The organism is Enterococcus cecorum (assembly GCF_052119425.1).
Lineage (GTDB): Bacteria > Bacillota > Bacilli > Lactobacillales > Enterococcaceae > Enterococcus_E > Enterococcus_E cecorum_C.
In genome coordinates this window covers 1-57671 of the sequence record NZ_JBQKFH010000006.1, presented here as the reverse complement: position 1 = coordinate 57671, position 57671 = coordinate 1, and the positions used below count along the sequence as shown (strand labels likewise).

52 protein-coding genes and 1 pseudogene (1 of these 53 running past the window's edge) are annotated in these 57671 nt (G+C 35.6%); 42 read left to right on the top strand and 11 right to left on the bottom strand.

Annotated features, from left to right (window positions below; translation table 11 throughout):
• The 3 genes in view from ACTQZM_RS02470 to ACTQZM_RS02460 are tightly spaced (at most 13 nt apart) and all read right to left on the bottom strand, a layout consistent with a single transcriptional unit that may run on beyond the window.
• On the bottom strand, positions 1 to 370 hold the 5' portion of the coding sequence (locus tag ACTQZM_RS02470) for an undecaprenyl-diphosphate phosphatase (protein WP_113784087.1). Its footprint begins 458 nt before the window's first position; only the first 370 of its 828 coding nucleotides appear in the window; it begins with the start codon at positions 368 to 370; its stop codon lies beyond the left edge, outside the window.
• A 13-nt stretch (positions 371 to 383) separates the two neighbouring features.
• The gene (locus ACTQZM_RS02465; protein ID WP_441652796.1) at positions 384 to 1088 is read right to left on the bottom strand and encodes a histidine phosphatase family protein; all 705 of its coding nucleotides are present in this window, start codon (positions 1086 to 1088) and stop codon (positions 384 to 386) included.
• A gap of 12 nt (positions 1089 to 1100) precedes the next feature.
• Positions 1101 to 1727: an MBL fold metallo-hydrolase gene (locus ACTQZM_RS02460; RefSeq protein ID WP_171379386.1), complete on the bottom strand. Its 627-nt coding sequence runs from the start codon at positions 1725 to 1727 to the stop codon at positions 1101 to 1103.
• Between the two features lie 199 nt (positions 1728 to 1926).
• Here ACTQZM_RS02460 and ACTQZM_RS02455 point away from each other — a divergent pair, with 199 nt between their 5' ends.
• Both ACTQZM_RS02455 and ACTQZM_RS02450 read left to right on the top strand, forming a co-directional pair.
• Positions 1927 to 2436, top strand: a complete 510-nt coding sequence (locus tag ACTQZM_RS02455; protein WP_441652795.1) for a hypothetical protein — start codon at positions 1927 to 1929, stop codon at positions 2434 to 2436.
• Positions 2437 to 2500: 64 nt separating this feature from the next.
• On the top strand, positions 2501 to 4831 hold the full coding sequence (locus ACTQZM_RS02450; RefSeq protein WP_441652794.1) for an ATP-dependent DNA helicase: 2331 nt from the start codon (positions 2501 to 2503) through the stop codon (positions 4829 to 4831).
• Positions 4832 to 4877: 46 nt separating this feature from the next.
• Here ACTQZM_RS02450 and ACTQZM_RS02445 read toward each other — a convergent pair whose 3' ends face one another.
• The gene (locus tag ACTQZM_RS02445) at positions 4878 to 5483 is read right to left on the bottom strand and encodes a TetR/AcrR family transcriptional regulator (protein WP_113784091.1); all 606 of its coding nucleotides are present in this window, start codon (positions 5481 to 5483) and stop codon (positions 4878 to 4880) included.
• 209 nt (positions 5484 to 5692) lie between these two features.
• Between ACTQZM_RS02445 and ACTQZM_RS02440 the strand changes: the two genes are divergently transcribed.
• The 4 genes from ACTQZM_RS02440 to ACTQZM_RS02425 all read left to right on the top strand — a co-directional run bounded on the left by ACTQZM_RS02440 (position 5693) and on the right by ACTQZM_RS02425 (position 13099).
• Positions 5693 to 9916 carry an acyl-CoA dehydratase activase-related protein gene (locus ACTQZM_RS02440; RefSeq protein ID WP_441652793.1) on the top strand — a complete coding sequence of 1408 codons (4224 nt, stop codon included), beginning with the start codon at positions 5693 to 5695 and terminating at the stop codon, positions 9914 to 9916.
• Between the two features lie 135 nt (positions 9917 to 10051).
• The gene (gene lepA, locus ACTQZM_RS02435) at positions 10052 to 11890 is read left to right on the top strand and encodes a translation elongation factor 4 (protein WP_441652792.1); all 1839 of its coding nucleotides are present in this window, start codon (positions 10052 to 10054) and stop codon (positions 11888 to 11890) included.
• Between the two features lie 70 nt (positions 11891 to 11960).
• Entirely contained in the window at positions 11961 to 12581 is a 621-nt protein-coding gene (locus ACTQZM_RS02430) for an NUDIX hydrolase N-terminal domain-containing protein (RefSeq protein ID WP_441652791.1), read from the top strand.
• Entirely contained in the window at positions 12581 to 13099 is a 519-nt protein-coding gene (locus tag ACTQZM_RS02425) for a GNAT family N-acetyltransferase (protein WP_441652790.1), read from the top strand. The genes ACTQZM_RS02430 and ACTQZM_RS02425 overlap by 1 nt, the downstream gene beginning before the upstream one ends.
• A gap of 41 nt (positions 13100 to 13140) precedes the next feature.
• Here the strand turns inward: ACTQZM_RS02425 and ACTQZM_RS02420 are convergent, their stop codons facing one another.
• Positions 13141 to 13905 (bottom strand): putative ABC transporter permease, encoded by a 765-nt coding sequence (locus ACTQZM_RS02420; protein WP_441652789.1) that lies wholly within the window; start codon positions 13903 to 13905, stop codon positions 13141 to 13143.
• Between the two features lie 210 nt (positions 13906 to 14115).
• Here ACTQZM_RS02420 and ACTQZM_RS02415 point away from each other — a divergent pair, with 210 nt between their 5' ends.
• Positions 14116 to 14400 carry a hypothetical protein gene (locus ACTQZM_RS02415; RefSeq protein ID WP_441652788.1) on the top strand — a complete coding sequence of 95 codons (285 nt, stop codon included), beginning with the start codon at positions 14116 to 14118 and terminating at the stop codon, positions 14398 to 14400.
• Positions 14401 to 14453: 53 nt separating this feature from the next.
• Here the strand turns inward: ACTQZM_RS02415 and ACTQZM_RS02410 are convergent, their stop codons facing one another.
• Positions 14454 to 15170, bottom strand: coding sequence for a DUF4811 domain-containing protein (locus ACTQZM_RS02410; protein ID WP_441652787.1), 717 nt, complete (start codon positions 15168 to 15170; stop codon positions 14454 to 14456).
• Positions 15170 to 16636: an MDR family MFS transporter gene (locus ACTQZM_RS02405; protein WP_441652786.1), complete on the bottom strand. Its 1467-nt coding sequence runs from the start codon at positions 16634 to 16636 to the stop codon at positions 15170 to 15172. Before ACTQZM_RS02405 ends, ACTQZM_RS02410 begins: the two co-directional genes overlap by 1 nt.
• 206 nt (positions 16637 to 16842) lie before the next feature.
• On the opposite strand from ACTQZM_RS02405, the gene ACTQZM_RS02400 reads away from it, so the two are divergent.
• The 5 genes from ACTQZM_RS02400 (at position 16843) to cls (ending at position 22203) form a co-directional block, all read left to right on the top strand.
• Complete coding sequence (locus tag ACTQZM_RS02400) at positions 16843 to 17316, top strand: MerR family transcriptional regulator (protein ID WP_113784098.1); 474 nt, start codon at positions 16843 to 16845, stop codon at positions 17314 to 17316.
• A 262-nt stretch (positions 17317 to 17578) separates the two neighbouring features.
• Positions 17579 to 18304 (top strand): GntR family transcriptional regulator, encoded by a 726-nt coding sequence (locus ACTQZM_RS02395; RefSeq protein ID WP_441652785.1) that lies wholly within the window; start codon positions 17579 to 17581, stop codon positions 18302 to 18304.
• Between the two features lie 113 nt (positions 18305 to 18417).
• Positions 18418 to 19590, top strand: coding sequence for an MFS transporter (locus ACTQZM_RS02390; protein WP_441652784.1), 1173 nt, complete (start codon positions 18418 to 18420; stop codon positions 19588 to 19590).
• Between the two features lie 4 nt (positions 19591 to 19594).
• Positions 19595 to 20728 carry a cation diffusion facilitator family transporter gene (locus ACTQZM_RS02385; RefSeq protein WP_441652783.1) on the top strand — a complete coding sequence of 378 codons (1134 nt, stop codon included), beginning with the start codon at positions 19595 to 19597 and terminating at the stop codon, positions 20726 to 20728.
• Positions 20729 to 20739: 11 nt separating this feature from the next.
• On the top strand, positions 20740 to 22203 hold the full coding sequence (gene cls / locus ACTQZM_RS02380) for a cardiolipin synthase (RefSeq protein WP_441652782.1): 1464 nt from the start codon (positions 20740 to 20742) through the stop codon (positions 22201 to 22203).
• Here cls and ACTQZM_RS02375 read toward each other — a convergent pair.
• Entirely contained in the window at positions 22183 to 22596 is a 414-nt protein-coding gene (locus ACTQZM_RS02375) for a ribonuclease HI family protein (RefSeq protein WP_441652781.1), read from the bottom strand. The two genes, cls and ACTQZM_RS02375, sit on opposite strands and share 21 nt — an antisense overlap.
• A gap of 66 nt (positions 22597 to 22662) precedes the next feature.
• On the opposite strand from ACTQZM_RS02375, the gene ACTQZM_RS02370 reads away from it, so the two are divergent.
• The 15 genes from ACTQZM_RS02370 to ACTQZM_RS02300 all read left to right on the top strand — a co-directional run bounded on the left by ACTQZM_RS02370 (position 22663) and on the right by ACTQZM_RS02300 (position 38365).
• On the top strand, positions 22663 to 23061 hold the full coding sequence (locus ACTQZM_RS02370) for an EbsA family protein (protein WP_441652780.1): 399 nt from the start codon (positions 22663 to 22665) through the stop codon (positions 23059 to 23061).
• 136 nt (positions 23062 to 23197) lie between these two features.
• On the top strand, positions 23198 to 24868 hold the full coding sequence (locus tag ACTQZM_RS02365; protein ID WP_441652779.1) for a formate--tetrahydrofolate ligase: 1671 nt from the start codon (positions 23198 to 23200) through the stop codon (positions 24866 to 24868).
• A gap of 103 nt (positions 24869 to 24971) precedes the next feature.
• On the top strand, positions 24972 to 25676 hold the full coding sequence (locus ACTQZM_RS02360; RefSeq protein ID WP_052844892.1) for a CBS domain-containing protein: 705 nt from the start codon (positions 24972 to 24974) through the stop codon (positions 25674 to 25676).
• Positions 25676 to 26134 (top strand): signal peptidase II, encoded by a 459-nt coding sequence (lspA, locus tag ACTQZM_RS02355; RefSeq protein ID WP_047241861.1) that lies wholly within the window; start codon positions 25676 to 25678, stop codon positions 26132 to 26134. The genes ACTQZM_RS02360 and lspA overlap by 1 nt, the downstream gene beginning before the upstream one ends.
• Positions 26131 to 27048 (top strand): RluA family pseudouridine synthase, encoded by a 918-nt coding sequence (locus ACTQZM_RS02350; RefSeq protein ID WP_441652778.1) that lies wholly within the window; start codon positions 26131 to 26133, stop codon positions 27046 to 27048. The genes lspA and ACTQZM_RS02350 overlap by 4 nt, the downstream gene beginning before the upstream one ends.
• A gap of 361 nt (positions 27049 to 27409) precedes the next feature.
• The gene (gene pyrR, locus ACTQZM_RS02345; protein ID WP_016252244.1) at positions 27410 to 27934 is read left to right on the top strand and encodes a bifunctional pyr operon transcriptional regulator/uracil phosphoribosyltransferase PyrR; all 525 of its coding nucleotides are present in this window, start codon (positions 27410 to 27412) and stop codon (positions 27932 to 27934) included.
• A 19-nt stretch (positions 27935 to 27953) separates the two neighbouring features.
• The gene (locus ACTQZM_RS02340) at positions 27954 to 28880 is read left to right on the top strand and encodes an aspartate carbamoyltransferase catalytic subunit (protein WP_171301127.1); all 927 of its coding nucleotides are present in this window, start codon (positions 27954 to 27956) and stop codon (positions 28878 to 28880) included.
• Positions 28881 to 28891: 11 nt separating this feature from the next.
• Complete coding sequence (locus ACTQZM_RS02335) at positions 28892 to 30178, top strand: dihydroorotase (RefSeq protein ID WP_441652777.1); 1287 nt, start codon at positions 28892 to 28894, stop codon at positions 30176 to 30178.
• Positions 30178 to 31266: a carbamoyl phosphate synthase small subunit gene (locus tag ACTQZM_RS02330; RefSeq protein WP_208945334.1), complete on the top strand. Its 1089-nt coding sequence runs from the start codon at positions 30178 to 30180 to the stop codon at positions 31264 to 31266. The genes ACTQZM_RS02335 and ACTQZM_RS02330 overlap by 1 nt, the downstream gene beginning before the upstream one ends.
• Positions 31259 to 34441 (top strand): carbamoyl-phosphate synthase large subunit, encoded by a 3183-nt coding sequence (gene carB / locus ACTQZM_RS02325; protein WP_441652776.1) that lies wholly within the window; start codon positions 31259 to 31261, stop codon positions 34439 to 34441. The genes ACTQZM_RS02330 and carB overlap by 8 nt, the downstream gene beginning before the upstream one ends.
• A gap of 68 nt (positions 34442 to 34509) precedes the next feature.
• Positions 34510 to 35301, top strand: a complete 792-nt coding sequence (locus ACTQZM_RS02320) for a dihydroorotate dehydrogenase electron transfer subunit (protein WP_441652775.1) — start codon at positions 34510 to 34512, stop codon at positions 35299 to 35301.
• On the top strand, positions 35301 to 36239 hold the full coding sequence (locus tag ACTQZM_RS02315) for a dihydroorotate dehydrogenase (protein WP_168930063.1): 939 nt from the start codon (positions 35301 to 35303) through the stop codon (positions 36237 to 36239). Before ACTQZM_RS02320 ends, ACTQZM_RS02315 begins: the two co-directional genes overlap by 1 nt.
• Entirely contained in the window at positions 36226 to 36939 is a 714-nt protein-coding gene (gene pyrF, locus ACTQZM_RS02310; protein WP_441652774.1) for an orotidine-5'-phosphate decarboxylase, read from the top strand. Before ACTQZM_RS02315 ends, pyrF begins: the two co-directional genes overlap by 14 nt.
• On the top strand, positions 36936 to 37571 hold the full coding sequence (gene pyrE / locus ACTQZM_RS02305) for an orotate phosphoribosyltransferase (RefSeq protein WP_113842581.1): 636 nt from the start codon (positions 36936 to 36938) through the stop codon (positions 37569 to 37571). Before pyrF ends, pyrE begins: the two co-directional genes overlap by 4 nt.
• Positions 37572 to 37666: 95 nt before the next feature.
• Entirely contained in the window at positions 37667 to 38365 is a 699-nt protein-coding gene (locus tag ACTQZM_RS02300) for a carbonic anhydrase family protein (RefSeq protein WP_441652773.1), read from the top strand.
• 44 nt (positions 38366 to 38409) lie between these two features.
• On the opposite strand, the gene efbA is transcribed toward ACTQZM_RS02300, so the two are convergent.
• The gene (gene efbA / locus ACTQZM_RS02295; protein WP_441652772.1) at positions 38410 to 40113 is read right to left on the bottom strand and encodes a fibronectin-binding protein EfbA; all 1704 of its coding nucleotides are present in this window, start codon (positions 40111 to 40113) and stop codon (positions 38410 to 38412) included.
• A 447-nt stretch (positions 40114 to 40560) separates the two neighbouring features.
• Between efbA and trpX the strand changes: the two genes are divergently transcribed.
• From trpX to ACTQZM_RS02225, 14 genes and pseudogenes are all read left to right on the top strand, one after another.
• Positions 40561 to 41571 (top strand): tryptophan ABC transporter substrate-binding protein, encoded by a 1011-nt coding sequence (gene trpX / locus ACTQZM_RS02290; RefSeq protein WP_441652771.1) that lies wholly within the window; start codon positions 40561 to 40563, stop codon positions 41569 to 41571.
• 84 nt (positions 41572 to 41655) lie between these two features.
• A complete protein-coding gene (locus ACTQZM_RS02285) occupies positions 41656 to 42540 on the top strand; it encodes an ABC transporter permease (protein WP_047241869.1) in 885 nt (294 codons plus the stop codon).
• 2 nt (positions 42541 to 42542) lie between these two features.
• Entirely contained in the window at positions 42543 to 43304 is a 762-nt protein-coding gene (locus ACTQZM_RS02280) for an ABC transporter ATP-binding protein (RefSeq protein ID WP_441652814.1), read from the top strand.
• 362 nt (positions 43305 to 43666) lie between these two features.
• A complete protein-coding gene (gene aroE, locus ACTQZM_RS02275; protein ID WP_441652770.1) occupies positions 43667 to 44533 on the top strand; it encodes a shikimate dehydrogenase in 867 nt (288 codons plus the stop codon).
• A gap of 29 nt (positions 44534 to 44562) precedes the next feature.
• A complete protein-coding gene (gene aroF, locus ACTQZM_RS02270) occupies positions 44563 to 45588 on the top strand; it encodes a 3-deoxy-7-phosphoheptulonate synthase (protein WP_016252229.1) in 1026 nt (341 codons plus the stop codon).
• An 11-nt stretch (positions 45589 to 45599) separates the two neighbouring features.
• Entirely contained in the window at positions 45600 to 46667 is a 1068-nt protein-coding gene (gene aroB, locus ACTQZM_RS02265; RefSeq protein ID WP_441652769.1) for a 3-dehydroquinate synthase, read from the top strand.
• 3 nt (positions 46668 to 46670) lie between these two features.
• Positions 46671 to 47837: a chorismate synthase gene (gene aroC / locus ACTQZM_RS02260; protein ID WP_441652768.1), complete on the top strand. Its 1167-nt coding sequence runs from the start codon at positions 46671 to 46673 to the stop codon at positions 47835 to 47837.
• The gene (locus tag ACTQZM_RS02255; protein ID WP_441652767.1) at positions 47815 to 48921 is read left to right on the top strand and encodes a prephenate dehydrogenase; all 1107 of its coding nucleotides are present in this window, start codon (positions 47815 to 47817) and stop codon (positions 48919 to 48921) included. The genes aroC and ACTQZM_RS02255 overlap by 23 nt, the downstream gene beginning before the upstream one ends.
• Positions 48922 to 48940: 19 nt before the next feature.
• On the top strand, positions 48941 to 50212 hold the full coding sequence (gene aroA, locus ACTQZM_RS02250; protein ID WP_441652766.1) for a 3-phosphoshikimate 1-carboxyvinyltransferase: 1272 nt from the start codon (positions 48941 to 48943) through the stop codon (positions 50210 to 50212).
• A 13-nt stretch (positions 50213 to 50225) separates the two neighbouring features.
• A pseudogene (locus ACTQZM_RS02245) lies at positions 50226 to 50708 on the top strand (shikimate kinase); the annotation flags it as partial.
• A 21-nt stretch (positions 50709 to 50729) separates the two neighbouring features.
• Complete coding sequence (gene pheA / locus ACTQZM_RS02240; RefSeq protein ID WP_441652813.1) at positions 50730 to 51554, top strand: prephenate dehydratase; 825 nt, start codon at positions 50730 to 50732, stop codon at positions 51552 to 51554.
• A 104-nt stretch (positions 51555 to 51658) separates the two neighbouring features.
• On the top strand, positions 51659 to 52795 hold the full coding sequence (locus ACTQZM_RS02235) for an LCP family protein (RefSeq protein ID WP_441652765.1): 1137 nt from the start codon (positions 51659 to 51661) through the stop codon (positions 52793 to 52795).
• Positions 52796 to 52878: 83 nt separating this feature from the next.
• Complete coding sequence (locus tag ACTQZM_RS02230; protein ID WP_287851895.1) at positions 52879 to 53727, top strand: DegV family protein; 849 nt, start codon at positions 52879 to 52881, stop codon at positions 53725 to 53727.
• Between the two features lie 150 nt (positions 53728 to 53877).
• On the top strand, positions 53878 to 54909 hold the full coding sequence (locus ACTQZM_RS02225; protein WP_441652812.1) for a S66 family peptidase: 1032 nt from the start codon (positions 53878 to 53880) through the stop codon (positions 54907 to 54909).
• 124 nt (positions 54910 to 55033) lie between these two features.
• On the opposite strand, the gene ACTQZM_RS02220 is transcribed toward ACTQZM_RS02225, so the two are convergent.
• Together ACTQZM_RS02220 and ACTQZM_RS02215 are read right to left on the bottom strand one after the other, a co-directional pair.
• Positions 55034 to 55357, bottom strand: coding sequence for a nitrous oxide-stimulated promoter family protein (locus ACTQZM_RS02220; RefSeq protein ID WP_441652764.1), 324 nt, complete (start codon positions 55355 to 55357; stop codon positions 55034 to 55036).
• Between the two features lie 13 nt (positions 55358 to 55370).
• Positions 55371 to 56309, bottom strand: a complete 939-nt coding sequence (locus ACTQZM_RS02215) for a DMT family transporter (protein WP_441652763.1) — start codon at positions 56307 to 56309, stop codon at positions 55371 to 55373.
• Between the two features lie 150 nt (positions 56310 to 56459).
• On the opposite strand from ACTQZM_RS02215, the gene ACTQZM_RS02210 reads away from it, so the two are divergent.
• The gene (locus tag ACTQZM_RS02210; protein ID WP_441652762.1) at positions 56460 to 57485 is read left to right on the top strand and encodes a threonine aldolase family protein; all 1026 of its coding nucleotides are present in this window, start codon (positions 56460 to 56462) and stop codon (positions 57483 to 57485) included.
• The last annotated feature ends 186 nt before the right edge of the window (positions 57486 to 57671 follow it).

The following is a 57671-nucleotide window of genomic DNA, read 5'->3' as shown; positions in this document are numbered from 1 at the left end:
TAAGCATTAGCGCTACGGGAAATGGTTTATAGAGATGAGCATCTAACCAATCATCAAATAATAGCCCGATAATTGCTGAAGGAAAACAAGCGACAACTACTTTTAGCCATAAATCCCAGGTTTGTTTTTGTTCTAGTTTACTTTTTTGTTGATCAAAAGGGTTTAGTTTATTAAAGTATAAATATACAACTGCCATAATCGCCCCTAATTGAATGACTACATTAAACATCGAAGTAAATTCTTTACTGATTTGCATTTTTAAAATATTATCAACAAGAATTAAGTGTCCGGTACTACTAATAGGAAGCCATTCTGTGATTCCTTCTACGATACCAAGGATGATTGCTTTTATAAAATTTGCAAAGAACATCTAAAAATCCTCTCTATTCCGTTTTTTCGGAAAGTTTAGCTAAACCATTTTCTTTAAAAGATTTATCACCAATTGTTTCGATACTAAACTGTCCATTTTCATAGTTTAAAATAGAAATTGAGCCATTGTCAATATCAATTCTTAAACCATTTGATTCATCGACCAAATGCATTAAAAAGGCAATAGTTAAGCCATGAGAGACGATTAGAGCTTTACCACCGCCTTGTTTTTCAACACGATAAGCGATATCTTCGAAACCTGTTAAGACACGGTTTTTTAGTTCATCATATGTCTCAGCCCAATTTGCTGTATCTGCTTCATAGATAGCTTCACAAATTTCTTTGTAGCTGACTTGATTTGCGATTAATTCATCATAGGTACGATAATTTAAAACACGAGGTAAAACACCCCACATTTCAGCATCATATCCGCCTTCAAGTGAGCCAAAATTCCATTCTCGAATTCTAGGATCTATGTGATAAGGAATGTTTGCACCGTTTTTATGTTTTGAAAGTAAAATGCGCATTGTTTGAATCGCACGTCCACTATCACTTGATACAGCTTCAACAAAATCAATATCTTGAATCCCAATTCCTGTACCTTCTATTCCATGGACACCAACAGCAGTAAGCGGCGTATCACACCAGCCTTGAACGCGTTGTAAAGTGTTGAACATTGTTTTTCCGTGACGTACAATATAAAGTTGTGTTTTAGCCATAAGAATCTCCTCCTATTTGAAACCTCTTAAAAATGGATTGGTTTGCTTTTCGTGAATGATTGTTGTAGGTAATCCATGCCCTGGATATACTGCAAAATCGTCGGGTAAAATTAGTAATTGCGTTTGAATGCTATGAAGTAATTGTTCAAAGTCACCAGTTGGCAAATCAGTACGTCCAATGCTGCCGTTAAACAAAGCATCACCAGATACAACAAAAGTATCGAAAATAAAACTTACAGAACCGTAAGAATGTCCTGGGGTTGGGACGACTTTAAAATGAATACTTCCTAATTGATAGTCGGTCATTTCAAATAAATAATCCGCAGGTCTAGCAGTTATACGACCAAATTCTGGATGATTTCCTGAAAGATTCATTACCGGATCAGATAGCCAAGCGTTTTCTAGTGGATGGACATATACTGGAATCTGATAATAATCACGTAAAGTATCAACTGCACCGATATGATCATAATGAGTATGTGTTAATAAGATTGCTATTGGTTTAATTCGAATTTCTGAAATCAATTGAATAATCTGGGGAGCATCTTCGCCCGGATCAATAATTAAAAGTGTATCATCGTTATATACAAGATAACAATTTTCTTGAATTGGGCCAGTAGCTAGTCCTTTGATATGCATGCAAATTCCTCCTTTGTGACGAATACAAATATAGTATATCTTAAATCGAGATTATAAACAATGAAAGTGAAGGGAATTTAGAATTTTATAATTATCTGAAAACAAAATAATAATTTGTTTATAGTCAGTTAAAAATATTCTATAAAAAAATATTTTATACAATATTTTGCTATAATATTTAGTAAGGTGGGTGGTAGTAATGAAAAGAAATTATTTTTTAATTGTTTTCGTATTTGTATTGCCATTGCTTTTGGGTGGATGTAAAGAAAAAGAACAAAAAATTAGTCCGGTTAAAGCAACTACCAGTCAAATCAACAAGCAAGATAATCTGACAAATGATTTTATGATTATGCAAATTGATAATCAAGGTTTTCCGCAAAGTCAAGGAGTATTTGATTATAAAAAAGGTGTCTTGCATATCGTTAAACAATATATTCCTGAAATTCAAAGTTCAGAAGAAGATACGATGCTACAAGAAAAACGCAACTTTCATCAAAAAATTGATGAGGATTTTCAAAAGACATTTCCTAATCAGAATTTTGATCAAGAACCTTATTCAGTTTATCAGCGTTCCATAAAAAATTGTAAAATCACTGATGACGGGAACCATCTTTATATTCATTCGAGTGATTATAGTATTCGGTTTGATTATGTGACTGAAAATACGTTAATTGATGAGAATTATGTAGAGTATCAAATATATCGATAAATGAGCAGACTGTCTAGCGTGTTTGCTCATTTTTTGCTAGACTGAAGTTGAAAGTAGGGATAGGATGCAAAGTAAAAGAATTTCAGTCAGAGAGTTAGTGGCTTTTGTTCATAATGAAGAAAGTATTGATAATAGAAAACAAAGTAATCATACTGCGCTTGAAGGAAGTAAGATTCATCGTAAACTGCAGCAATCAATGGATGATAATTATCAATCGGAAGTTACCTTGAAAACTGTTTATCAAGGGGAACAATTCGATATTCAGCTAGAAGGTCGCTGTGATGGGATATGGCAAAAGGAAAATCAAATCATTATCGATGAAATAAAGACCGGTGAACTCGCTTTTGAGCAATTAGAAGAAGCGACTCTCCAGTTATTTATGGCACAGGCAAAAATCTATGCCTACATTTATGCCATGCAAGAACAGCTAGAAGAAGTTGTTGTGATGGTACGCTATTTTTGTACACAAGATGAAAAAATCGATGAATATAAAAATACGTGTAGTTTTGATGAATTAAATAGCTACTTTCAAGAGACGATGAAAGAATATGAAAAATGGCTCATATTCTTAGATAAATATCGGCAAAATCGACAAAAAAAGTTACAAGCATTAAAATTTCCCTATGACAATTATCGAAAAGGGCAGCGAGAATTATCTATTGCAGTCTACCGAACATTATCCCAAGAAAAATGTTTGTTTATGGAAGCACCCACGGGGACCGGAAAGACTCTGTCAACTTTATTTCCCGCATTAAAAGCCATGGGTGAATACAATCAAGGACGCATTTTTTATTTAACTGCCAAAACGATTACAAGACAAGTCGCGTTAGATACGATGAAATTATTTGATGACCAACAGAGTGAACTTAAGACCATTGAGATTTCAGCTAAAGAAAAAATTTGCTTCATGAATGAGTGCAAATGTAATCCGGATTATTGTCCCTTTGCAAAAAATTATTACCAAAAACAAAAATTAGCGATTTGGGATTTATTAAATAATGGGTATTTCTATTCCCGTGAACAAATTAGTGAAGTTGCAAAGAAATATGAATGTTGTCCTTTTGAACTTAGTCTTGATTTAAGTCTGTATTCAGATGTCATTGTGTGTGATTATAATTATCTATTTGATCCACAAGTCTATCTGAAACGCTTTTTTGAATTACAAGAAACGGATAGCTATTTTCTTGTTGATGAAGTGCATAATCTTATTTCAAGAGCAAGAGAGATGTATTCTAAAGCATTAAGTTTACAAACAATCAAAGACTTTAAGAAGTTTTTACCGAAGCAAAAGCGCAAACACCATAAAATTCTTCAACAATTTATAGAATATAGCGATGATACAAAAAGACTTTTAAAAAACCAAAACTATATATTTCAAAAAGAACTGCCGGATAAATTAATCGACCTGGGTTATCGATGGAGTGAATATTTTCGTGATTTTTTATTTGAGTTAAAAGAAGATATCCCTACTTGGGTGCAAAATCTTTACTTTGATCTGATGAGTTTTTTAAAAATCTCGGAATATTATGATGACCATTTTACGTTTTTAGTAGAATTGGTTAACCATGAGTTGCAATTTAAAATTTTTTGCTTAGATCCAGCACACTTAATTAAGGAAAAGTTGGATTTTGGCAAGGGTAGTGTATTGTTCTCAGCAACATTATCACCAGTTTCTTACTATCAAAATTTATTAGTAGGACATACAGATGATTTATCGTTTAGACAATCTAGTCCCTTTGATCAGCATCAATTTCAAGTATTGGTTGCTGATTATTTGCCAATGACTTACAAATATCGAAGTCAAGTTTTAGATCCTTTGTGTGAATTGATTCAAAAAGCGACGGAAATCAAAGCGGGTAATTATTTTTGTTTTTTCCCTTCTTTTTCATATATGGAAGAAGTCTATCAGCGCTATATGCAGTTGTATCCTGATGCGGATGTACTTCTACAGGGTCGTGACTTGAAAGATTTGGAAAAAGAAGCATTTTTGGCCAATTTTCAGCCACAAAATGATCATGTCATGCTTGGTTTTTGTGTATTAGGTGGGGTGTTTTCAGAAGGGATAGATTTAAAAAAGAACCGATTAATTGGCTCAATCATTGTTTCTGTTGGCTTGCCACAAATTTCCAAAGAACAAGAAGAATTAAAGAGATATTTTGATGAGAAAAATCAGCAAGGCTTTTATTATATCTATCAACTACCTGGATTTAATAAGATGATGCAGGCGGCAGGCAGGGTGATCCGAACTGAAGAAGACCGAGGGATGATTCTATTAATCGATCAACGCTTTAGTCGTAACGATTATATGCAGCTTTATCCTTCGCATTGGTCAAAAGGTGTAGTTGTGCATGATTTATCTAGTATGTTAAATCAGTTGAAACAATTTTGGTATTAAAAGACGCTCAACAGTATGAATGGTAGACATATTGTTGAGCGTTTCTTTATTCTTTAATTTGAATACCTAACACTTTTAAATGATTGCTACCGACTAGTTTAATAATTAATTGCGCCATTTGTTTAGGAGAAAAACTGATTTCTTGATTAATCCACCAGTGTAAACTTGCCATGAAGGTTGCGCTCATATATTCAATAATAAAATCAATTGGGACGATAAAGTCTTTTTCTCTGATTTCTACTTGGTCAAAAATATTGGCATAAGTGGAGCGAAGGATTTGACTGATTTGTTTGCGTAATTGTTCATTGCCATGCGCATTCAAGACTGTTTTAAAAAAGACGCGATTTGCTTGAATTTTCTCAAAAATATGCGTGATGATTTGTTCAATGGTATGTAATTGTAATTGATTGGTCTTGCCAAGTTGGACAGGAGCTAAAACCATCATAAATTGCTCGACCGCTTCTTTAAAAATATAATCATAGACATCTTGTTTGTCTTTAAAGTGAGCGTAAAAGGTTGCACGATTAATCATCGCTTGGTTGGCAATATCTGAAACTGTAACGTGTTCATAGCCTTTTTCCTCAACAAGATTAATAAAAGCCTCTAAAATCATTTTTCTTGTTCTTTTTGTACGTAAATCTTCTTTTTTCAATTTTTCTCACCAAATTTCAATTTTTTTCAACAAATAATCATCGTCTGTTGCTTATCTCACAAATGCATTTTTATTGTCGATTGCTTTTTTAATCATGAATTTTTAAAATATATAATGTATTATATCAAACACTTTGCTCAATATTCAACAGGTGTTGGAAATCTAATTTATGATTATTGATGATAGTTTGAAAGAAAAAGGGTGGAAACATGAGAATAGGAATTGATGTTGGCTCAACGACAGTCAAAGTGGTCATTTTAAATGAGGATAAGCAACTCATATTTAAAAAATATCAAAGACACTTTGCTGATGTGGCAAATTGTGTATTAGATGTCTTAAAGCAAGCACAAAAGGTATATGATGGTCCGGCACAATTAACAATCACTGGTTCAGCTGGAATGGGATTAGCTGAAATATTGGATTTAGCTTTTGTGCAAGAAGTGATTGTCTGTACGGAAGCGATTGAACAAAAAATTCCTCAAACCGATGTCGCTATTGAATTAGGTGGCGAAGATGCAAAGATTACTTTTTTTGAAGGTAGTTTAGAACAAAGAATGAATGGGAGCTGTGCTGGCGGGACAGGAGCATTTATCGATCAAATGGCTGCACTATTACAAACCGATGCCGTTGGTTTAAATGAGTTAGCAAAAAATTATGAACAAATTTATCCGATTGCTTCTCGCTGTGGGGTATTTGCTAAAACCGATGTACAGCCTTTAATCAATGAAGGTGCTTCTAGAAATGATATTGCGGCCAGTATTTTCCAAGCAGTTGTGAATCAAACAATCGCTGGTTTAGCGAGTGGCCGAAAAATTAAAGGAAATGTTGCTTTTTTAGGCGGTCCATTAACTTTCTTATCTGAGTTACGCCATCGTTTTATCGAGACCTTACAATTGCTGCCTGAACAGGTTATTTTCCCGGATGATTCACAGTATTATGTCGCGATTGGTGCGGCTATTTTAGCAAATAATGGACAAACCAGAACGATTGATTCATTGATTCAACAATTAGAATCACAGAAAAATGCCAGGGTGAGTGTAAGCCAGACGCTGCCCCCTTTGTTTAAAGATCAAGTAGAATTGGCTGAATTTCAAAAAAGGCATCAGGAAAGTACTGTCTCTTACCAATTACTTTCTCAGCAAAAAGGACCGTTGTTTTTAGGGATTGATGCTGGCTCAACCACGAGTAAAGTTATCTTGATTAATGAAGAGTCCCAAATTTGCTATCAATCGTATGGCAATAATAAAGGTAAACCATTGGAAAGTGTCATCGAAGTCATCCAAGACATTTATCAAAAATTACCTGAAGATTGTTATATTGCTAAGTCTTGTGTCACTGGGTATGGCGAACACTTGATTAAACATGCATTGAAACTTGATTTAGGGCAAGTTGAAACCATTGCCCATTATAAAGCAGCGAATCATTTCCAACCGGGCGTGGACTTTATTTTAGATATTGGCGGTCAAGATATGAAGGCGATGACCATAAAAGACGGAGCTTTAAGTGCAATTCAACTCAATGAAGCTTGTTCATCAGGTTGTGGTTCATTTATTGAAACTTTTGCTAAGAGTTTAAATTATAACATTGAAGATTTTGCCAAAATTGCTCTTACTTCTGCTCATCCGGTTGACTTAGGTTCTAGATGTACAGTCTTTATGAATTCAAAAGTAAAACAAGTCCAAAAAGAGGGGGCAAGTGTCGCGGATATTTCAGCTGGACTATCCTATTCAGTCATTAAAAATGCCCTATTTAAAGTGATCAAAGTCAGAAAGCCAGAAGATTTAGGCGAAAAAATCGTTTGTCAAGGCGGTACTTTTTATAATGATGCTGTTTTACGTGCTTTTGAATTATTATCTGGTCGCCAAGTCATCCGTCCGAGTATTGCTGGGTTAATGGGGGCATTCGGTTGTGCGCTGATTGCTTTAGAAAATGCGCAAATTGATGAAAAATCTCAAATGGCTACACAAGAAGAATTAGATCACTTTACTTGTGAAAAAGAATTTACGCATTGTGGTCTATGTGAAAATAATTGTATGCTAACTGTCACACTTTTTAACGATGGCCGTCAATTTATTACTGGTAACCGTTGTGAACGTGGGGCTAAAATCAAAATCCCTAAAGAAAATCGTCGCACCAATTTAGTGGACTATAAGTATCGCCGACTATTTAGATATCGCTCATTAAAAGATAAAGAGGCAGTATATGGTACATTAGGTATTCCTCGGGTGTTAAATATGTATGAAAACTACCCATTATGGCATACAATCTTCACTAAAGTTGGGTTTAAAGTCGTTTTATCGCCGCGTTCGAATAAAGAATTGTTTGAAAAAGGGATTGAAACGATTCCAAGTGATACGGTTTGTTATCCTGCTAAGTTAGTTCATGGACATATTCAAGCGCTTATTGAACAAAACGTCGATCGGATTTTTTATCCAAGTGTTGTATTTGAGCAGAATCAATTTGCCGATGCCCAAAATCATTTTAACTGCCCGATTGTCCAAAGTTATCCAGAAGTTATTGCAAATAATTTTGATGAAATTAGAGCAGGAAAAGTAGATTATCGTCATCCTTATTTCGATTTATCTAAACCTGAAGTGGTTGCCCAAAATCTAGCTGAATGTTTTAATGATTTTCCTATTTCCATAGAAGAATGGCAAACAGCGGTTACTGAAGGATTTGCAGAATTAGCTAAGTGTCGACAAGATATCCAACAAAAAGGAGAAGACTTGCTTGAAAAAATGTTGCTAAAAAATCAACGAGGCATTGTTTTGGCAGGTCGGCCTTACCATTTGGATCCAGAAATTCATCATGGGATTGCAGAAATGATGATTCAAGAAGGTTTTCATGTGTTTACAGAAGATAGTATTGCGCATTTAGGGGATGTTGAAAAATTACGTGTAGTCAATCAATGGATGTATCATTCGCGGTTATATGCTGCGGCTAAGGTAGTAAGCCATACACCGAGTCTCGAACTTGTACAATTGAACTCTTTTGGCTGTGGGATTGATGCGGTAACCTGTGATCAAGTGCAAGAAATTTTAAATCGTCATCATCGACTATATACTGTTTTGAAAATTGATGAAGGAACTAATTTAGGTGCTGTTCGGATTCGCCTACGTTCTTTAAAAGCTGCGATTGATGAAAGAGAACAAAAATCGATGCTTGATTATAGCGAAGTTGTCGTGCCAGATTCGATTGTGTTTACCAAAGAAATGAAGAAAAAACATACCATACTTTTACCGATGCTCAGTCCAATTCACCAAGAAGGTTTACTAGACCAAGCCTTTCAAGCGTGTGGTTATAATGTCGTATCTTTACCGACTGAAAATTCTCAGGCTATTGATGTGGGGTTACGTTTCGTGAATAATGATGCATGCTATCCCGCAATTATTTCCATTGGCCAATTATTAGAAGCACTGCAAAGTGGAGAATATGATTTAAATAATACTTCTGTCATGTTGACGCAAACAGGTGGTGGTTGTCGCGCTACGAATTATATCCCGTTGTTGCGAAAAGCATTAAGTGATGCAGGGTTTGCCCAAATTCCTGTTATCTCACTATCAATGGGAAATAAAGGTGTTGAATCCTCACCAGGCTTTAAATTAACGATTCCGCTCGTCAAACGAATAGCGCTTGCTGCGATGTATGGTGATTTATTCGAACGTGTGGTATATCGCACAAGACCTTATGAAAAAAATCAAGGGGAAGTTAATCGCTGGTATGAACATTACTTAGAAATTGCAAAAGAAGATGTTCGTAAGGGTTCGTTTGCACGTTTTAATCATCATATGAAACAAATTATTCGCACTTTTGATCAAATTGAACTTCTAGATATTGTAAAACCACGTGTCGGTGTCGTGGGAGAAATCTTAGTGAAGTATTCTCCAATCGCGAATAATAATATTGTCGAATTGCTAGAATCAGAAGGAGCTGAAGCAGTTGTTCCTGATTTGATTGGCTTTATGAACTATTCTTTATACAATCAAGTTTGGCGCAGTAAGCATCTTGGTCAAAGTAAACAAGCACAATATTTGTCTAGTTTAGCCCTTAAAATTATTGAAGAATTAGAAAAACCGATGCATAAAGAGTTAGAGAAGTCTCAACGATTTGAAGGTATTGCTTCGATTAAACATCTAGCACAATCGACGCAAGAGTATATCTCGATTGGTAGTCATACAGGAGAAGGTTGGTTCTTAACAGGCGAAATGATTCATCTGTTAGAATCAGGTGTGGATAATATCATTTGTATGCAACCATTTGGCTGTTTACCAAATCATGTCGTAGGTAAGGGGATGCTTAAAACCTTACGTGAGTCTTTCCCAAATGCAAATATTACGGCTATTGATTACGATCCGGGAATATCGATTGTGAATCAGTTAAATCGTATTCGTCTAATGTTATCAACTGCCAATAAAAATTTACAAAAAACATAATAGTTATCATGCAGTCTAGTACGAATCATTAGGCTGCATGATTTCTTTAACGTGCGTGCATTTTTTTACTATTGCCAAACAGCTAGAATCATTGGTATAATAAAAAGACTGAAAAAAGATGTGAGGAAGAAAAACATGCATACGATTGAAGAAATGAAAAAACGCCAAGAGATGATTCGTAATTTTTCAATCATCGCCCATATCGACCATGGGAAATCTACCTTGGCAGACCGTATTTTAGAAAAAACAAATACTGTATCTTCTCGTGAAATGCAAGATCAGTTGCTTGATTCAATGGATCTTGAACGCGAACGAGGCATTACGATTAAGTTAAATGCTGTTGAATTGAATTATACTGCTAAAGATGGCAAAACATATATTTTTCATTTAATTGACACACCGGGGCATGTCGATTTTACCTATGAAGTATCCCGTAGTTTAGCAGCCTGTGAAGGGGCGGTTTTAGTGGTTGATGCAGCACAGGGGATTGAAGCCCAAACGTTAGCAAATGTTTATCTAGCTATTGATAATGATTTAGAAATATTGCCAGTGATTAATAAGATTGATTTGCCAGCTGCTGATCCAGAGCGTGTCCGTGCTGAAATAGAAGATGTGATCGGCATTGATGCATCTGAAGCAGTATTAGCAAGCGCCAAAGCAGGGATTGGTATTGAAGAAATTTTAGAGCAAATTGTGGAATATGTACCTGCGCCAACTGGGGATATCGAAGCACCATTGAAGGCCTTAATTTTTGACTCAGTTTATGATTCTTATCGCGGGGTTGTATTGAATGTGCGAATTATGGATGGCATGGTTAAACCTGGCGATAAAATCCAATTAATGAGTAATGGTAAAACATTTGAAGTGACTGAAGTAGGTGTCTTTTCTCCAAAGGCCATCCAACGTGATTATTTAATGGTGGGCGATGTAGGTTATATTACTGCTTCAATTAAGACCGTTCAAGATACGCGTGTAGGGGATACGATTACCTTAGCCAATAATCCAGCAAGTGAGCCTTTAGAAGGATATCGCCAAATGAATCCAATGGTTTATTGTGGATTATATCCAATTGATACTTCTCGTTATAATGATTTGCGTGAAGCTTTAGAAAAACTCCAACTAAATGATGCGGCCTTACAATTTGAACCAGAAACTTCTCAAGCTTTAGGTTTTGGTTTTCGTTGTGGTTTCTTAGGTTTATTGCATATGGATGTGGTGCAAGAACGTTTAGAACGAGAATTTAACTTAGAATTAATCACCACCGCACCATCAGTTATTTATAATGTTTATTTAACAGATGGTACGATGATTACAGTAGATAACCCAGCAGATTTTCCAGAACAAGTGAAAATTGATCGTGTAGAAGAGCCGTATGTTAAAGCGCAAATTATGGTACCAAACGATTATGTTGGTGCAGTAATGGAGCTTTCTCAACGAAAACGTGGTGATTTTGTGACGATGGATTATTTAGATGATTATCGGGTAAATGTTGTTTATGAAATTCCGTTATCTGAAATTGTTTTTGATTTCTTTGATAAGTTGAAATCAAGTACAAAAGGTTATGCTTCACTTGATTATGAAATGGCTGGTTATCGTGCAAGTCGTTTGGTTAAGATGGATATCTTATTGAATGGTGAAAAAGTGGATGCGCTAAGCTTTATTGTGCATCGTGAATTTACTTATGAACGTGGTAAATTAATTGTTGAAAAATTGAAGAAATTAATTCCTCGTCAACAATTTGAGGTGCCAATTCAAGCTGCGATTGGTCAAAAAATTGTCGCTCGTACAGATATCAAGGCTTTACGTAAGAATGTCTTAGCTAAATGTTATGGTGGGGATGTTTCACGTAAACGTAAACTGCTTGAAAAACAAAAAGAAGGTAAAAAACGTATGAAACAAATCGGTTCTGTGGAAGTACCTCAAGAAGCATTTATGGCAGTTCTTAAAACAGATGATGAAGATAATAAAAAATAGTAAAGAACATAGGCGATTGGTTATTTCGCCTGTGTTTTTTGCTATCATTTGATAAAAAGAGGTGAAAGAAATGAATCAAGAAGAAAAATGGCTGAAATGGGCGATGGAAATTCAAGCAATTGCCCAAAATGGTTTATGGTATGGTAAAGATGAGTTTGATAAAGAGCGCTATACAAGATTAAGAGAAATAGCTGTAGAAATCTTATCTGAGTATACCGAAGTTTCAAAAGAAAAAGTTTATGACTTATTTTGCACAGAGTTTGGCTATCAAACCCCGAAATTAGATACTAGAGCCGCTATCTTTAAAGATGAAAAAATATTATTAGTTCAGGAAAAGGACGGTCGCTGGTCACTTCCGGGTGGTTGGGTGGATTTTGACTTGTCCATTCGCGAAAATACTGTGAAAGAAGTAAAAGAAGAAGCGGGTCTAGATGTCGAATGTCAAAAATTAATCGCACTTCATGACCGTAAAAAGCATAACTTACCAATCTATCCATACAATATCTGTAAAGTGTTCGTATTATGTAAACTAATTGGGGGTCAATTTAAAGGAAATAGTGAAACCATTGGCTCTCAATACTTTGCTTTAGATGAACTTCCCGAATTATCAGGTGCTAAAAATACGGCAGAACAGATTGCTCTTTGTTTTCAAGCTAAAAATGATCCAAATTGGCAAGTTGTGTTTGATTAATGAATAAGCAAATATCCTTGAGACCTTTGCAGCCTAATGATGAAGAGGCATTATATTTGCTTGTGAGAGATAATAAAGCGGAATTCATTCAGTGGTTAGATTGGGCATCAATGATTCAAAACCGAGCCGACTTTACGCAATTTTTTCACTATTATCAATCTCAGATGAAAGAACACTTAATGGAAGTTCAAGTGATTTGCTACCAAAAGCAAGTTATTGGTATTGTTGAGGCGCATGAAATCAATTATTCGTTGCAATCAGCCTATCTAAGTTATTGGCTAGATCGAAATTTTCAACAAAAAGGGATTATGTCTAAGGCTATTAGTGATTTTTTAACTTATTTGTATTCAAGTAGATCCCTGAAACATTTCTTTTTAGTAATTAATTGTCAAAATACGCGTAGCATCCGTTTAGCACAGAAATTAGGTTTCCATTTAGAAGGATATGCGAGTGAGTTTCAATTTGAGGCGCAATTTTTACCAGATTGCTATTTTTTTCATCTGAATTATCAACCCTAAATAAAAGCGGAGGCGCAAATTTGCAGCCCCCGCTTTTTAGCTTATTTGTTAAAATATCGCAAAATGTCTTTAATGTCTTTTGTACTAGATGCATCTTTCAGTTTTTTGAATTTCATATGTGGGAAGGAATGGAATAGACGTTTTTCTTGGAAATTAAGTTTTGGCATTTCACGTTTCGTTTCATCAAATAATAGATGTGATAATTTCTCAGTATCTTGTCTAAATAAGGTGAATTCTTTGCCAAGCTCTTGTTTTTTGTTTTCCATTCTTTCGTTAATCTCTTTGACCGCCTTTGTAAAGCTAGCAAGATTTGCCAGAGTATAACCAAAATCACAGGATGTAATCGCGATTAAGAGAACAGGAAGAAAGATTGAATATTTTTGATAAGCAATCAATGCCTGATCAAGCATCCAAGGTTGGACAATTTTGACAATAAATACACAACAAATCCCCCAAAATATCGAAACAGGAACAGCAACTCTACCATTGATATTTAAGGGAACATCATTGTAATCCCATAATGATAATGAAAATAATTTTTCAAGTAAGAAACTCGTTACATATTCCAATAAACTGACTAAGATTGCTGAAACCAAAAATAAGACGAAAATATTTTTCTGATAAGGATCGACTAAATAAAGGACGCCTAAAATACCGAAACCATAAATAGGTGTAATCGGACCTAATAAAAATCCACGATACACAAAATGGTGGGCATTTAAAGAACAGTAAATTGTTTCCCAAAGCCAGCCGATAAAAGAATAAGCAAAGAATAATAAAACGACAATAGCAAATATTTCAATCATTCACTAGTACCTCCACTCATTTTTATTTATATTTAACTCTATGATAATACAAAAAATATGAGTTGTATAGATAATATACAATATTATAACAAGATATAAAAAATAAAAATAATAAACATAAGCTAATAAGTAAAGGTTCAGGTTTCCATAGTGATTGATTCATTTAACAGATAACAAATTTTGTGGTAAAATAATCTTGAGAGGGCAGAGATGATTAAAAGGAAGGTGATTCATATGCAATATCCAGTTAACCAATTTTTAGAGTATTCGATTACTAGTGTGAATGAACCAGCTTCTCCTGATGCAGTACGATATTATGAATTGAATGATTTTTCGTTCAATAAAGAAAATAAGGCAAGATGGAATAACGTAGAGCTTATTGATTGTTTTGAGTTAGTGAATCAAGTAGATAATCCAGTACAGCAATCTCCAGATAATTATTTTATACAAATCTTACGTGCGTTACAGCAGAAGAATAAACGGAAAAATTTTTAATTGAAAAGAAACCTTCAAGAATGATGTAGGGAATGCATTCTTGGAGGTTTTGTTTATTTTTCATTTTTTACTTTTTTAATGATTTCAGCGATGGCTTTTGATTGATATTCTTTTTGGAATTTTTCACTTAATTGTTTTTGAGCCACTTCATCCATTTGCGGATTAGTTAGGATTGCTTCTTTCATTTTTTTCATGACATATGCCTGGCCTTCTTTAGCCATTTTTGCTTGATTCTTTTTTACTTGTTCTTCTAGTGATTTTGCTTGTTTGACACTTAAAGTAACCCAAGAAGCAGGTAAGTAAAATTCGTTTGTCTGTTTGATGTATTCATGGTTATTATCCGCGATATTAAACAGAAATCGATAAAAGCTATTTTTATAGACCCATTGTTTTTTCTTATTGGTCAGATAGGCTTTAGTGCCGTCTATAGGTTTAACAACATTTTTTACCTTATCAGTATTTGTTGCTTTGGGTTTCTTTTGTTGCTCATCTGTTCGATAGAGATACACTTTTTCAGTTCCATCACCTAAACCTTGATACAACAAGATTGGCATCTGACTTTGTGCCACGGATGATTGTAATTCGACTTTTTTGGTGATTACTTCTCGTTTCATACCAAAGTGATGGGTGACATTAAGTGTTACTAAAGTTAAAGAAGCAATAAAAATAAAACCAAATACAAAGGACAGTCCGATTTGCCATTTATTACTTGCAAAGACATTACTTATTGCGAAAAGCACGACACTTAAGACTAATAAGATAAGTAGCATTATTTTTCTCCTCCTTGTACATAGTTTTCCTTTTTAGCTAATGTAAAAGTAATTAACCAACCGATGAAGCCAAAGATGACCGCTACTAAGAAAGCTGCGTGATATCCCGAGAGTGTAGCGTTGATAGCTTGATCTTTATAAGCTAGAGGTGTTGCTTCTAATATAGATTTTGTTGGTAAATTATTTTTAGTTACATTTGTTAATACACTAATTAAAATGGCTGTACCAATGGAACTAGCGACTTGTCTAAAAGTATTGTTGACAGCTGTACCATGACTAATTAAGTGGGCAGGTAAAGCATTCATTCCAGAGGTTGTTACTGGCATCATTACCATTGAAATACCAAACATTCGAATGGCGTACAAGACAACTATCACTATGACTGAAGTTTTACTTGTTAAAAAGGCAAAAGGTAAGGTTGCACTAGTTAAAATGAACATACCCGTAATCGCTAATTTTCTTGCGCCGCGTTTGTCGAATATTGCCCCAGTTATTGGCATCATTAAACCCATTACTAAGGCTCCAGGTAACAACATTAGCCCAGAATGAAAGGCGCTCTCCCCACGAATATTTTGAATATATAAAGGTAAGACCATCTCAGCACCAATCATCGCCATGTTGGTAACCCCAGCTAAAACAGCAGCAATTGTAAAGATTTTTGATTTAAATACGCGTAATTCTAAAAATGGATGTTCAATTTTTAATTGGCGTTTAGAAAATAAGAAGATAAAGATGATACCAATAATTAAGAACCCTAATACTTCTTTACTTAGCCAACCTTTATCACCTACACTTGAAAAACCATAAAGTAAACTACCAAAGCCAATGGTAGATAAGATAGCAGATATAGAATCGATTTTAGGATGAGTTAGTTCTATCACATTTTTCATAAAGAATAAGGCTAGTACTAAAACTAAAATAACAATTGGAATAACCATGCCAAACAAATCACGCCATGAATAATGATCAATAATCCAACCTGATAATGTTGGGCCCAATGCTGGAGCTAAGCCGATAACGATTCCGGCCATTCCCATTGCTGATCCACGTTTTTCAGGTGGAAAGATAGTTAACATAATATTTTGCAAAAGTGGCATGGATAACCCGACACCCACGGCTTGGATTAATCTACCTGCCAAGAGTACAGGAAAATTTTGGGCGATAAAACAGATAATTGTTCCTATTAAAAAGGTAGTCATCGCACTGATATATAATTTTTTGGAGCTAAAAGAATTGATTAACCATGCGCTGATTGGAATCATAATACCATTGACTAATAAAAATCCCGTGGTTAACCATTGAACGGTGGAAGCGCTAATATCAAATTCTTTCATTAATGTTGGAAAAGCAGTCGCAAGTAAGGTTTGATTTAACACTGTACAAAAAGTACCTATCAGTAATACGGCTACTAATAAACTGCGGTTATATTTTTTGCCATAGATATCAACTGCAGTAAAATCTTTCATGAAATTCACTCACTTTCTTGAAATTTTCAAAATGACAAAAATTAATATATTCTGAATTCGAAAAATTGTCAACTAACTTGACATTTATGTTGCAGTTTCTAAAATATTAGTTGAGAGGAAAAAGATTAAGAAAATATAATGTAAAATCAAATTTATAAATCATTATTTTAAAATAATATATTTTTTGATTATAATTGGAGGAAAAAATGAGTGATTTTCTGAAACAAATTTTTGCGAATGATAATGTACTGGTGGGAATTAGTGAATTAAGTAAAATGTGCGACCTTTCACCAAGACAGTTGCGATATTGGGAACAGAAAGGATATATTCAGAGTGTAGAAGAAAAAGTGGGAAATCCAGTTGCAAGAAAATATCGTTTATTCATGGTAGTTAAAGTTCAACTAATAAAAAATTATATGGATCAAGGGGATTCTTTAAGTAAAGCAGTAGAAAAGGCGGAACAAAAATTTACTTTAGTCCGTTCCTTTCGACAACTATTTAAACAAGGGAACATTCAACTGAAAGTATTAGATGATAATGTTGTTTTTATTATTTTTGGGCCGATGGAAAATGAAGAAAAGTATTTTGTTGTGAAATTTGACCAAAGTAGTAATCAATTAACAACTTTTCTTACTTACGATACATCGGATGAAAGCTTGAAAAAATTTTTGAAATCATAACAAAAAGCTATCTATACAAAACTAACTTCATGTCATATTTATGGAGTGCTGGTTTATTTTTTAGTATTTTTTGCTAGATTTTTATGCTTAATTTAGTATAATGATATCGAAGAGTGAATGTTTTGATGTTCTTTTAATATTGTTTACCTATAAAGTTACATGTTTACCTATAAAGTTACGGATGTTGTTTATTGGACGCTTTGTGCTTTCTTGAAAGACATCATATTTACTACTTGATTTTTGTAAAGGAGGGATCAGTAGGATGTCTAGATCAGGTTACTATCATGAGGTAGCTGAGGATTTAATCAGTCGAATTGAAGATGGTGAGTTCATGCCTGGTGATCCTCTTCCAAAGCAAGTTGAATTAGCCTCTTCTTATCAAACAAGTCGTTTAACGATTCAAAAAGCTATTCAAATATTAATTACGGATGGCTATGTTTATGTAAAAAAAGGGAATGGGACTTTTGTTAAGACTGAAAATAAACAATCTTCCATTATGCAATCTAATATTAATGAATGCATCGGATTAACGGCTAAGTTTAAAGACATTATGGATATTAATAGTAAGGTTATTTCTTTTCATGTCAGGCAAGCCGATGAGGATGAGTGTGAAAAATTAGAATTGCCTGAGGGGAGCCGCGTCTATGACATTATTAGATTAAGATATTTGAATGCACAACCTTTTAGATTAGAATACATTATTATGCCGGTAAATATAGTTAAAAACCTAGATCAATCAGTGGTTGAGCAATCGTTATATGATTATATTTCGAATTCTTTATCACTTAAGATTGGTTCTGCCTTACGTAAAATAAAAGCCGATCGTTCTGACCAATATGATCATGATTTTTTAGATTGTCAAGAGGCTGATCCCGTATTAGAAGTCGAACAGGTCGTAAGTTTAAAAGATGGACGACCTTTTGAATTTTCACAATTAAGATATCGATATGATAAAGGACAATTAATTTCTAATCATGTCATTGAATAATAGCTGTTCACAATGGATTTTCGTGAATCAGCTATTTCTTTTTTTGTTTTTACTGTTCAATATTTCTGTCATTTAGTAATATATAAGAGAATATAGCGTAGGGAGATGATTAGTTGAATAAAAAGAATGTAATGTTGATTATTGCAATTAGTAATTTATTTTTTATTTTTACTGGGGTAGGATTAGTTATTCCAGTGATGCCTTTATTGATGGAGGATATGCATTTTAATGGGGCAATTATGGGCATGATGTTGTCTGTATTTTCAATCACTCAATTGCTTGCATCACCGATTATGGGCTATTTATCTGACAAGCTTGGTCGTAAAAAGATGATTGTACTAGGTATGTTGTTATTTGCCATTTCAGAATTTATTTTTGGATTTGCCAATGATAAATACATTTTTTATCTATCCCGTGGTCTAGGCGGTGTGGCTGCGGCTTTACTAATGCCTGCGGTTACTGCATTTGTTGCTGATATGACAACGATTGAGCAACGACCTAAAGCGATGGGGTATGTTTCTGCGGCAATCAGTGGCGGATTTATTATTGGTCCCGGAATTGGTGGGGTGCTAGCAAGTCTGGGTCATCGTGTGCCATTCTTTGCGGCGGGGATTATTGCAATTATTGGCTGTCTTTTAACACAAAGTATTTTGATTGAACCACAGCATGATATTCAATTCAAAAAGTCTTCTCAAAATACAAATGCTAAAGAAATTGTGCGAGAGTTTCTCACTAAGCCAGGAGTTTTATTTATTTTTATCATTATATTTATTTCCTCCTTTGGCTTACAAGCTTTTGAAAGTATTTATACAATTATGACAACGATTATTTTTGGCTTTAATCCTGCGCAAATTGCTGTTATAATTACAGTAAGTGGCATTCTCGCATTATTTTTCCAATTATTTTTATTTGATCATATTATTCGAAAAATTTCAGAGATTGGTTTAATTCAAATTACCTTTTTTGTAAGTGCAATTTTTATTTTTATCATTGCTTTTACAAAAAACTCAACCATATTTGTTATCGCGACTTTTGTGGTCTTTTTAGCATTTGATTTATTCAGACCTGCAGTGACGACTTATCTATCAAAAATCGCTGGTGAAAATCAAGGAACGATTAATGGCTTAAATTCGACATTTACAAGTTTTGGGAATACTATCGGTCCTGTAGCTTCTGGTGCGTTATTTGATATAAACCAACATTTTCCATATTATATTTCTGCTAGCATATTATTAATTACTGGTATTTTATCTTTATTTATTCGTAAATCACAAAGTAGAGAGTAGGCATATGATGAAACTGTGTGAAAATATTGGACAAAAATACAACCGCAATCAAATTGGAATATTAGCTGGTATTTTAGGTTTAATCAGTAATTTTGTCCTTTTTATCGGAAAGTTTTTGATAGGGGTTTTTGCGCATTCGGTTTCTATTATGGCAGATGCAATTAATAGTTTATCGGATACTATTTCTTCTCTATTAACTTTAGTTGGTTTTAAAATAGCTGGCAAACCGGCAGATAAAGAGCATCCATATGGGCATGAACGTTTTGAATATGTGAGTGGTTTGATTGTTTCGATATTAGTTTTATTTGTAGGCTTTAAGTTTTTGGAAAGTTCAGTCCAAAAAATCATTCATCCGGTCGCTATTAAGCTATCACCGATTGTTTTTTTTGTTTTAGTGCTTTCCATAGTGATTAAAATCCTGCAAGTATTGATGTACCGTTATTTTGGAAAAATGATTAAGTCCAATGCATTAATGGTAACCAGTCAAGATAGTTTAAATGATGTTTATACGACCTTGATAGTGTTAATCTCAGCAGCTGTTCAATGGGTAACTTCTTGGCGGATAGATGGTTATTTTGGTTTTGCTTTAGCCATTTATATTCTTTATTCTGGCTACCAAATGATTACGGAATTTATGGATGTGTTGTTGGGGAGTCGACCAAAACAAGAAGAAATCGAAAAAATGGAGCAGTGTTTGCAATCATGTGAGGATATTGTAGGGTTTCACGATTTACTCGTTCATTCTTACGGGCCTAAAAATCGTTTTGCTTCTGTTCATATAGAGGTAGATGAAAAATTATCTTTGAATCAAGCACATGATATTATTGATGGCATTGAGCGTACATTTAAAGATGAGTTAGATGTGGAACTCGTTTGTCATCTCGATCCAGTGCCAATTGATAATCAAACCCATATTCGTTTACGACAACTGATTAAAAATGAATTAGCTGAGATTGATGGGCAACTGAAAATGCACGACCTACGCTTGGAAAAAGATCGGATTTGTTTTGATTTAGTGATTCCTCTAAATTTTCCTTTTACAGATGAGTTTTTAGCAGCGATACTTACCCAAAAACTAAATCGTGAATTTCCAAATCATCAAGTAGAAATCATTTTTGACCATAATTATTTACTTTAAGGAGGCAGAAAATGTTTGCCAAAGAGTTTGATATTCTTTATCAAGTTTTGGTGTTTTTTATTACGATTAATACAATTGGGGCCTTTATTACCATTTTCAGAAAGCCGCGTTCCATTGCTAGTATCTTTGCTTGGATGATGACTTTAGTATTTATTCCAGGATTTGGATTCTTACTTTATTTGTTTTGCGGCCGGGGAATTGATGGGGAGATTGTTTATAAGTACACGGAAAAATATCAAGGCAGAATTACAGAAATTAATCGTTCCATTCAGGAATATAATTTACAATATCATCAAACGGTTAAAACCCCTGAATCTAATCTTTTAAAAAACTATTTTCGAAATACAGAGGAATCACCACTTTCAAAAGGAAATGATATCGAATTCTATACGGATGGTTCTACTAAGTTTGAATACTTATTTAAAGATATCAGGCAAGCGAAACACCATATTCATATTGAGTATTACGCCATTTTTAAAGATCAGATAGGTACCCAATTAAGAGACTTATTGGTTTCAAAGGCCAAAGAGGGGATTGAGGTACGCTTGATTTTTGATCCTTGGGGTGGCAATGTAAATATGCGTTTTTTCAAGCCATTAATTGATGCAGGTGGCCAAGTGGTTCCATTTATCACTTCGCGCAACTTAATTAAAAAAACGCGTTTAAATTATCACTTACACCGCAAAATTGTGGTTATTGATAGTGTGATTGGCTGGACGGGTGGTTTCAATGTTGGTGATCAATACCTAGGTAAGAGTAAAAAATTTGGACCATGGCGTGATACCCATGGCAGAATTTTCGGCACAGCTGTTTTTACTTTACAAGAAATATTTATTCGAGATTGGAATGCTTCAGCCATTAAAAAGGCCAATAAAATGGATTATGTAGATGAGTATTTCCAGTTGCCGACTTATGATTCAAAACGCAATATCAGTATGCAAATCGTGGCAGATGGTCCAGAAAACTTTGAGGAAATCTTACATGGTGGTTTTATTAAGATGATTTTAGCGGCTGAAAAACGTGTTTGGCTGCAGTCCCCATACTTGATTCCGGACGATACGATGATTAATGCTTTATTGATTGCTGTAAGATCAGGAATTGATGTCCGGATTATGATTCCAAGCATGCCTGATCATCCATTTATTTATCGGGCAACGCAATATTATGCTAATTATCTAACCAAAAGAGGCGTTAAAGTCTATTTATATCAAGAAGGTTTTATTCATGCTAAGACGGTTATTATGGATGATACGATTGCGAGCTTCGGTACAACGAACCAGGATATTCGCTCTTATTCTTTAAATTTTGAAGTCAGTGCTTTTGTTTATAATCGGGAAGTGGTTGACACTTTGGCTGGCCATTTTGAAGATGATATGACGCGCTGTATCTTATTAACGAATGAAATGATAGCTGATCAATCCTATTGGTTACGATTTAAGCAGAGTTTTTCTCGTTTACTTTCGCCGATTCTTTAGTGCTTTTTTTAAGCCTTGGCGCGCAAGATTGTCCGCGCCTTTATTTTGACTATCGCTAATCCAATGAAAAAAGACAAATTGGAAGGTTGTCAGTTTTTCGTTAATGAGTGTTAAATATTTACTAAATTTTTCATTACGCGTGTAGTTTTTTTCTAAAGTTTGGACTACAATTTTACTATCTGAGTAAATATTGATAAATTTATCTTGAAAGTGATGTTTGCAACATTCTTCTAGCGCGTAAAGGACTGCTTGGAATTCTAATTCATGATTGTCAAAGTCGCCTTGGATAGGGATGGCAATTTGTTGATAGAATTCTTTTTCACTTAGGACAATCCCAATTCCACCATAAGGCGTTTGTGGTTTACTTGCAGCATCAACATATACTTTTAACATATTTATCGCTCGTTTCTAATTAAAATGAAGTACTATAAATTTTAAAGGAAAAATAAGGAAGAATCAATGAAGAAACAAAAGATTTTTTGGCAACCAGAACTGTCACAAATGATTATTTTTTGGTCTGTAGCCTTGGGAATAATATTTTATGGCTTGATATTAGCGCTAGAAAACACAGCGCCTTATTTAACGAGTAATCTTGTCATGGGACTAGGAATCATTTTATTCTTTTCTGGTTTTCATCGTTACATGATTATTGATACAAACAAGCTAACTATCTATTATGCACGTATTTGGAAGAGAAAAGAAATCGACTTATCTGCTATTTCTAATTGTCAAATCAATCAGCGTAAAGTGGTTTTAAAAGGTGATTTTGGCACATTTGAATGTCAAATTTCAGTTAAAAATCAACAAAAGCTATTAAAACAATTAAATACTGAGGTAATGACAGCTGATGGGGATTAAACTTAAGCTGTCATCTTTTTTTGATATAAATCCGAACGTTTTAACAAAAATTATTTGTTTTGTTCAATTTATTTGCTGATATTTTTCATAAAATCGTCTATAATATTCATGAAAATATTTTTAAAGGAGAAATAAAGTGAAAACTGATATCGAAATTGCTCAAGCTGCGACACTAAAACCTATTGTTGAAATTGCGGAAAGAATTGGTTTAACCTTTGATGATTTAGAACTTTATGGGAAATATAAAGCGAAAATTGATTATCAAACCATTGAAAAAGTAAAGCAAAATAAAGATGGAAAATTAATTTTAGTAACAGCAATTAATCCAACGCCGGCTGGTGAAGGCAAATCAACTGTAACAATTGGTTTAGCAGATGGTTTAAATCAGATTGGCAAAAAGGCGATGATTGCTTTGCGTGAGCCTTCTTTAGGACCTGTGATGGGGGTAAAAGGCGGGGCTGCAGGTGGTGGATATGCCCAAGTGTTACCAATGGAGGAAATCAATTTACATTTTACAGGTGATATGCACGCCATTACAACTGCCAATAATGCTCTTTCAGCTTTTATTGATAATCACATTCATCAAGGAAATGAGTTGAATATTGATAGCAGAAGAGTGATTTGGAAACGAGCAGTCGATTTAAATGATCGTGCTTTACGTGAGGTGGTCGTTGGTCTAGGTGGTCCAGTTCAAGGTGTGCCACGCCAAGATGGATTTGATATCACGGTAGCAAGTGAAATCATGGCTATTTTATGTTTAGCAACTGATTTACAAGATTTAAAAACAAGACTTGCCAATATCGTGATTGGTTATACTTATCAACGTAAAGCGGTCACTGTGGCTGATTTAAAAGTTGAAGGGGCCTTAACTTTATTGTTAAAAGATGCTTTAAAACCGAATTTAGTGCAAACAATTGAAGGCACCCCAGCGTTTGTTCATGGTGGACCTTTTGCAAATATTGCCCATGGCTGTAATAGTGTTCTGGCAACTCAAACTGCGTTAAAATTAGCTGATTATGTCGTAACTGAAGCTGGATTTGGTGCTGATTTAGGAGCAGAAAAATTCTTAGATATCAAAGTTCCCCACTTATCCAAAGCACCAGATGCGATTGTAGTTGTCGCAACAATTCGAGCACTAAAGATGCACGGCGGTCTTGATAAAACTGCTTTAACTGAAGAAAATGTTGATGCGGTAATCAAGGGGTTTGCGAATTTAAAACAACATATTCAAAACATGCAACAATATCAAATTCCAGTTGTCGTTGCCATCAATGAATTTGTGACGGATACCCAAAAAGAATTTGAAACTTTAGAAAAACTTTGTCAAGAAATGGATGTTAACATTGCAAGAGCTAGTGTTTGGGCCGATGGTGGTAAAGGTGGCCGTGCATTAGCGCAAGTCCTTGTTGATACAATCGATATGCAGCCATCGAACTATCAAAGACTTTATCAAGATGAGCAATCAATTGAAGAAAAATGTTTAGCGATTGTTCAAAAGATTTATCATGGAAAACAAGTAACGTTCTCGAAAAAAGCCTTAAATCAATTGGCTACATTCAAAAAAGAAGGATGGGATAAATTGCCGGTTTGTATGGCAAAAACCCAATATTCATTTTCAGATGATCCAAGTAAATTGGGTGCACCGCAAGACTTTGAAATTCATATTCGCGAATTTGTACCTAAATTAGGCACTGGTTTTATTGTGGCATTAACAGGTGATGTAATGACGATGCCGGGATTACCTAAGAAACCAGCAGCTTTAAACATGGATGTTGATGAAAAAGGCAATGCAATAGGTTTATTTTAATTACTAGAGTGATTTGGTGTAATAACTGAATCACTCTTTCTATTTATTTCCAAGCCAATATTTGATATGATATAGTTTGTTGACATAGATGGGGGGGAATGATTTGGAAGCGGCTGAAATCTTTTTGTCAAGTTTTAATCGGATAGAAAAATATTTACAAAATAGTTTCAAACTTGATAAGTCAATCGGTTTTACCAATTTGGTGCGTAAGGCTCGTGCAAATGGTGATGCCACGATTGCTAAATATGAGGATGATCTAATTCAGATTGCGCAGTTAAGAAATGCGATTGTACATGAAAGCATCGCCCCGGATTTTATTATTGCCCAGCCGAATCAGTGGATTGTCGATCGGATTTTGACTATTGAAAAACAGCTCTATCATCCCAAAAAAGTGGGCGATGTCTTTTGTAAGAAGGTTGTGTCTTTTGAACAAGGGACGCCTTTGTTAGAACTATTAAAAATTGCAAGCCATAAAAAATATTCGCAATTTCCGTTACACAATCAAGGGAAATTCGTTGGGGTGATTACATTAAGAATGTTGGGCTATTGGTTTAGTCAGTATCTCACTGAAGCCAATGATACGCCTATCGAGCAATTAAAAGCGAAAGATATCCTAACAATTGAAGGAAAAAAAGCCAATTATCAATTTGTGGGTGAACAAACTTTGGTAGCTGATGTGTTAAAAATTTTTCATCAATATCCACAATTAGAAGTGATTTTTGTAAGTGCAAAAGGAAAGGAAGAATTACCAATTACGGGTGTGATTCGTCCTAGAGATTTAATTAAGTTAGAAGAGAGTGAAAATTAGTGTATATTTATTATTTATTGGCGATCTTGTTTGCCATCTTGGATCAACTAGTCAAATTGGCGGTGGTCAAACAAATTCCATTGGGTGATGAAGTGAATGTCATTCCTGGTATTTTATCTTTCTTTCATATTCGCAATACAGGTGCTGCATGGAGTATGCTAGAAGGTCAAATGTGGTTTTTCACTGTGATCACATTGTTAGCCATTGTTGCTGTCAGTTACTTACTTTCTAAATATGGGAAAACAAATGGTTGGTTGTTTTCGTTAAGCTTAAGTATGATTTTAGGCGGTACATTTGGTAATTATTTTGATCGCATGCGCTTAGGTTATGTTGTAGATATGTTTAAACTTGATTTTATCAACTTTCCGATATTTAATATAGCGGATATTGAGTTAACTGTTGGCGTAGTGATTATGTTTATTTATATTATTTTTGAGGAGCGTTTCAAACATCAATGAGTGAAAAATTAACTGTAACAATAAACAATCAAAAAGGACGTTTAGATAAATTATTAACGGAACAATTAGCTGATTATTCAAGATCACAAATTCAGTCTTGGCTAAAAGATGGCTTAGTCTTTTCAATCACTGCGCAACAAGTTGTCAAAGCTAATTATAAAGTGAAGGGCACAGAAACTTTTGAAATTCAAATACCTGAGGTGCAAGAATTAGAAATATTACCTGAAGATATTCCCTTAGAGATTGTCTATGAAGATAAAGATGTGGCTGTTGTGAATAAACCTCAAGGAATGGTGGTTCATCCTTCTGCCGGACATCCTAATCATACATTGGTGAATGCTTTACTTTATCATTTGAAAGATTTATCTTCTATTAATGGTGTGATTCGTCCAGGGATTGTTCATCGCATAGATAAAGACACCTCGGGATTGTTAATGATTGCTAAAAATGATGTGGCTCATGAAAGTTTAGCCAAACAATTAAAAGACAAAACTTCTTTACGTAAATATGTCGCTCTAGTGCATGGCGTGATTCCTCATGAGAAGGGAACGATTAATGCACCGATTGGGAGAAGTAAGCAAGACCGCAAAAAACAAGCAGTGGTGGAAGATGGTAAGGATGCAGTGACGCATTTTACTGTTTTGGAACGCTTTAATCAGTTTACTTTAATTGAATGTAAATTAGAAACAGGGAGAACCCATCAAATCAGAGTCCATATGCAATATATTGGCTATCCATTAGCAGGCGATCCGGTTTATGGTCCGAAAAAAACACTAAAAGGTTACGGCCAATTTTTACATGCACGTGATTTAGGTTTTGAACATCCAACGACAGGAGAGTGGCTAGCATTTTCTTGTCCGCTTCCAGAAGTTTTTTCAACTACTTTAGAAAAACTGCGAAAAGAAGATGTATAAATCAAAGAGCACTCAATATATGGGTGCTTTTTTATTTTATTAGTAGTTTTGAAATATATTTTTAAGATAAACTGTTTTACTTGAAAATATATGTAAATTTTCACGAAAATAGATTGCTTTTAATCGTAATTGCGCGTATATTGATTGTAATAAGAAATATTAGTCCTTTAAGTTTAGTCCCGTGAGGCTAAGAAGGAAGCAATCAAAATAAATATCTAGCTAATATTCTATCCATTTTTGAATATTGGCGCCTTTGTTGTAGATAATTTTGTGAGCTTCACTCCGACCTCGCGCAGGTGGGAGTTTTTTTGTTGTTAACGGAAGGCAAAAATAAAGGATGAGACATTTTGGAGGGATATTTATGTCAGCAAAAGAAGTCATTGATTCAGTTACAATGAAACGAGCAATTACACGAATGACCTATGAGATGATTGAACGTAACCGAGGATTGGAAGATTTGGTATTAGTTGGAATTAAAACAAGAGGTATCTATATCGCCCAACGCATCGCCCAACGTTTAAAACAGATTGAAGAAATCGAAGTGCCGGTTGGGGAATTAGATATCACTTCCTATCGCGATGATCAAAAAAAGCATTCATCTGAAAAGCAAGAATCCGTAATGCCGGTATCACTTGAAGGTAAAGAAGTCATTTTAGTAGATGATGTTTTATATACTGGACGTACCATTCGCGCTGCCTTGGATGCAGTGATGGATTATGGTCGACCAAATCGCATTGGTTTAGCTGTATTGGTAGACAGAGGACATCGAGAATTGCCGATTCGTGCAGATTATGTCGGAAAAAACATTCCAACTTCATCAGACGAAGAAATTATTGTTGAAATGGAAGAAATTGACAAGCAAGATAGAATCTTAATCAATAAATAAATGATGAAGGAGTAGGCAAATGATCATTCAATCACAGGCAATCAGTTTAAAGCACTTATTAACAGTTGAAAGTTTAAGTGAAGCAGAAGTTTTAGGATTAATTAAACGTGCGAGTGAATTTAAAGCGGGTGCCAAGTGTGTATTACCTAAAGAAAAATATTTTGTGGCCAACCTATTTTTTGAAAACAGCACGCGAACGCATAAAAGTTTTGAAGTGGCCGAGAAAAAATTAGGCTTAGAAGTGATTGAATTTGATGCTTCTACTTCATCAGTACAAAAAGGTGAAACGTTATATGATACCGTCTTGACAATGTCGGCGATTGGTGTGGATGCTGTGGTCATTCGTCATAGTGCGGAACATTATTATAATGAATTAGTAGAAAGTAAGACAATCCAATGTAGTGTGATTAATGGTGGGGATGGTAGTGGCCAACATCCTACGCAATGTCTATTAGATTTAATGACGATTTATCAAGAATTTGGCTATTTCGAAGGTTTGAAAGTAGCAATAGTTGGGGATTTAACCCATTCACGTGTTGCAAAATCAAATATGCAAATGCTGAAACGATTAGGGGCACAAGTTTACTTCTCTGGTCCGCTTGAATGGTATGATGAATCCTTTGAAGTATATGGAAAGTATCTTGCAATTGATGAGTTAGTCGATAAAGTGGATGTGATGATGATGCTGCGGGTACAACATGAGCGTCACGTGGGAAATCAGCAATTTTCTAAAGAGCAATATCACAAAACTTATGGATTGACCCTTGAACGTGCGAAGAGAATGTTACCTCATGCGATTATCATGCATCCTGCACCGGTGAATCGTGATGTAGAACTGGCAGATAGCTTGGTGGAAGGGTTACAATCAAGAATTGTGCAACAGATGACTAATGGCGTGTATATTCGCATGGCGGTTTTAGAAGCAATATTAAATGGAAAGGCGTAAGGAGTAAGTATATGAAAACTTTATTAAAAAATGGACGAATTGTTACAAAAGAAAATACCTGTCATCAAGTAGATATTTGGGTAGAGGATAAAAAGGTTTTCGCTATCGGATTAGATTTTGCAGAAAAAGACTTTGATCAGGTGATTGATTTAAAAGGAAAATTCGTCATGCCAGGATTGGTTGATGTACATGTTCATTTTAGAGAGCCTGGTTTTACGTATAAAGAAACGATTTTAACAGGAAGTCAAGCAGCGGCAAGAGGTGGTTTTACCAGTGTCTGTGCGATGCCAAATCTTGATCCCGTTCCAGATAATGTAGAGAATTTTCAAAAAGTTCAGGAAATAATTGATCGTGATGCTTGTGTGAAAGTGTATCAATATGCCTCCATAACTGAAAAATTAAGAAGCGAAGTGTTAACGGATCAAGTGGGACTTAAAGCTGCGGGTGCCTTTGCTTTTACGAATGATGGTGTTGGTGTTCAAACCGCTGGAACCATGTATTTGGCAATGAAAGAAGCTGCTAAAAATAATATGGCCATCGTGGCTCATACAGAAGACGAATCACTTTTATTTGGTGGCGTGATGCATGCTGGTAAACGTGCAGAAGAATTAGGTTTACCAGGAATTTTAAGTGCGACAGAAAGTTCTCAAATAGCTCGTGATTTAATTTTAGCAGAAGAAACGGGTGTGCACTATCATGTCTGTCACGTCTCAACGAAAGAAAGTGTGCGTATTATTCGTGAGGCTAAAAAATCAGGGGTTCATGTGACTTGTGAAGTTTGTCCGCACCATCTACTGTTAAACGATATGGATATTCCTGAAGATCATGGTTTTTGGAAGATGAATCCGCCATTAAGAGCGAGTGAAGATCAGCAAGCACTCATTGAAGGTCTTTTAGATGGCACGATTGATTGTATTTCAACCGACCACGCGCCACATGGTCATGATGAAAAATGTCAATCTTTCCTAAAAGCACCATTTGGCATTGTTGGTTCGGAATATGCCTTCCAGTTAATCTATACAAAATTTGTTAAGACGGGTATTTTCACTTTAGAACAAGTCATGAATTGGATGGCGATTAAGCCGGCGGAAATATTTGATTTACAAGCAGGTCAATTAGCTGTTGGTAGTCAAGCGGACATTGCAGTGTTTGATATTGATCATGAATATGTAGTTGATGCCGCTAATTTTAAATCAAAAGCGGATAATACGCCGTTTACAGGTTGGCAATTATTTGGTGATACCTATCTAACAATGGTGGATGGTCAAATTGTCTATCAAAAGGAGGCAAATAACTAATGAAACGTTGGTTAATTTTAGAAGATGGGACGCATTTTGTTGGTGAAGGCTTTGGCGCGACAAATAGTGTGGTTGGTGAGTTGGTTTTTACTACAAGTATGACCGGTTATCAAGAAACCATCACTGATCAAAGTTTTAATGGTCAAATTATTACTTTCACCTATCCAATGGTGGGAAATTATGGGGTTAATCGTGATGACTATGAATCGATTGCACCTACATGTAAAGGTGTCGTAGTAAAAGAGCATGCTAGACGTGGAAGCAATTGGCGTAATCAAATGACTTTAGATGAATTCTTAAAGCGTAAAGGGATTCCAGGTATTTCAGGGATTGATACCCGTGCATTGACGCGTAAAATTCGCCAACATGGAACGATGAAGGCAAGTATTGTTGATGCAGCCGATGATTTCAATCATGCTTATGACCAATTAAAAGCAGCCGTGCTTCCAACGAATCAAGTCGCCCAAGTATCTACTGCTAAGCCTTATCCAAGTCCTGGTACTGGATTGAATGTAGTAGTGATTGATTTTGGCTTGAAACACAGTATCATGCGCGAGTTTTCGAAACGTCAATGTAATTTAACGGTTTTACCTTATAATACGACTGCCCAAGAAATTCTAGAATTGTCTCCAGATGGTGTCATGCTAACAAATGGCCCAGGCGATCCTAAGAGTGTGCCGGAAGCCATTGAGATGATTCAAGGAATACAAGGAAAAGTGCCGATTTTTGGTATTTGTTTAGGTCATCAACTGTTTTCATTAGCAAATGGTGCGGATACATTTAAAATGAAATTTGGTCACCGCGGTTTAAATCATCCGGTAAGAGAAATCGCAACTGGCCGTGTCGACTTTACCTCACAAAATCATGGCTATGCAGTAGATGCCAATACAATTGATCCTGAAAAATTAATTGTAACGCACGTGGAAATTAATGATGGCACGATTGAAGGGGTTCGTCATCGCCACTATCCAGCTTTTAGTGTGCAATTCCACCCAGATGCTGCACCTGGTCCGCATGATGCCTTATATTTATTTGATGAATTTATCGAAATGATGGAAGCATGGAAGGAGAAACAGAAAAATGCCTAAACGTACAGATATTTCAAAAATTTTAGTCATTGGTTCAGGGCCAATCATTATTGGACAAGCCGCTGAGTTTGACTATGCCGGAACCCAAGCTTGTTTAGCTTTGAGAGAAGAAGGCTATGAAGTTGTATTGGTAAACTCTAATCCAGCAACCATTATGACCGACCGCGAAATTGCGGATAAAGTGTACATTGAGCCGATTACTTATGAGTTTTTAGCGCGAATATTACGTAAAGAACAACCAGATGCCATTTTACCAACATTAGGTGGACAAACTGGCTTAAACATGGCGATGGAATTATCTAAATCAGGAATTTTGGAAGAATTAGGAATCGAATTATTAGGGACTAAGCTTTCAGCCATTGACCAAGCAGAAGACCGTGATTTATTCAAACAATTAATGGAAGATTTAAACCAACCTATTCCTGAATCGACTATCATCAATACCGTGGATGCTGCAGTTGATTTTGCCAATGAAATCGGCTATCCAATCATTGTTAGACCAGCATTTACTTTAGGTGGAACTGGTGGCGGAATGTGTAATAATGAAGAAGAACTCCGTCAAATTGCCGAAAATGGCCTAACGCTTTCTCCGGTTACACAATGTTTAATTGAACGTAGTATTGCTGGTTTTAAAGAGATTGAATATGAAGTGATGCGTGATAGTGCAGATAATGCCATTGTGGTTTGCAATATGGAAAACTTTGACCCAGTTGGTATTCATACCGGTGATTCGATTGTTTTTGCACCAAGCCAAACTTTATCTGATATTGAATATCAAATGTTACGGGATGCTTCTCTATCCATCATTCGTGCCTTGAAAATTGAAGGAGGCTGTAACGTTCAATTAGCCTTAGATCCAAATAGCTTTAATTATTATGTGATTGAGGTAAATCCTCGGGTTTCTCGTTCTTCTGCCTTAGCAAGTAAAGCGACGGGGTATCCAATCGCCAAATTAGCAGCAAAAATTGCAGTTGGTTTGACCTTAGATGAAATGAAAAATCCTGTTACTGGAACCACTTATGCTGAATTTGAACCAGCTTTAGACTACGTAGTTGCCAAAATTCCACGTTGGCCATTTGATAAATTTGAAACTGGTGAACGTCTGCTTGGTACGCAAATGAAAGCAACTGGTGAAGTCATGGCAATTGGCCGTAATATTGAAGAATCACTGTTAAAAGCTGTGCGTTCATTAGAAATTGGTTGTATCCATGTTGAAATTCCTGAATTGGGTCAAGTCGATGACGCACATTTAATGAATCGTATTGTTAAGGCCCAGGATGATCGTCTATTTTACTTAGCAGAGGCTTTACGTCGCGGATTTTCAATTGAAGAATTACATCAAATGACAAAGATTGACTTATTCTTCCTTGACAAATTATTGCATATTATCGAAATTGAACAACAGTTAAAAGAAGCAGTTCAAGATGTAGATACGTTACGTTTAGCCAAACAAAATGGTTTTGCGGATAAAAAGATTGCTGAGCTATGGCAAATGACAATTGAAGAGGTTCGCCAATTTAGATTAGCCAATCAAATCAAACCTGTTTATAAAATGGTTGATACTTGTGCGGCAGAATTTGAATCAAGTACGCCATACTTCTATAGTACTTATGAATTTGAAAATGAATCGATTCGCTCGCCTAAAGACTCAGTATTAGTGTTAGGCTCAGGTCCTATCCGTATCGGTCAAGGGGTAGAGTTTGACTATGCGACCGTTCATTCGGTTAAGGCCATTCAAAAAGCTGGTTATGAAGCAGTTATTATGAATAGTAATCCTGAAACGGTTTCTACAGACTTTTCAATTTCTGACAAACTATATTTTGAACCATTGACAATTGAAGATGTTTTAAATGTGATTGAATTAGAGCAACCAATTGGCGTGATTGTACAATTTGGTGGTCAAACTGCGATTAATTTAGCCGAACAATTAGTAAAAAATGGCGTTAATATTTTAGGTACGCAAATTGAAGACCTTGATCGTGCAGAAAATCGTGATTTATTTGAACAAGCCTTAAAAGATTTAAATATTCCACAGCCACCTGGTGATACCGCAACGAATAAAGCTGAAGCCGTAGAAATTGCTAAACGTATTGGATATCCGGTACTAGTCCGTCCAAGTTATGTCTTGGGAGGTCGTGCGATGGAAATTGTCCAAAATCAAGCGGACTTAGAAGACTATATGGAAAATGCAGTCAAAGCTTCTCCAGAACATCCAGTTTTAGTGGACCGATATTTAGTTGGTAAAGAATGCGAAGTTGATGCAATCAGTGATGGAAAAAATGTCTTAATCCCTGGAATCATGGAACACATTGAACGTGCCGGTGTCCACTCAGGAGATTCAATGGCTGTTTATCCACCACAAACTTTATCACCAGAACAAATTCAAACGATTGAAGACTATACTAAGCGACTAGCCATTGGTTTAAATTGTGTGGGCATGATGAATATCCAGTTTGTTATTCATGATGATCAAGTTTATGTCATTGAAGTCAATCCGCGAGCAAGTCGTACAGTACCATTCTTAAGTAAAGTAACTGGTATTCCGATGGCGCAAGTAGCAACTAGAGCGATTCTAGGGGAAGATTTGGCAGAAATGGGATATCCAAATGGGTTATATCCAACTAGTGAAAACGTTCATATTAAAGCACCGGTCTTCTCATTTACTAAATTGTTAAAAGTAGATACGTATTTAGGACCTGAAATGAAGTCAACAGGTGAAGTTATGGGTTCAGATAAAAATCTGGAAAAAGCATTGTATAAAGCTTTTGAGGCAAGTGGTTTGCATATTCCAAGTTTTGGTACAGTTTTATTCACGATTGCTGATGATAGCAAAGAAGAAGCACTTTCCTTAGCCAAACGTTTTGTCGAGATTGGCTTTAGTATTTTAGCTACTGCAGGAACAGCGAAATACTTTGAACAAAATGGCATCAAATGTAAGACAGTGGCTAAGATTCATCAAGCCTCTGAAAAACATGTAATTGATTATATTCGTGATGGTAGCTTACAAATGGTGATTAACACGATGGATAAAAATCGTCAAAATAATGCTGAAGATGGCTTCCATATCCGCCGTGAATCTGTTGAACATGGTGTGCCGCTTTTCACTTCATTAGATACAGCCGATGCAATCTTAAAAGTAATGGAATCTCAAGAATTTACAACTCAAGCAATTTAACGTGAAAGATAGGCAAGATCATTCTTGCTTATCTTTTAAAATGATGGCAGGAAAGGAAAGGTAGTGGCATGAAACAAGAATTAATGACAGTGGTCTCAAATATTCAACTTGCACCTAGAATTTTTGAATTGGTCTTAACGGGACAATTGGTCAAAGAAATGCATCATCCAGGACAATTTTTACATTTACGTGTCCCACAAGCAGATTTGTTATTACGTCGACCAATTAGTATTAATCAAATCAATCAAGAAAAACAAACAGTGACTTTAATCTATCGTGTGCAAGGACAAGGGACACAAGTTTTCTCTCAATTACAAGCAGGCGATCAATTAGATTGTATGGGGCCTTTAGGAAATGGATTTAGTCTTGATGGCGTTCATGTAGGCGATAAGGTCTATATTATTGGTGGTGGGATTGGCATACCACCATTGTATGAACTATCCAAACGATTAATTGAAAAAGGCGTACAACCTGTGCATTTCTTAGGTTATGCCAATAGTGAAGTGAGCTATTATATTGATGAATTTCAAGCACTTGGTCGCACCTTGATTGCTACAGATGATGGTTCGATTGGCTTTAAGGGAAATGTTGGCCAGCTTTTGGATGATTATTTATCAAAAAATCCAGAAATGCCAAAAGCGGTTTTCACTTGTGGCAATAATGGGATGTTAAAAAAAGTAGAAAGCTTATTTTATCAAAAAGTAGCCGATGTTCAACTCTCTTTGGAATCAAGAATGGCTTGCGGAATGGGTGCATGTTATGCCTGTGTCTGTCATAAAAAAGATGATCCAACCAAACAAGCAAGTGTAAAAGTTTGTGATGAGGGACCAATTTTTCAAGCTGGGACGGTGATTTACTAATGAATCGATTACAAGTCAAACTACCTGGATTAAATCTGAAAAATCCAATTATGCCCGCTTCTGGTTGCTTCGGATTTGGGAAAGAATATGCCAAATATTATGATATTGAACAGCTCGGGGCAGTCATGATTAAAGCGACCACCCCAGTTGCTCGTTTTGGCAATCCTACGCCGCGTGTGGCAGAAACACCAAGTGGCATGTTGAATGCAATTGGTTTACAAAATCCGGGGTTAGAAGTTGTCATGAATGAAATCTTGCCCCATTTAGCAAAAGAATTTCCACGATTACCAATTATTGCCAATGTTGCTGGTTCTACAAAAGAAGATTATATCGAGGTTTGTGGTAAAATCGGGGATGCCAAAAATGTACATGCCATCGAGTTAAATGTTTCTTGTCCAAATGTCAAACATGGCGGAATTGCCTTTGGTACTAATCCTGAAGTGATATTTGATTTAGTCACTGCGGTTAAAAAGGTCAGTAGTGTACCAATTTATGTCAAACTTTCACCAAATGTTACGGATATCATTCCAATTGCTCAAGCGGTTGAAAGTGCCGGCGCTGATGGCTTCTCAATGATTAATACTTTATTAGGGATGCGCATTGATTTAAATACCCGAAAACCAATTTTAGCTAATCAAACAGGTGGCTTATCAGGTCCGGCAATTAAACCAGTCGCCATTCGCTTAATCCATCAAGTAGCAAGCGTTTCTGATTTGCCAATTATTGGGATGGGGGGCGTGATGCATGTCGATGATGTCATTGAAATGTATCTTGCTGGAGCGAGTGCCGTAGCGGTAGGCACAGCGAACTTCACGGACCCTTATATTTGTCCAAAATTAATTGAGGCCTTACCAAAGCGGATGGATGAACTAGGAATTGAAAGTCTATCCCAATTAATTCAAGAAGTGAGAGAGGAAAAGAAAAATGCACGAAAATAGACCTATCATTGCCTTAGATTTTGCTTCAAAAGCGCAAATCGAACAATTTTTAGCGAAATTCCCTGCAGACGAATCACTATTTGTGAAAATTGGGATGGAATTATTTTATCAAGAAGGCCCAGCGATTGTCCAATTTTTAAAAGAACAAGGTCATGATATTTTTTTAGATTTAAAATTACATGATATTCCTAACACGGTCGAAAAAGCTATGAAAGGAATCGCTAAACTTGGCGTAAAATTAACCAATGTTCATGCCGCAGGTGGTATTCAAATGATGCAAGCAGCACTAAAAGGACTAACGGAAGGAAGCAATGGAAAAGTGCCCATGTTAATTGCAGTTACGCAGCTAACTTCTACTAGCCAAGAACAGATGAACCAAGAACAAAAAATTCCTGGTGATTTATTAGCAAGTGTGATTAATTATGCCAAATGTAGCCAACAAGCTGGATTAGCAGGAGTGGTTTGTTCAGCCTTGGAAGCTAGTGCCATCCATCAAGCAACGAGTGACGACTTTGTCTGCTTAACACCTGGTATTCGTCCAAGTGGCAGTCAAGTTGGTGATCAAAAACGTGTGGTAACCCCAGCCTTAGCCAAAGCGTATGGTGCTAATTTTATCGTGGTGGGAAGACCGATTACCCAAGCTGAGAATCCTTATGAAGCTTACCAAGCAATTAAAAAAGAATGGAATGGTGAAGAATGAGTCTATCAATTGAGCAACAAGTAGCACAAAATTTATTAGCGATTAAGGCGGTATTTTTAAGCCCAAATGAACCCTTTACTTGGGCGAGTGGGATTAAGAGTCCAATTTATTGTGATAACCGTTTAACGATGAGTTTTCCTAAGGTTCGTCGTTTAATCGCCAAGGGGTTAGCTGAAAAAATCAAAAAGCAATTTCCTGAAGTCGAAGTAATTGCTGGCACTGCCACTGCTGGGATCCCGCATGCTGCCTGGGTAGCAGAAATTTTAGATTTACCAATGGTGTATATCCGTAGTAAGGCGAAAGATCATGGAAAAGGCAATCAAATTGAAGGTCAAATTACCCCTGGTCAAAAAATGGTTGTAATTGAAGATTTAATTTCTACAGGTGGAAGTGTACTAGAAGCATGTCAGGCAGCCAAACGAGAAGGAGCTGATGTCTTAGGGGTAGCAGCTATTTTTACCTATGAATTACCCAAAGGAGCGACTAATTTTAATACAGCAAAATTACCACTTGTTACCTTGACCAATTATACAACGCTTATTCAAACTGCTCTTGAAGAAGGTTACATTTCAGAGGCTGACTTAGCTTTACTTACAGCTTGGAAACACGATCCAGAAAATTGGTTAAAATAATCCATTTTTGTTAATATAAGGATATCAGGCTAATCTTACTTTTAATCAATTGAAAAGTGAGTATTAGCCTTTTATTATAAAGGACGGTGAAAGCGATGCATCAAAATTTAGATGTTTATTGGGATTATAGTGGGAATACTGGACCAGAATGTTGGCATTTATTGTGCGATAGATTTAAAAAAGGAGCGGAATTTGCCTATCAGTCTCCGATTCATTTAAAAAAGCAAGAAACAATAGCGATTCCAACATCAGAGAAGATTCAATTCTTTTATCAGAAACAAAAATTTACAGAGAAGGAATTCAAAAATACCATTCACTTTGTTCCTTTTGATCAACTTTCGCATTTGGTTTATCATGGTGAAAAATATTTTTTAACAGATATTCATTTTCATATGCCTAGTGAACATGTATTAGATGAAATTCAAGCCCCTTTAGAATTTCATTTGGTGCATACAAGTAAAAAACAAGTGAATCTGGTTGTGGGCATCTTATTTGAAACTGTCTTTATGTCCAATCACATCTGTCACGATTATGGAGATGAAATTTGGGATTTTGATCATCATATTCAGTGGTTTAATCCGGATATCTTTTTACCAAATCAAAAAAGTTTTTATCACTATGTCGGTTCATTAACAACACCGCCTACTGTAGGACCGATTCAGTGGTTTGTTTTTGATGAAGTAGGACAAATGAATAGTGAACTTATTAAAATGTTTAAAAATGAGCTACTTCTTAAAAATAATCGGCCCTTACAGAAGAGAAAAGGACGCTTGATTTATTATCACGAAGAATAACAAAAACGTTATCTGACCTATTCGGAAAGATAACGTTTTTTTCTTTATTGTTTTCTTAAACGTTCGATAACATCAGCTTTAGGTGTGACAAAGTTAGTCGTTTGATTAGTGTAGATGACAAAGCCCGGTTTTGCACCATTTGGTTTCTTGATATATTTGACTTGTACACAATCGACAGACACTTGGGCTGAATAGCGATATTTTGAGAAGTAGGCAGCTAGTTCACTTGCTTCTAAGATATCTTGATCACTTGGTTGGTCCGTTTTTAAAATGACATGTGATCCAGGTATATCTTTGGTATGGAACCAGTAATCCGTTTTTCTAGCTTGCTTTAAGGTTAATTGATCATTTTGTAAATTATTTTTACCGACTAATATTTCGATCCCACTTGATGTTTGATAGCTATCTGGTTTACTTGGTGTTGCTTTTTTACTTCCTTTGATTTGTTTGTTTTTTAAATAGCCTTGACTGACTAGTTCTTCACGAATTCCCTGTAATTCAGTTGGTTCAGCTAGTTCTAATTGTGCTAGAACAGATTCAAGATAATCGATTTCGGCTTTTGCTTCATCAATTTGTTCGTGAATTAATTTGACTGCATTGCGCAATTTTTGATAGCGTTGAAAATATTTTTGCGCATTTTGATTAGCAGATAAGGCTGGATTTAAAGCGATTGTTAATGGCTGGTTATTTTCGTAATAATTATCCAAAGTTACTTTTTCAGCTCCTTTGGGTACTTGTGACATGAAGGTAGTGAGTAATTCGCCTTTTTGTCTTAAAATCTCAGCATTTTCGGATTCTGCTAATGTTTGTTCACGCTTTTTGAGCTTGGTTTGATTGCGACTTAACTCATTTTCCACTTTTTTGATTAATTCATTCCCTTGCTGGCGTACGCGATCTCGTTGGGCTTTATCATGGTAAAAGGCTTCAAGTAATTCGCTTAAGGTATTAAATTCCTGAATTTCTTCAGCTTTGTTTGTTTGGTAAGTATAATTGATTGGACTAAAAAATTCTTTTTGATTGATACGTGTTAAAGTAGGCTGAATTTGTTTTAACTCTTGAAAGAATGTTTGCCAAACTTGGATTTTATCGTTTGGATGTTGTTGCAAACGATAAATTAACTCATTTGCCGTATCTTTTCCAAGCCCTTGAAATTTTTGTTGCAAGTATTTGGCAGTTAATTCATTGGTTTGTGAGAGTAATTCAAATAGCTGTACTTTATCGATGGTAAATGGATTAGCTGCTGTTTGCTTTGGTGGATGGACATATTCGACACCGGGAAGTAATTGGCGATAACTATTTTGTGAGCTGCCGATATGTTTAATAGCATCTAAAATTTTACCTGTTTGTTTGTTCACTAAGCAAATCGTACTATGTCTGCCCATCAGTTCCACAATCAAAATAATTTCTTGCATATCTCCGAGTTCATCGCGCTTTTTGATATGAAAATGCACAACCCGGTCATTGTCGATTTGTTCTAGAAAATCTAAAATGGCACCGTCCAAATATTTTCTAAGCATCATAATAAAATTTGGTGGTGTATCTGGATTAACATAAGGGGTTTGTGTTAATTGGATACGTGCATAACTTGGATGTGCAGAGATTAATAATTTATGATTTTTTCCTTGTGACCGGATAGTTAAGATAATTTCATTTTCATAGGGTTGATGAATTTTACTGATTCGACCACCACTTAGTTGTTGATTTAATTCATCAACCATTAAATGGGTAAAGATTCCATCAAATGACATATACTTTCCTCGTTTCTTTCAGATTACTTTTCTTATTATAGCTAAGTTTTCAGTAAAAATAAAATAAAATCTATGTCTTTTATATGTATATGTATTATGTCAACTAATAGAAAAAGATTAAAAAGTTTTCATTTTTTTATTGACGAGTCCTAAATATTTTTGTATATTAGAACCATCAAATACAGGAGGTCGTCATTATGAAATTATCAAAGCAAAACACAGCATACAAAGCATGGCGTTTTTGGCGTAGATAAGATTGTATTGAGGACAATTCCATAGATACAATCTTTTTAATGAACGAAAAAGTTTGTATCTATGCCGGTTATAATTGAATTTGCCCGCATAGATGTCGATCCTATGCGGTTTTTGTTTAGGCAATTTCCAATTAGGAGGTTGCTTTTTTATTTTTTAAAAGATGAATTTTAAATGAGTTAGGAGAAATGAATGATGAAAAATAAGGGATTAATCGCTAGTGTCATTGTTATTTTAGCAGTTGTGATTGGCTTTTTTATCTATCAAACAATGAATACGCCAGCAAAAACGACAAAAAAAGCTGAGGATAAGGTGCAAACAGTCGGTATTTTACAGTTTGTTTCACATCCAGCTTTAGATACAATTACTAAGGGGGTAAAAGACGCCTTAAAAGAAGCAGGCTATCAAGAAGGTAAGAATTTAAAGATTGTCTTTCAAAATGGTCAAGCCGATCAAAGTAAATTAGCGACTATGAGTCAACAGTTAGTCGACAAAAAAGCCGATGTATTGGTTGGGGTTGCGACACCAGCTGCCCAAAGTTTAGCGAATACGACTAAAGATATTCCAATTGTTTTAGGGGCAGTTACTGATCCTGTAGGGGCAAAATTAGTGGCTAGTTTAGACAATCCTGGAGGAAATGTTACTGGAGTATCTGACCAACCACCAGTCGCTTCTCAAATTAAATTAGGTAAAGAATTATTGCCAAATGCAAAAACAGTAGGGATGCTTTATTCATCAACAGAAGTCAATTCAAAATATCAAGTGAATGAAGCTAGCAAAACAGCGGAATCACTTGGGATGGCAGTGAAAGAATATCCAGTTGCTTCAACCAATGAAATTGCGCAAACCGTTCAAGTGATGAGCCAAAATGTTGATTTTATTTATATTCCTCTTGATAATACGATTGCCAATGCGATGCAAGCAGTCGTTGGAGAAGCAAATAAATCTAAAACACCAATTATTACTTCAGTAGATACGATGGTTGAACAAGGTGGTTTAGCAACTGTGGGGATTGATCAATATACTTTAGGTAAGAAAACAGGACAAATGGTCGTGCAGATTCTAAAAGGTGCTGATCCTTCTGTAACCCCAGTCTATACCTTTAAAGATGGTGTGACCGTCTTGAATGAAAAACAAGCCGAATTTTTAGGTATTCAAATTCCAGATAATCTGAAAAAAGAGGCACAAATTGTAGGCAATAAATAATAAACATGATATAGTGAAATAGGTCTGACTTGGACTTATTTCACTTATTTTAAATTTTTTTGATGATAACGCTTGGAGGTTAAAATGATTATTTCAGCAATTGGTCAAGGGCTTTTATGGAGTGTCCTTGGTCTAGGTATCTTTATGACTTATCGTATTTTAAATTTCCCGGATATGACGACAGAAGGTTCATTTCCTTTGGGTGGGGCAGTCTGTGTTACAGCAATTACGCATGGGATTTCCCCAATATTAGCGACTCTATTAGGAATTTTAGCTGGAATGGGGGCTGGGCTAGTGACGGGCTTGCTTTATACGAAAGGCAAAATACCGGTTATTTTAGCAGGAATTTTAGTCATGTCTGGGCTAAATTCTGTAATGCTATTTGTGATGCAGTCCCCAAACCTTTCATTATTGCACCAACAGCGACTTTTTGACTTTTTTAATAAGATGCCTCTTCCAGATTATTTTGATATTGTTTTTATGGGCTTCATCATTGTTGCAATTATCGTTGCATTATTATATTTCTTCTTTGATACCCATTTAGGACAAGCCTATATTGCGACGGGTGATAATGAAACGATGGCCAAATCATTAGGAATCCATACAGATGCGATGAAAATTTTAGGTTTAGTTTTGTCTAATGGCGTGATTGCTTTATCTGGAGCCTTAATTGCGCAACACGATGGTTATGCAGATGTTTCTAAAGGGGTAGGGGTAATCGTTATTGGTTTGGCTTCGATTATCATTGGTGAAGTATTATATGGAAATTTAACTTTATTTGAACGTTTAATAGCCATTGTGATTGGTAGTATTATTTATCAATTATTGATTCTATTCGTTATTAAGGTTGGTTTTCCTACAACCTACATCAAGATTTTCTCATCCATGATATTAGCGATTTGTCTATTAATTCCACAATTGAGAAAAGCGTTGAACTTAAAGACAGGTTTAGAGGGGATGAGTAAATGAGTATGTTACGATTAGAAAATATTACTAAAATCATTCATAATGGTAGCAATGAAGAAAAAGTACTATTGGATCATATTGATTTTCAGGTTAATGCCGGTGATTTTGTGACGGTCTTAGGAGGAAATGGTGCCGGCAAGAGTACACTTTTTAATACGATTTCGGGGAGTTTACCAGCTACTTTAGGTAAGATTTTTATCGATAATCAAGAAGTCACGCATCTTAGTGAAGAATTAAGAGCACCTTTTATTGCTCGTGTTTTCCAAGACCCCAAAATGGGAACTGCACCTAGAATGACTGTGGCTGAAAATTTATTATTAGCAAAATTCCGTGGGCAAAAACGGAGCTTAAAGTTAAGAAAACTTAGTCAATATCAAGAGGAATTCTATCAATTATGTGCCCAAATCGGAAATGGACTCGAAGCCCATCTGCAAAGTGCGACCGGTGATTTATCTGGCGGACAAAGACAAGCCTTAAGTTTATTAATGGCCACTATCCAATCACCTAAATTATTATTGCTCGATGAACATACAGCGGCACTGGATCCAAAAACAGCCAAACAATTAATGCATTTAACAGCTGAAATTGTAGAACAAAAGCAATTAACTTGTATGATGATTACCCATCGCATGGAAGACGCACTGAAATATGGTAATCGTTTAATTGTATTGAAAAAAGGGAAGATTATTAAGGATTTATCAAATGAAGAAAAAGCGAAATTGACGATGAATGAAGTTTTACACTTTTTTGAAGATGACTTTATTTAGTTTATTCATTTATTTTTCACTTTTTTTAACAATTTCTCATTTTCCGTATTGACAATTGCGTGTACACGGCTTATACTGTTATCAATCTTACATCAGTTTGGAGCGAATCGATATGAAAAAGAATAATCCGCAAAAACTGAATAATTTTTACTTTAGCTATTTTAGATAGGTTTGTATTCATATTCATTATGGGTACAAACGAAAAGTATGTTTGTATCTATGATGGCTAAAGCATTTAATCTTGCATACACTAGCCACGTAGAGATCGCAACAATCTACAGTGGCTTTTTTCTTTTAACGTACACTTTGATTGTTGTAGACATTTAAAGTGTACGTTTTTTATTTTTTGAAGGAGGGAAAACATGAAAAGTATTGAAGAAATCAGTGGACAAACAAGATTGGTTGGTTTTTATGCTAATCCTGCTCGTCACAGTTTATCTCCTAAAATGCATAATTTAAGCTTTTCAAAATTAGGAATTGATGCGGTCTATCTAGCGTTTGAAGTAACAAAAGAAGCTTTACCCACACAAATTCAAGCTATTCGTAATATGCAAATGTTAGGGGTAAATTTATCTATGCCCCATAAGGTTGCTGCACTAGATTACGTGGACGAACTTTCGCCAGCAGCCAAAATCATCGGAGCAATTAATACTATTGTGAATCATGAGGGAAAATTAATCGGTCATAATACAGATGGTATCGGATTTATGGCTAGTCTTGCCGAAAATCAAATTGATATCATTGGACAAACGATGACCATCATTGGTGCAGGCGGAGCAGCTACGGCGATGATTACCCAAGCGGCCTTAGATGGTGTAAAACAAATCTATGTACTTAATCGTCCAAGTAGTCATTTTAAAACTTATCAAGAAAAAATGCAGGCAATTATGCAAGCAACGAATTGTCCAATTGAGCTCATTTCACTTGAAGATCAAGCACTTGTTTATCAAGCAGTGAACAAGAGTCAATTATTGGTCAATGCAACAAGTGTTGGGATGTACCCGAATGTTGATGAGCTACCAATTGATAAAGAAGTTTTAAGATCAGATTTACCTGTGTATGATGCCATTTATCATCCACGAGAAACCAAATTGTTAAAAGTGGCTGCAGCAAAAGGCGCGTTGACGATCAATGGACTTGGCATGTTGTTACATCAGGGCGCAGCTGCATTTAAATTATGGACAAACCAAGAGATGCCAGTAGATTATGTGAAGGAACATTTATTTTAAAAAGGAAAAATAGAAAGGATGTTGGTCAAATGATTATTATTATGAAACCAAGAGCAACAAAAGAACAATTAAACAAAGTGATTCAAAGAGTGGAAGCGGAAGGATTAACCTATCAATTAAACCAAGGAAGTGAACAAGTTGTTTTAGGTTTGATTGGTGATACACGTTCTATTCAAGATGTGGCCTTTTTAAGTTATGAAGGTGTTGAAAAAACCATGCGCATTTCGAACACTTATAAATTAACTTCACGTGAATTCCACCCACAAGATACGGTGGTTGATGTGGATGGTGTGAAAATAGGCGATGGTTCTTTTGTTACTATGGCAGGCCCATGTTCGATTGAAGGTTTAGAGCAAATTCGTGAAACAGCAAGAATGGCTAAAGCGGGTGGAGCGAAAATCTTACGTGGTGGTGCTTTTAAACCAAGAACGTCTCCTTATGCTTTCCAAGGGTTAGGCGAAGAAGGTTTGAAATATATTCGTCAAGCAGCGGATGAGTTTGATATGAAAGTCATTACTGAAGTGATGGATGAAGCCCATATAGATATGGTTGCTCATTACAGTGATATTATTCAAATCGGTGCTCGTAATATGCAAAACTTTAAATTATTATCTGCGGTTGGGAAAACAGGTAAACCTATTGGCCTAAAACGTGGCATTTCTGGTACAATAGATGAGTGGTTAAATGCAGCAGAGTATATTGCAGTTGAAGAAAAAAGTCCGGTTATCTTTATTGAACGTGGTATTCGAACTTATGAAACAGCTACAAGAAATACGTTCGACTTGAGTGCTGTACCATTAATCAAAAAATTAAGTCATTTTCCAATCATTGTTGATCCAAGTCATGGTACCGGTGTGTGGGATTTAGTCACTCCGATGGCAAGAGCTGGGGTTGCTGCTGGTGCTGATGGGATGATTGTTGAAATTCATCCAGATCCACAAAATGCCTGGTCAGATGGCATGCAATCATTAAATGAAAAGACCTATTTGCAAATGATGAAAGAAGTCAATATTTTAGTGGATGCAATGAAGAAAATTAAACAAATTGAAGCTTAAGGGGCGATTTTATGTTAGCAGTCAATTTACCAAATCATAGTTATCAAATTATAGTTAAAAAAGGTGCGTTAGATAACTGTGGTCAATGGGTGAAATCTTTATGGAAAGAGCAAAAAATTGCCATTATTACGGATAGCAATGTAGAAAAATTATATGCAGACAAAGTCAAGCAAGAATTAAATGGCGTTGGCTTTGAAGCAGAAGTATTGGTGGTTCCGGCTGGAGAAAAATCTAAGTCTTTACAATGTGCTAGTGATTTATATGATCAATTAGCCGATTTAGGCTTTACTAGAAGTGATGGAATTATTGCCTTAGGTGGTGGCGTAGTAGGCGATTTAGCTGGTTTTGTGGCTTCAACCTTTATGCGTGGCCTTCATTTCTTGCAAATTCCAACCACACTTTTAGCTCAAGTTGATTCCAGTATTGGTGGAAAAACAGCCGTCAATACCCAAAAGGCAAAAAATTTAGTGGGAACCTTTGCCCAACCTGATGGCGTCTTAATTGATCCTTTTGTATTGAAAACCTTAGATGACCGCCGGATTCGTGAAGGAATTGCTGAAATTGTCAAATCTGCGGCGATTGCGGATAAAGTGCTTTGGGAATTTTTAGGGATGCTTTCTGATGAACATGATTTATTAAACCATGCCGAAAAAGTCATTACGGCAGCATTAAACGTGAAGAAAAAAGTCGTTGAAGAAGATGTTTTTGATCATGGAAGTCGCTTAACTTTGAATTTTGGTCATACCATTGGACATGCCATTGAAAATACAGCAGGTTATGGTGTGGTCAGTCACGGTGAAGGAGTAGCAATCGGGATGATGATGATCAATTCGCATGCTGAAGCGCTTGGACTTTCACCTGAGAATTCTACTCAAGCGTTAAAAGCCATGCTAGAAAGATTCCATTTACCAACGAGCTATCCTGACTTAGATGCACAAGCAATTTATACGGCAATTACGCATGATAAAAAAGCGCGTGGCAATCAATTGAAGATTATTACCTTAAAAGAAATTGGCCAAGCACAAATCACGCCAATTCCAATAGAGAATATTAAAGAATACATTAAAGGAGAGAATTAATTTATGCGCTACTTTACAGCTGGAGAATCACACGGACCAGAGTTGACAGCAATTATTGAAGGATTACCTGCGGGCATGCCTTTAACAGTAGAAGATATCAATATAGAATTAGCAAGACGACAAACCGGTTATGGTCGTGGTGGCAGAATGTTAATTGAAAAAGATCAAGTTCGCATTACTTCTGGTGTTAGACATGGTAAGACTTTGGGTTCGCCGGTAACTTTAGTCGTTGAAAATAAAGACTGGAAAAACTGGACAACGGTCATGAGTGTCAGTGAAGTTGAAGAAAAGGAACGTCATTTGCGTCGGGTGGCTAAACCTCGTCCTGGACATGCGGATTTAGTAGGTGGTATGAAGTATCATCATCATGATTTGCGTAATGTATTGGAACGTTCCTCCGCGCGTGAAACAACGATGCGCGTGGCAATTGGTGCGGTATGTAAGAAATTATTGTCTTTACTAGATATTACTGTTGCTGGCCATGTTGTAAAACTAGGTGGCATTAGCGTCAATCCAGAAAATTATCCAAGCGTGGCTGAAATCAAAGCCATCTCAGAAAAGTCAGAATTACGCGTCATTGATCCAAGTGTGGAACAAGCGATGAAAAACTTAATCGACCAAACCAAGAAAAATGGCGATACGATTGGCGGAATTGTGGAAGTACAATTGGCTAATGTCCCTGCTGGATTAGGTAGCTATGTACAATGGGATAAAAAACTAGATGCAAAAATTGCCCAAGCAGTAGTCAGCATCAATGCCTTTAAAGCGGTCGAATTTGGGATCGGTTTTGAGATGGCAAACTTACCAGGCTCTCAAGTCATGGATGAAATTCAATGGGACCAAGAAAATGGCTATACCCGTAAAACCAATCGTTTAGGTGGTTTTGAAGGCGGTATGACAAATGGAGAAACATTGATTGTACGTGGTGTGATGAAACCAATTCCTACTTTGTATAAACCATTACTGAGTGTGGATATTGATACCAAAGAACCATACAAAGCAAGTATCGAACGCTCAGATTCAACGGCAGTCCCAGCGGCTAGTGTGGTTTGTGAAAATGTCGTGGCAACTGTGGTAGCTAGTGAAATATTAGAAAAATTCGCCAGTGATTCCTTTGAAGAATTAGTAGAAGAGGTTAGTCGTTATCGTGAATACCTTAAAGCATACTAAGCAAATTCTAGTGATAGGTCTAGGTTTAATCGGAGGATCTTTAGCCAAATGCATTCGACTTGCTCATCCGGATTATCACATTATTGGTTTTGATGCTAATCTTACTTCTGGGAAAACAGCGGTCAAACGAGGAGTTATTGATGAATTTACCCAAAACTTACAGGAAGCTGCGCAAACTTCAGATATTATCTTGTTAGCAGTGCCTGTTAAGATTTCCTTGGATTATCTAAAACAATTAAATCAATATTCCTTAAAAGACTCAGTTTTAGTTACAGATGCAGGTAGTACCAAGTGTGAAATTAGTGAATTTGCGCAGACCTTAAATTTTGATTTTATCGGTGGACATCCTATGGCAGGCTCACATAAATCAGGGATTCAAGCAAGCGATGTGAATCTTTTTGAAAATGCTTATTATATTTTCACCCCATTTGATAAACAAAATCCGCGTGTAGCTGAATTAACAGATTTATTTAGTGGGACAAGAGCCAAACAAATTATTTTAACACCGCAAGAGCACGATGAGATTACGGCGATGCTTAGCCATTTACCGCATATTATTGCCGCAGCTTTGGTGAATCAAGCGGATCAATTTAATCAACTTCATCCGCATGCCAAAAGATTAGCTGCTGGCGGATTTAGAGATATCACACGGATTGCTTCTTCAGATCCTAAAATGTGGACAGATATTTTATTGAGTAATCAAACGTCTTTAATTCATTTGATTGATCAATGGCAAGAAAAAATGGCTGAAGTAAAGTCTTGGTTAACATCTGATAATCAAACACAAATTTATCAGTTTTTTGAAAATGCGAAAGATACCAGAGATCGCTTGCCGGTTCATAGTAATGGTGCGATTCCGGCTTTCCATGATTTATTCATTGATGTGCCAGATAAACCAGGGGTCATTGCTGAAGTAACCACTTTATTAGGGCAAGCCAATTTATCGATTATTAATATCAAGATTTTAGAAACACGTGAAGATATTATCGGGGTTTTACAAGTTTCCTTTAAGAATCAGGCCGATCTTTTAGCGGGTAAAGCCTGTATCGAAGCCAATACCCCTTATCATTGTAGAGTAAAGTAAAGATAGAAAGAAGGATATTATGGAGTTACTACGTGCAAAACAGTTAAATGGTCAAATCGAAGTTCCAGCTGATAAATCTATTTCCCATCGCAGTATTATGTTTGGGGCGATTGCAAAAGGCACGACAACTGTTAAGAATTTTCTGCGTGGGGAAGATTGTTTAAGTACTTTAAATGGCTTTAAAGAATTAGGGGTTCCGATTGAAGATGATGGACAAACAATCACTATTCAAGGAGTGGGATTTGAAGGATTAAAACCAGCTTTGGGTCCAATTGATTTAGGTAATTCTGGTACAAGTATCCGTTTGATGATGGGGATATTAGCGGGAACAAGTTTTCAAACAACTCTTTTTGGTGATGAATATTTAAATCGTCGTCCCATGCAACGGGTGATGGCACCGCTCAATCAAATGGGTGCTCATCTAGTTGGCTTTGAAAATACGCAATATCCGCCAATTAGTATTCAAGGCGCAAAATTATCACCCATCACGTATGAAATGCCCGTCGCAAGTGCTCAAGTAAAATCAGCTATTATTTTTGCAGCCTTGCAAGCTCAAGGAACTTCCACCATTATTGAAAAAGAACCTTCTAGAAATCATACAGAACAAATGATTAAACAGTTTGGCGGCGAGATTGAAGTATCAGGAAAAACGATTCGTGTTACAGGTCCACAACAACTTACTGGTCAAGAAGTGATTGTGCCAGGTGATATTTCATCAGCAGCTTTCTTTATCGTGGCAGCCGCAATTTTGAAAAACAGTCAAGTAGTCTTAAAAAATGTGGGGATTAATCCAACGCGTACTGGTATTTTAGATGTGTTAGAAGCAATGGGCGGTACATTTGAACTCAGTGAAATCGATGAAGCGAATGAATCTGCGACGATTACTGTTACTTCGTCTACGCTTAAGGCAACCACTATCCAAGGGGCGGACATCCCACGTTTAATTGATGAGTTACCAATCATTGCTTTATTAGCTACACAAGCTGAAGGTACAACTATTATTAAAGATGCCCAAGAATTAAAAGTAAAAGAAACCAATCGTATTGATGCAACTTGTGAAGAGCTACAAAAACTAGGTGCGAATATTGAACCAACTGATGATGGCATGATTATTCATGGTCCAGTTCAACTACATGGTGGAAAGGTAAGTTCGCGAGGAGATCATCGCATTGGTATGATGTTACAGATTGCTGCACTTTTAACAGAGAATATAGTCGAATTAGACAAGGCTGAAGCCGTAGCCGTTTCTTATCCACATTTCTTTGAAGATTTAGCTAGTTTAATAAATTAAAAGAGGGTTAAATGTGAAAACAACAATAGTATTAGTAGGATATATGGGTGCTGGTAAGAGTACTGTTGCAAAATTATTAGCTGAAAAATTAGCTATGCCGATTGTAGATTTGGATAAAAAAATTGAAGAAAGTGCGCAGATGTCTATTCCTACTATTTTTGCCGAACAAGGAGAAGCTGCCTTTCGAAAATTAGAATCACAAGTTTTACAAGAGTCTTTACAACAAACAGGAATTATCGCGACAGGTGGAGGCGTTGTACTCTCTAAAACCAATCGTGATCTTTTAAAGGATGCTTGGGTGGTGTTTTTAGATTGTCAAGATGATGTTCTTGTTCAACGTATTTTCAATGATGGGCAAAACATTCGCCCCGTGGTCCAAAATAAAACGGCTGAGCAAATCGAAGAAATTTATCAAGATCGCAAACCTTTTTATGATGAGGTCGCGTCACTGACTATTGATACTTCAAGCTTAACTGTAGATGAAGTGGTGCAACAAATTATTCAAGCACAGCAAACGATTGGCTATTTAGGACCGGTCAATTCCTTTTCTTTTCAAGCGTTAAAACAAGTCATTGATCATCAAAAAGTGGTAGAATTTGCTTCTATTCCACTATGTATAGATGCTTTATTAAAGGAAAAACTTGATTTTGCCTTGGTTCCAATTGAAAATTCGCTTGAAGGTTCTGTCCATGCGAGTGTGGATCGTTTGTATGATCAAAAAGAGTGTTACGTGCAAGCTGAAATTGTCTTACCCATCCACCAACAACTGATTGGTTATGATGCAAAACAAATCAAGAAAATCTTATCGCATCCACAAGCTTTAGCCCAATGTCAAAAGTATATTGAAGAGCATTTTCCTTGCGCTTTCTTAGAACCCGTTCAGTCAACTACAGCTGCGGTGCTTGAAATTGCGCAAAGAAAAGATAAAAGTTTAGCTGCAATTGCCGGTAAGCAAGCAGCCAAATTTTATCAAGTGCCAATTTTAGCCTCTAATATTCAAGATAATGACTTTAATCAGACACGATTTTGGATTTTAGGAAAGAAGCATTTTTATACTTCACGGTTAACAACCAGTGAGCAAAAATTAACATTGTATATCACCTTACCTAAAGACAGTCCGGGGGCTTTACATAAAGTATTAGCTGCATTTGCTTGGCGTGATTTAAACTTAGTAAAGATTGAGTCCCGACCACAAAAAACCAAATTAGGAGAGTACTTCTTTATTGTTGATTTACAAGTTAATCGTCCACATATCTTATATCAAAATGCGATAGAAGAGTTAGAAGCATTAGGCTGTGTGGTACAGAATTTAGGAATGTATCCAGTTTTACATCACAGCTAATTTGGATGTGAAAATTTTAAAAAATATTAAATCCTCCCCATTTCAGATTCGTTTATAGGTAAACTATGCTACAATGGATTTGACTTAGGTGGAGGTTATTTTTTATGAATCGAATGGAAAAAAATAAAAAATTGCGCGATGAATTACGTCAATCTGAACAGCATGCGAATCGCTTTGCTCGTAAAACAAGAAATCGGCACGAAGAACAAGCGCATCATTTTGAAGAGGATACTCATCGAAATGTTGAAAATAGCTATGAAAATCAACAACAAACCAATCAAAAACAGGCGCAACATCATGAACATAGCCAAAATATACATCCTAGTAAGAAGCTACGAAAAAAACATCATCCGTTCAGAAAGTTATTTGTTCTCTTACTTTTGATCGTTTTGGGCGCAGGGGCTTATAGTGTATATGGTTATCAAAAAGGGTACAATGAAGCCAAAAAAGAAGATCATACCCAATCAGCACAATCTTTTCATGGCGTTACTTCTAGTGATGGTTCCGAGAATATTTTATTGATTGGCAATGATAGCCGTGATGGTGAAAATTCGCGTTCAGATAGCATCATGGTCTTGCACATGGGAAATTCGCTCAATAGTAAACCTAAAATTATTTCCTTTATGCGTGATACTTATGTGACAATTCCTGGCGTAGGGGATAATAAGATTAATGCTTCTTATGCCTATGGTGGGGCAGAATTATTACGTGAAACTTTAAAACAAAACTTTAATATTGACTGTAAGTATTATTTTTTAGTTGATTTTAAAACGTTCGAGAAGGTCATTGATGCACTATTCCCAGATGGCGTACAAATTGATGCCGAAAAAGATATGAGTGCCTATATTGATGTGCCAATCAAAAAAGGACCACAAAAAATGAATGGCATTACGCTATTACAATATGCACGGTTTAGAATGGATGAAGAAGGCGATTTTGGCCGAGTACGACGTCAGCAACAAGTGATGAATGAGGTCTTTAAACAAGTAAAAAGTTTTTCAGCAATTTCTAAAATGCCTTATGCAGCAGGAAAAGTGATGGGTTATTCACCCAATGATATTCCAATGAGCTTTATTTTAAAACATGGTTTGATTGCGGCTAAAAATGCAAATGGGATTCAACGTTTGAGTATTCCCGTGGAAAATTCATGGCAATATGGTGAAAGCTATGAAGCTGGCAGTTATTTAGAAGTGGATAAAAAAATGAATCAAGATGCCATTGAAAACTTTTTGAAAAATTAACTGAATTTCATTTTATTTACAACTTATTTATGCTATAGTTAATATAATATGACTAATACATTGAAATGAGGATTTATTATTCTATGAAATTAGCAATTGTTACGGATAGTACGGCTTTTATACCAACAGCTATTAGTAATCATCCAGATCTATATATATTACCAATCCCTGTTATTTTAGATGGCAAGATATATAATGAAGGCATTGATATCCATGCAGATGAATATTATGATTTGCTTAAGGCCTCTAAAGAATTCCCAACTACTTCTCAACCAGCTTTAGGTGAAGTGGTTAGTTTATATGAGAAATTAGCAAAAGAAGGTTACACTGATATTATTAGTATCCATTTATCAGGTGGGATTTCTGGTTTTGTCAATACCTTATTTGCTTTACAAGGAACGATTGAGGGAATCAATATCCATCCATTTGATTCAAAAATTACTAGCATGCCAATGGGTAATATGGTTCAAAAAGCGCTTGAAATGAAAGATGCGGGCAAATCTATTGAAGAAATTTTGGATTATTTAGATTATATTCGCTCAAATACCCGCGCCTTTTTAATTGTCGATGATTTGAACAATTTAGTACGTGGTGGCCGTTTAACAAATGGGGCTGCGATTATTGGCGGTTTATTGAAGATTAAGCCGATTTTAACTTTTGAAGATGGTAAAATTGTCTTGCATGAAAAGATTCGTTCAAGTAAGAAAGCATTTGCTAAGGCAGAGGAACTTGTATTTGAAAGTGCGCAACAATGTCCGGGCAAGGTAAAATATTATGTGATTCATGCCAATAATTTGGAAGTTGCTGAAGAGGAAAAGGCGAAGTTAGAAGCACAATTTCCTGATATTCAAGTAGAAATTGGTTACTTCGGTCCTGTAATTGGTACCCATTTAGGCGAAAAAGCAATCGGGTTAGCTTTTAGTGCAGAATAAAATTTTAGAATATATCTGTTGAAAAGAGAGAGTGTTTACTCAGGCTTTCTCTTTTTTAATACAATAATTTTGTTAATTTTCTTTGAACTTAGAATCTATAAAGTAAGTAAATTGAATTGATGATTTTGAACAAATAAGGGGGTTCTTACGATACATATCGGAATAGTAAGTTTATCTAGTGGTTTAGTTGGAGAAAGCTTTGTAAAACATCAAGTAGCAATTGGTAAAAAAAGATTAAATTCGTTAGGTGTTACTTTTGAATTTTTACCTAATGCGCAAAAAGGTATTTCATTTATCAAAGAACATCCCAAGTGTAGAGCGGACGATTTGACGAGGGCGTTTAAAGATGAGTCAATTGATATGATTTTATGTGCAATTGGTGGCGAAGATACATACAGATTGTTACCATATTTGTTTGATAATAATAAATTAGAAAATGTTGTAAAACAAAAAATATTTTTAGGTTTCTCCGATACAACGGTTAATCATTTTATGCTTAACAAAATCGGTATCAACACATTTTATGGACAAGCATTTTTGCCTGATATTTGTGAGCTCTCAGATGAAATGTTACCTTATACTAAAAAATACCTTGAAGAATTACTCTCAACAGGAAAAATTGCACAAATACGACCTAGTGAGGTATGGTACGAGGAAAGAATCGATTTTAGCGAAAAGGCTATCGGAACAAAATTAAAAAAGCATCGTAATATTGGATTCGAACGATTGCGTGGTAAATCGGTGTTTAAAGGTAAAATCTTAGGTGGCTGTTTAGAATCAATTTATGAAATGATAGATACTTCGAGTGATTCTGAGATAGTAAAACTTTGTAATAAATACCATATATTTCCAAAACTAGCAGACTGGCATAATAAAATTTTGTTGTTAGAAACAAGCGAAGAAAAGCCGAAACCTGAATTATTCAAAAAAATGATTAGCACTTTAAAAGAATTTGGAATATTTGATGTCGTTTCAGGTGTACTCGTTGGAAAACCACAAAATGAAACCTATTATGAGGAATATAAAACAATATTGTTAGAAGAAATTACCATGCCAAATCTACCTATTGTATATAACTTAAATATTGGTCATGCTATGCCAAGGTGTATTATCCCATTTGGAGTGAATGCGGTCGTGAATACAGATGAACAACTAATCCGTTTTGATTATTCAAGCATGTAATATGACCAGCAATGTAGGTTGCATTTACAAAAATAGATAAGAGGGACTAATATATAAATTTTGGAATAAATACAAGTAAAACAGCTATCTAATTCCTTATACTTGGTGTAGATAGCTGTTTTTATTATCTTTTTACCTTTATTGTCCATTGTCGATAGTAATGTTTGATAGAAAAAATTGGGTGACGGTATAACATTCGTGGGCCAGCATAGCGCATAATGACTTTCATTTGTTGACGGTACTTTTTCTGATAACAGTGAACCGGGCATTTTTTACACGTTGTTTTATTTTCTCCAAAACGACAATAGGCAAGTCGGTCTAAAGCATAATTGAGCATTTCGTCTTTACCAATTTCATCGTGTGAATGTTTTTGATAGTAAAGTTGAATCATTATTGAAATTAATTCACTCTCTTCAGTAATTACAGGTCCGGTATTTCTTTGTTTCACGATTTTCACCTCTCTAATAAAGTTCAATTCCCAATACACCAATAAATAGGAAGATAATGCCAATCACTTGGATAAATTTGATTGGTTTTTTAATAGCACCTAGTAATCCAAATTGATCGATGACTAAGCTAGAAATAATTTGGCCCACTAATGAAAGAGTGACCACCGCTCCAGTGCCAATTAATGGTGCTAAATACGCATTACAAAAGACATAGCTTGCTCCGAAAAAGCCGGCAAGATAAACATATTTTGGTGCCTGTTTAAGGATGCTTAATTGTAATTTTCGATAAGATTTTTCAGATAATACAACAACTAAAACTAAAAATGTACCAATCGAAAATGAAATAAAAGCTGCGTGGATAGATGAGTGCAGTTGTTTACCTAAAAAGCCATTAATAGCAACTTGTGTGGACATTAACATACCAGCTATAATACCTGTTAGTTGCCAGAGAAATTTGGAAGGCGCAGGTTCTTTCGTCTCTTTCATCAATTGACGTTTTTGTTGCAGGTAACTTGGTAAAAATACAATTAAAAGTACGCCCACAATAAGTGAAATTAGTCCTAAAAAGCGAATGAATGATAATGGACGTAGTAAGGTATGAAATAAGCCAAAATGATCAATAAGAATTGACATCAATAATTGGCCTAAAATAGGTAATATGACTGTCTGAACACTACCTAAAATCGGGAAAAGTAGAATATTCGCTGTTAGTCCAAGCATTCCGAGTAAACCACCAAGATAGGCCCACCAAGGAGTTCTGGCAAAAACATCTGAGGTAATCAATAAAGGCACCCCTTGAAAAATTGCAATCAAAGCTAAAAAAAGCGTACCGATAGCAAATGAAAATAATGAAGCTAAAAAAGGCGATTGTACGATACCTCTCATTTTTGAATTAAAAGCTGTTTGTATGGGTAAAAGGCTACCAACAAAGAGTCCAAGTAATAGATACATGTAACCACCTCCAAAAAAATCTATGTTTATTTTACCACATTCGTATTTTTATTCACAATACTAGAATTTAGTTTACATAATACCTATATTGCAGAAATTGTGTTTAGAAAATAGATTTGATACAATAGCTAAAAAAGGAGGAATGTTTGAATGCTTTCATTTGAATCAGATTATACTGAAGGAGCGCACCCTAAAATTTTAGAAAAGTTTATCCAAACCAACTTCGAACAATTACCAGGTTATGGCTCCGATGACTACACAAAACAAGCAAAGAAAAAAATTAAAGCGGCTTGTCAATTACCAGATGCAGATGTTCATTTCTTGGTAGGGGGTACTCAAACGAATCAAATTATTATTGATACGATGTTAGCTCCGTATGAAGGTGTCATTGCTTGCCAAACAGGTCATATTGCCTCACATGAAGCTGGAGCCATTGAATTTACCGGTCATAAAGTTTTAACACTACCTGAAAATTTAGGGAAAATGTCCGCACAAGATCTGAGTCAATTATTACAGGTATTTTACTCAGATGAAAATCATGAACATATGGTATTTCCAGGAATGGTCTATCTTTCTTTCCCAACTGAATATGGTACGCTATATACTAAAGATGAATTACTTGCAATCAAAGCTATCTGTCAAAACTATCAAATTCCACTATATATTGATGGCGCAAGATTAGGTTATGGACTTAAAGCTGCTGATTGTGATTTGACACTCCCTGAATTAGCACAACTTGCGGATGTATTTTATATTGGTGGGACAAAAGTAGGTGCCTTATGTGGAGAAGCGGTGGTATTTACTAAAGGTAATACGCCTAAACATTTTATTACGCAAATCAAGCAACACGGTGCTCTTTTAGCGAAGGGAAGGGTGTTAGGAATTCAATTTGATACCTTATTTACCGATAATCTTTATTTTGAAATGAGTCAAAATGCGATTGAGCGTGCGGATGAAATTAGAAAATTACTTAAGGAAAGAAAATACCCATTCTTCATTGAAACAACGACTAATCAAATTTTTGTCATCGTTGAAAATCAAAAATTAAGTCAACTTCAAGAACAGGTAAGCGTCGGTTTTTGGGAAAATTATGATGAAAGTCATACGGTGATTCGTTTTGCAACAAGTTGGGCAACGACAAAAGAGCAAGTACAACAATTAGAGGAAATCTTATAGTTTTGGATGAGGCTGACCCAAAAGTATTTTAGCAAGATAATTAAAAAAAGAAATCCTTATGATGAAATAAATAATGTAAGCGTCCAATAACAAGGTGTATCGCATCTATCTAGTCCTCCAGTTATACTGTATTCAAACAGAAGATTGGAGGTTTTTTATGATGAAACAACCCATTGTCCATCTAGA

Coding starts and splice junctions, on each gene's coding strand:
- ACTQZM_RS02340 (WP_171301127.1), top strand. CDS start 27,954: ATGATCATTCAATCACAGGCAATCAGTTTAAAGCACTTATTAACAGTT.
- ACTQZM_RS02315 (WP_168930063.1), top strand. CDS start 35,301: ATGAATCGATTACAAGTCAAACTACCTGGATTAAATCTGAAAAATCCA.
- ACTQZM_RS02280 (WP_441652814.1), top strand. CDS start 42,543: ATGTTACGATTAGAAAATATTACTAAAATCATTCATAATGGTAGCAAT.
- ACTQZM_RS02235 (WP_441652765.1), top strand. CDS start 51,659: ATGAATCGAATGGAAAAAAATAAAAAATTGCGCGATGAATTACGTCAA.
- ACTQZM_RS02400 (WP_113784098.1), top strand. CDS start 16,843: ATGAGTGATTTTCTGAAACAAATTTTTGCGAATGATAATGTACTGGTG.
- aroA (WP_441652766.1), top strand. CDS start 48,941: ATGGAGTTACTACGTGCAAAACAGTTAAATGGTCAAATCGAAGTTCCA.
- ACTQZM_RS02335 (WP_441652777.1), top strand. CDS start 28,892: ATGAAAACTTTATTAAAAAATGGACGAATTGTTACAAAAGAAAATACC.
- pyrE (WP_113842581.1), top strand. CDS start 36,936: ATGAGTCTATCAATTGAGCAACAAGTAGCACAAAATTTATTAGCGATT.
- carB (WP_441652776.1), top strand. CDS start 31,259: ATGCCTAAACGTACAGATATTTCAAAAATTTTAGTCATTGGTTCAGGG.
- ACTQZM_RS02440 (WP_441652793.1), top strand. CDS start 5,693: ATGAGAATAGGAATTGATGTTGGCTCAACGACAGTCAAAGTGGTCATT.
- ACTQZM_RS02375 (WP_441652781.1), bottom strand. CDS start 22,596: ATGTTAAAAGTATATGTTGATGCTGCAAGTAAACCACAAACGCCTTAT.
- aroB (WP_441652769.1), top strand. CDS start 45,600: ATGTTAGCAGTCAATTTACCAAATCATAGTTATCAAATTATAGTTAAA.
- ACTQZM_RS02430 (WP_441652791.1), top strand. CDS start 11,961: ATGAATCAAGAAGAAAAATGGCTGAAATGGGCGATGGAAATTCAAGCA.
- ACTQZM_RS02395 (WP_441652785.1), top strand. CDS start 17,579: ATGTCTAGATCAGGTTACTATCATGAGGTAGCTGAGGATTTAATCAGT.
- lepA (WP_441652792.1), top strand. CDS start 10,052: ATGCATACGATTGAAGAAATGAAAAAACGCCAAGAGATGATTCGTAAT.
- ACTQZM_RS02405 (WP_441652786.1), bottom strand. CDS start 16,636: ATGAAAGATTTTACTGCAGTTGATATCTATGGCAAAAAATATAACCGC.
- ACTQZM_RS02210 (WP_441652762.1), top strand. CDS start 56,460: ATGCTTTCATTTGAATCAGATTATACTGAAGGAGCGCACCCTAAAATT.
- ACTQZM_RS02465 (WP_441652796.1), bottom strand. CDS start 1,088: ATGGCTAAAACACAACTTTATATTGTACGTCACGGAAAAACAATGTTC.
- ACTQZM_RS02410 (WP_441652787.1), bottom strand. CDS start 15,170: ATGCTACTTATCTTATTAGTCTTAAGTGTCGTGCTTTTCGCAATAAGT.
- ACTQZM_RS02215 (WP_441652763.1), bottom strand. CDS start 56,309: ATGTATCTATTACTTGGACTCTTTGTTGGTAGCCTTTTACCCATACAA.
- ACTQZM_RS02385 (WP_441652783.1), top strand. CDS start 19,595: ATGATGAAACTGTGTGAAAATATTGGACAAAAATACAACCGCAATCAA.
- ACTQZM_RS02425 (WP_441652790.1), top strand. CDS start 12,581: ATGAATAAGCAAATATCCTTGAGACCTTTGCAGCCTAATGATGAAGAG.
- ACTQZM_RS02350 (WP_441652778.1), top strand. CDS start 26,131: ATGAGTGAAAAATTAACTGTAACAATAAACAATCAAAAAGGACGTTTA.
- ACTQZM_RS02320 (WP_441652775.1), top strand. CDS start 34,510: ATGAAACAAGAATTAATGACAGTGGTCTCAAATATTCAACTTGCACCT.
- efbA (WP_441652772.1), bottom strand. CDS start 40,113: ATGTCATTTGATGGAATCTTTACCCATTTAATGGTTGATGAATTAAAT.
- trpX (WP_441652771.1), top strand. CDS start 40,561: ATGAAAAATAAGGGATTAATCGCTAGTGTCATTGTTATTTTAGCAGTT.
- ACTQZM_RS02455 (WP_441652795.1), top strand. CDS start 1,927: ATGAAAAGAAATTATTTTTTAATTGTTTTCGTATTTGTATTGCCATTG.
- ACTQZM_RS02460 (WP_171379386.1), bottom strand. CDS start 1,727: ATGCATATCAAAGGACTAGCTACTGGCCCAATTCAAGAAAATTGTTAT.
- ACTQZM_RS02420 (WP_441652789.1), bottom strand. CDS start 13,905: ATGATTGAAATATTTGCTATTGTCGTTTTATTATTCTTTGCTTATTCT.
- ACTQZM_RS02330 (WP_208945334.1), top strand. CDS start 30,178: ATGAAACGTTGGTTAATTTTAGAAGATGGGACGCATTTTGTTGGTGAA.
- aroE (WP_441652770.1), top strand. CDS start 43,667: ATGAAAAGTATTGAAGAAATCAGTGGACAAACAAGATTGGTTGGTTTT.
- ACTQZM_RS02230 (WP_287851895.1), top strand. CDS start 52,879: ATGAAATTAGCAATTGTTACGGATAGTACGGCTTTTATACCAACAGCT.
- ACTQZM_RS02415 (WP_441652788.1), top strand. CDS start 14,116: ATGATTAAAAGGAAGGTGATTCATATGCAATATCCAGTTAACCAATTT.
- pyrR (WP_016252244.1), top strand. CDS start 27,410: ATGTCAGCAAAAGAAGTCATTGATTCAGTTACAATGAAACGAGCAATT.
- cls (WP_441652782.1), top strand. CDS start 20,740: ATGTTTGCCAAAGAGTTTGATATTCTTTATCAAGTTTTGGTGTTTTTT.
- ACTQZM_RS02450 (WP_441652794.1), top strand. CDS start 2,501: ATGCAAAGTAAAAGAATTTCAGTCAGAGAGTTAGTGGCTTTTGTTCAT.
- aroC (WP_441652768.1), top strand. CDS start 46,671: ATGCGCTACTTTACAGCTGGAGAATCACACGGACCAGAGTTGACAGCA.
- ACTQZM_RS02300 (WP_441652773.1), top strand. CDS start 37,667: ATGCATCAAAATTTAGATGTTTATTGGGATTATAGTGGGAATACTGGA.
- pyrF (WP_441652774.1), top strand. CDS start 36,226: ATGCACGAAAATAGACCTATCATTGCCTTAGATTTTGCTTCAAAAGCG.
- aroF (WP_016252229.1), top strand. CDS start 44,563: ATGATTATTATTATGAAACCAAGAGCAACAAAAGAACAATTAAACAAA.
- ACTQZM_RS02285 (WP_047241869.1), top strand. CDS start 41,656: ATGATTATTTCAGCAATTGGTCAAGGGCTTTTATGGAGTGTCCTTGGT.
- ACTQZM_RS02370 (WP_441652780.1), top strand. CDS start 22,663: ATGAAGAAACAAAAGATTTTTTGGCAACCAGAACTGTCACAAATGATT.